Below are 53,279 nucleotides of genomic sequence, written 5' to 3' on the forward strand. Positions count from 1 at the left end.
GGCACGGTTCAGGACGGGGAACCGCAGCGTCGGATCGACCGGCCAGCCATTGCCGTTCTGCCCTTCGCCAATATCGGTGGCGATCCCGAGCAGGAATACTTCGCCGACGGCCTGACCGAAGATATCATCATTGCGCTGACCCATTGGCGCACTTTCCCAGTCATCGCGCGCCATTCCTGTTTTCAGTACAAGGGGCGCGACGTGAACCTTCGCGATATCGGTCGCGAACTGGGCGCGACCTATGTGCTGGAAGGCAGTATTCGCAAGGCCGGACCCCGCGTGCGTGTGAGCGTGCTGTTGGTCGATTGTGCCACGGAACGTCACATCTGGGCCGAAAAATATGACCGCGACCTGTCCGACATCTTCGTGGTGCAGGATGAAATCGTGCAGAACATCGCCGCCCATATCGCGCCTGAACTCGTGGTGGCGGAGGCCAATCGTTCTTCCGGCCGCCGTGCCGAAGACCTCGAGGCGTGGGAAATGTGCATGCGTGCGTTGCCCTTGGTTCGACGCCGCACCGCCGAAGGGGTCGCCGAAGGGAGGAAGCTGTACCAGGAAGCCATCGAACTGCGCCCTGACTTTGCCGAGGCCCACGCAGGGCTGGCAATGTCCTATAACATCGAGATGCTGACTGGGATGACCAGCGACCGCGCGGAAACCGCCATGCGCGCCATGAACGCCGCCAATCGGGCCATCGAATGCGACGAGGCATCCTCCTTTGCGCACCACGAACTCAGCACCGCATTCCAGTGGCTGGGAAGGTTCGATGATGCCCTGGCCGAAGCCCGGATCGCCGTCGATCTCAATCCCAACGATGCTTATGCCCTGCACGCGCTGGGCAACAAATCCGATCTGGCGGGCGAACCGGATGGGATAGGGCTGATGCAAAAGGCGCAAAGGCTCAATCCTGCGGATGCCAGTCTGCATTCGCATCTGACATTCCTGGCCCGGGCACATGCCAACAGCAGCAATTTTCACGCTGCAGTGGACTGTGCCCGTCGCGCCCTGCGCCGGCAACCGGATTACGCGCCAGCCTTGTTCATCCTGGCGATTTCACTCTCCTTGCTTGAAAGGCTCGAAGAGGCGCGAGAGGCGCTGGACCGGTGCGAGGCGGTTCAGCCCGGTTTTGTCAAATCCCGGCAGAACTGGCAGCCATACAGCGATCCGGCCAGCAATGCGCGGCTGCGCGAGGGCATTCAAAAACTGGTAGGCGATGTGATCGACGGTCAGGTTTGACAGGCCTGCAAGCCATATATCCCTGAGCGCAGCGGAAAGTCTCAGATTGCTTCCAGTGCTGCGATGATTGGCGAGAAATCCGCCGCTTTCAGGCTTGCCCCACCCACCAAAGCGCCATCCACGTTCGGAACACCAAAAATGTCAGCCGCGTTGCCCGGTTTGACCGAGCCGCCATACAACAGCCGCACCGACCGCCCCACACCCGCGCCGAACCTGCGTTCCAGCCGCGTGCGGATGAAATCGTGCACCTCCCCGATCTGTTCCAGCGTCGGCACCTTGCCGGTGCCGATGGCCCAGATCGGTTCATAGGCCACCACAAGGTTTTCACCGGTCGCCTGATCCGGGATCGACCCCGACATCTGCCCCGCGATGATATCCAGCGTGTTGGCAGCCTCGCGCTGCGCCAGGCTTTCACCCAGACAGATCACCGCCGTCAGTCCGGCCTCCATCGCGGCGCGGGCCTTGGCCCGGACGGCTTCGTTGTCTTCCTCATGATCCTCGCGCCGCTCGGAATGGCCGACGATCACCGCTGTCGCGCCGGCGTCCCTGAGCATATCGGCGCTGATATCGCCGGTATGTGCGCCCGAGGCGGCGGCGTGGCAATCCTGCCCGCCTACGGCAATGGCCGATCCGGCAAGTGTCTGGGCAGAGCGCGCAAGCAATGTCGCCGGAGGACAGATCAGGATGTCGACACCGGGGGCAGGGTGGGCCCGCGCCAGCGCCTCCAATTCGGCCAGCGACGCACCGGTGCCGTTCATTTTCCAGTTGCCCGCCGCCAGTTTACGCCGCATTCATCCGTCCCCGTCTTCTTGTCAAAACTTGGCCTTGGGGATAGCACCGGCGCGCACGGGTGACAATCACAGGGCAAGTACATTCCGGGATTAGGTACGTGGGTTGAGACCCACCAGTTTAAAACGGACTTGTTCTGATGGCTTTACTTCGCCCTCATCAAGACTGCAGTAGTGCATTCTGAAAGAACCTTGTGATCTCGGAACATTGTCTTCGTAATATATTTTCGGATCACATTTTATAGTGATTTCCAGTTGTTTGTTGGGGGGGATGATCAATGGCAGGTCCCTTTTTTTATCCGGACCGTAACTTATCTTTTTATTGCGCTTGAACGCAGTCGCGGGTTCGTCTGGGGCCTGTACTAAAACCACCTTTTCTACATAAACTCCGTTTGCTCCGATATTCGTTAATCTAAGCAAAATATCGTAAGTCTCTTCGTTCTCGCCCGGCCCTGAGTCGAGGATCTGTATCAACAGTGGGCGGTTTGACTTTAGCTTGGGAACAAGGTCTTGGCCGACTTTATAGACAAACTCACCGACTTTTGCCGCCGCAGCGGCCCCGGCAAGGGCGGTTGCGGGATCAATCGACTGTGGGTCTTGCAAATCCGGGTTTCGGTTAATATCGGCCTGATCAAAATGCAGGGCGACAGAGAACCTTGAAATATCCATGGTGCCACCTCTAGAAAAACACGAGTGTAGCATGGAAACTGTCAATTGAGTATTATTGAAGCCTAAATCGCGATCCTAGACCCAGAGGCAACTCAGGTTACTGCGCGAGAGGTTTATCCTCTTCATGGTCTGTGTCTTTGAACTTGATCGATTCCCCACAACCGCAGGCGTCGACGACGTTCGGGTTCTTGAATTTGAACCCGGATTCCAACAACGAGACTTCATAATCGATCTCAGTCCCGAACAGGAACATCTGCGCCATCGGCGCGATCAGCACCCGCGCGCCGTCCTGTTCGACCACCTCGTCATGCGCCTCGGCTTCGTCGACATAGTCCATGGTATATTCCATGCCCGCGCAGCCGCCCTTTTTGACGCCGATGCGCAAACCTGCATGGCCGCCCTTTTCCATCAGGCGGTTGATCTGGGCTGCGGCCCGTGGGGTCATGGTCACGGCCTGCTTGCCGGGAATGCCGAACATTGCGGTCTCCGATTGTCGCGCGTCTTCCTCAATTTAGTGGCGCGGGCAACAAGGCTCAAGAGACTGCCGCAGAAATGATTCATTCCGTGTTCAGGATAAGCGATCAGAGAATTCCACCGCAGATCAGCGGAAGATGTATCCAGGCAGGAATACGATACCGAACGACATGGCCAACAGCACGATGACCGGCCAATAGGCCAGCATTGTGAACACCTCAAAGGTGAAACCGACATATTGCGCGCCACGGTTGAAATACGATGTGCTGGCGGGCTTCAATGCCGGATAGCGCGTCATCACGGCCTGAAACGAATAGGAAACCATGCGAACGATCAGCATGTACAGGCCGAAGGTGACGACGAAAATGACGCCATAAATCGTGAGTGGAACCAACGGCGGACCTACCTTTCACACCTTGCAGCACACCCGGATTCACGTTTTCCTTTTACGTGCTGGCCGAGGAGGCGAGGCGAAAGCCCCTGCGCGGCCAACCGGATGCCGAACGGATACGACTGAAGATCGACAGCCCCCTTTTGCGATCATTGAGAGAAAGCTAACCGCTTGGTCACCTATTTCGCCAGAAAAAAGGGACACAATTTTGCCTTGAAATTGCCCAAATATCCATCAACGGGGACAATGTTGTTGATATGGCGCTAGGGTTTCCATTCGGGAAACAAAAGGGTTGGCAGTTGCCCACGCCGTGAACCTGACCGCGAATTCTCACTTGGAGTTTCCTGACCGATTCGCGGCATTGGAAATGGCAGAAAAAAACGGACCGCCCCGGGCAGAGCGGTCCTCAGAACAGGGTCGCAATCCTTGGGGGGATGAACCAAAACGGAAAGACCCCACCGGCACGGCCAAAGCGTGACCGCCGACAGATTGGCAGTTGATTGTAACGGGTCTAAAACAAAGACGTAACAATATTGCTACGCCTCGGTAAGTTCCTGGATCTTCCGGTCAGTTACATAAAGCCAAGCTCAAGCCGGGCTTCGTCCGACATCATCTCCATGCCCCAGGGCGGCTCCCATGTAAGCTCCACGTCCACGCTTTTCACCCCCGGCACCGGCTCGATCGCGTCTACCAGCCATCCCGGCATGTCTCCGGCCACCGGACAGCCCGGCGCGGTCAGCGTCATGATGACCTTGACGTCATTCTCGGCATTGATGTCGACGGTATAGATCAGGCCAAGCTCATAGATGTTGACCGGGATTTCCGGGTCATAGACCGTCCGGCAAGCTTCCACGACCGGTTCGTAAAGCGGATGGTCAACGGAAGAGGGCGCAATCAGCGGCGCGCCTTCAAGCGGTTCGGTGGCGTGGGTCATCTGATCCTCGGGTCGGTTACCTGAGCAATTATATAGGGAAATCGGCAACCAGCGTCCAGAGGGGGCGGGGAAGTTCGGCCAATGGTGCGCTCATGTGTCCAACGCGATCCACAAAAAACCGTCGTCAACATGGGTCGCAAAGGTCTGCAAGGGTTTGCGGTTCTTTGAAATATCGCCCAGAAACTCCATGCCTTCGGATGTCCCGTCATCGTTCAGCAACTCGCACCACACGATGACCTCGCCGCTGGCCAGGTCGAACCGGCTGTGATGCCAGCGGCAGACCACCTCGTCGTCCCGCGCTTCGCTTTCGTCCGGGCGCAGCCGGTCGGGATCGTCCAGATTCTGGCGGCGGTTGAACAGCGGCAGGTTGATATGCGGACAGGCGTTGTTGAACGCATAGAAGTTTTCGCCGCGGCGCAGGATCGCAAGGTCAAGCCTGGAAAACTCGACGATCCGAGTCTCACCATCCTTGATCGAGTCGACCTCGAAAACCCGCGTCCAGTTGCGACCGGCAAAACGCATCGTCTCCCGGTCCGAGGTCGCATTCATTCGGGCTGCCGCTTGCGGCTTTAACTCGGAGATTTCGTAAAGGGTGGTGCGTTGCGACGTTCCGGGCAGCCTCACACGCACAAAATCGGTGGTCTCGACGCTCTCCTTGACCTGCTCGTGCAGCGCCTCCGACACCAGAAACCGGGTTCCGGCTTCCTTGTTGGCGCTCTCCACGCGGCTGGCCACATTCACCACGTCGCCAATTGCGGTCAGCCGCGCACTGCCGACCGATCCAACCGATCCGATGACCGCCTCGCCCCAGTGCAATCCGATCCGGGCGTCAAAATCGATGTCATACATGCTTTTGAAAAAGGGCTTCATCCGGTCGATCGCCGTCAGGCATTGCAATGCGGCGTTGACCGCGCGCAGGGGCGCTTCATTCTGATCGTCGATCCCGAAAATCGCCATCATTCCGTCGCCGACGAACTTGTCGACATAGCCGGAGTTGCTCTCGATGATCTCGCCCATCTGGGCGAAATAGCGGTTCAGCAGATGCATGACGTCATAGGGCATCAGGCTTTCGGATATCCCAGTAAACCCTTCGATATCCGAAAAAAACACCGCCACGTTCTTCAATTCCCCGACCTTGCGCTCGCCGCGCGCGTCAAGCTGGCTGGTCAGCATGATGTCGGTCTCATCCAGAACCAGCCGCCGAAACGAAATATCGCCAGAGGGGCGCAGCTGGCACGACAGGCGCACATGCGGGTCCAGCCCAAGCTGATCGGCCAGTTTTTGCTCCGGTTCCAACCGCTCGGGGCAATGTTCCAATCCGTCCAGAACCCAAATCCGGCAGGTTGAACATTTCGCCTTTCCGCCGCAGACATGGGTCAAAGGCAAATCAGCCCGCTTCGCCGCCTCCAGCAGGCTCTCGCCATCCCGGCACTCAAAGGACAGGTCGTCCGGATAGGATCGCAATATCGGCATGCGGTGGGCTTTCCGGGTTCATTCGCCGTGGTCTGTTTCACCAATCTAACACGGCCAAACCAGAAAGCGGAAAGATTTCGCAGGCCACGTGCAGCGCTAAACCAGAAGGAGAACTGGAAAAAAATCTATGCAAATGCTACAATAACCCCATTGTTTTGAGGGTTTGAGCCATGCGCGTGTTTTATCTTTTGATGGTGATGGCATTCCTGTCACCGTCTCTCCTCTCGCACTTCGCCCTCGCCCAGTCGGAGGACGATTACTCGCGCGATGAGGAAGAAGAGGAACAGCATAGTGGCGACAGCGGCGGCGGCGGCGGTGGTGAAACCGGCGGTGGCGGATGGGGTGGCTGCACCTACTGTGGCACTTCGGGCGGCGGTTGGAGCACCTATGGCTATTCCAACAGCAATTCCAACGGCTACGTGATTGTTCCGAAAAGCCGTGGGTCGCTTCAAATCACGCCGGTTCAACCTGCAACCCCATCGAGGCCCGCCACTGCCGTGCCGGATACCGCAGTCGCCGCTCTGCGTCCGCCTTCCGATCAGGGCCGGGCCACCCGAATTTTTGCGGGGCCAGGCATGTTCCCGCCCGAGCATTTTGCCGCTTATGCGATTATCTCGTTCAAATCCAAGCCCCTGCCGCAGGATCGCGACCGGTTTCTCAATGTATGTCGTGGCTATGTTGCGGCCATCCTTGCCTATTCCGAGGTCGAACAGCCACTGGATCGCCAGCTCGTTACTGTATGGCCAGTCAATCAGGACTACGTTGCCGTCGAGGCAATGGCGCAAAGCGATGAAGAAGGGTGCGCCAAAGCCGTGGATGACTATGGGCTGGGCACGTCGCTGAAGGCGCTCAACGATGCCCGCGCCGCGCTGACCGAGTCGGATATCAGCACATTGCAGGGCCACCGAGGGCCGTTCGTTCTGGCGTGGAGCCCCACGCATCAGAAAGGCGCTTCGGACGCCCTGATCCTGCGCATGGACCTGTCCGACGTTGAAACCGCCACGCAGGCACGCGAGAAATTCGAGGCCTGGCGGGACGAGATCGAGGCCAAGCAGGATCTCTGGATTGATGGCTGGAAAGAGGACAGCCTGTCCGACACAATCGGCAACTGGGCGGACAGATGGGGCAACGAGATCCTGTCTTTCCTCGGAAAGGACTGACGCGATGGATTGGCTGTCTTACGGGGCCTGGGGGGCTTTCGGCCTGCTTGCCGGTATCGGGTTGGTCAGCTGGGCCGCGCCCGACACAAACGCGGGCGTTGGTCTGCTGCTGGTGATCTGTCTCGCGGTGAGTCTGGTGATCCGGGGGCTTTGGAAATGGGGTACCGCCAAACCCAAGGCCGAGGAAGAGCCCGAAGGCGAGGGGTGATACTGCATCGCCGGATGCCGTTGACGTCACGCCGCAAAAGCTATTCAGCCCATGTACATTCGGATGGTGGAGCAATCGCAGGCACTTCGCGCCAGCGGTCGGGGGCATATTGTTCCCAGGTGATCAACTGGTCCTGTGCCCTTTCCAGCCAGCCGCGCCACATGCCAAAGAATTCCGCGTCGGACAACGGTCCGTTGTCGTCCCGATAGGTTTCGGCCCATCGCCACTGACAGGGGTCACCCATCCACTGCCTCAGTTCAGGCGGAACCTCCACCGACGCATTCAGAAACACGTTCCGCCAGTCGCTCTGCCGATCGAAAGCGGCGTCCGATACCAGCCAGGGCTGAATGAGATCGGAAAGCGGTTCGGCAAAATCGTTCTGGTAGGGGGCCGGTCCCAACGCATCCCAAAGGCGGATCAGATACAGGTGGAAATAGCCATAGACGGCCGCAACCAGGAACGGTGCGGCGTAAAAGAAAAGGCGTGTCGGAACCGAGACGTTGACAAGCGGAAGCTGCGTGGCCCGATCCACACCGTAAAAGTCGATGGCGTCCACCTGCATCAGGGTGAGGCCGACAAAAATCAGTGCGCCGAGCAACACGAACCAAGTGTTTCTGGCGTTACTTGTCAGTGCATTGATGCGGTCAATTTGATTTTCCATATCATCCTGACGGCACAAGCAACTTGGTCAAATGCCGACAGGATAACAGAATTTGGCAGATCCGGTTAGGGCTCAGCCGTTGATGTCGTCCTTGAACCGCTTTACTTGCCCATGGGGCAGGGCAAAGAGGCGGCGCAGGATCAGCCACGCGGCCAGCGACAGCACGGCAAAGATCAACACTAGCACCGGCAGCGAAATCGACAGGCCGGGAAGAACCAGCAGCAGACCGGTCACCGCTGCGCCGATGGCAAACCCCAGAAAGATGAACCCCGGCAACAGCACCTCGGCTATGGCCAGGATCAGCGCCCCGGCCAGCCAGATCCACCAGATGGACCAGAGCGGTTCGGTCATGCCTTGCCTCCTTTCAGCATCTTGAACGCGTCGCCAAAGGCTTCCATCGCGTTGGCGGGCAGAACGATGGTCTGCTTGCCACTGCCATTGCCCAGCGCATTGAGCGCCTCGACCTGCTTCAGCGCCACCTGGTACTGCGCCGCCTCGATACCGTTCTCGCGGATTGCCTTTGCGACAACCTCGGTGGCATAAGCCTCGGCCTCGGCCTGAATGCGGCGGGCCTTGGCGGTCTGCTCGGCGGCATAAAGCTCGGCATCGGCGTTCAACTCGACGGCACGCTTCTGGCCCTCGGCCTTGGTCACTTCGGCGCGGCGGGCGCGTTCGGCGTTCAGCTGCTGCAACATTGCGTCGCGCGTCGCCTGATCCAGGTTCACGTCCAGAATTTCGGCCCGCGTCACTTCGATTCCCCAGTCATCGACCGCCGTCTTGACGCTTTCCTGGATGCGCGAGATCAGTTGGGCGCGGTTGGATTGCACCTCGTCCAGATCCATCTTGCCGATCTCGGCACGCACGATCCCCGCCACGGTCGTTGCAATGGCGGCATCGACATCACGGATGCGATAGACAGTCTTTTCCGGCTCCAGAATGCGGTAAAAAACCGAAGTGTCGATCTGAACCAGCACGTTGTCCTTGGTGATCGCATCCTGCGTCGCATTCGGCAACTGGCGTTCCAGAATAGAAATCTTGTGCCGTGCAACGTCCAGAAACGGCACGATAAAGTTGATCCCCGGCCCAAGCACCGAATGCAGCCGCCCGAACCGTTCGATCACGTATTTCTCGGATTGCGGCACAATCTTGATGCCTTTGAAGATGATGATGACGACAAATATCGCCGCCAGAACGTAGATGATGTTCTGCGTAATAAGGCCAATGATCAGTTCTTCGGTCATATGTGTCCCTCAGTTTTTGTATACCGTGGTATGCATTTGGTGATTGAGTCGCAAAATTTCAATACTGGTAGGAGGAGAGCGTCTGGTGGCGCAAGTCACCATTCCTGCGAATTGGCGTCTCCATAAAAGCCATGTGACCGTTTTGCATCCGGCCTTTGCCCGCCTTGGCGGGTGCCAAAAGGCGATTCGGATGCGAACCGCTTGCAATGCCGGGGCCAATCAGGCAAAGCCTGCCCGGTTCAGCGATCCGGGGCAAAAGACATGACCGAGCGTTTTTCATTCGACCTGCACGCCACCGACGGCAAGGCCCGTACCGGTGTGATCCACACACCACGCGGCGAGATCCGTACACCAGCCTTCATGCCGGTCGGCACGGCAGCGACGGTCAAGGCGATGATGCCGGAAAGCGTGCGTCAGACCGGGGCCGACATCCTGCTGGGCAATACCTATCACCTGATGCTGCGCCCCACGGCGGAACGCATTGACCGTCTGGGCGGCCTGCACAAGTTCATGAACTGGGAACGCCCCATCCTGACCGACTCGGGCGGGTTTCAGGTCATGTCGCTGGCCGGGCTGCGCAAGCTGACCGAACAGGGCGTGACCTTCAAATCCCATATCGACGGCTCGAAACACGAACTGACCCCGGAACGGTCGATGGAAATCCAGCGACTGTTGGGATCGGATATCGTCATGTGTTTCGACGAATGCCCGGCATTGCCTGCCGACCGCGACCGCATTGCCGGGTCGATGCGGCTTTCCATGCGCTGGGCGGACCGGTCGCGCGAGGCGTTCGGTGACCGCCCCGGCCATGCCCTCTTTGGCATCATGCAGGGCGGGTTGGAACAGGACCTGCGCGAGGAAAGCGCCGAGGCGCTGAAACGGATCGGGTTCGACGGCTATGCCGTCGGTGGTCTGGCCGTAGGCGAGGGGCAGCAGGCGATGTTTGACTGCCTTGATTACGCCCCCGGTTTCCTGCCTGCAGACAAGCCCCGCTATCTGATGGGGGTGGGCAAGCCCGACGACATTGTCGGCGCCGTGGCGCGCGGCATCGACATGATGGATTGCGTTCTGCCGTCCCGCTCGGGCCGTACCGGGCAGGTGTTCACCCGGCATGGCGTTCTCAACATCAAGAATGCCCGCCACATGGATGATCCCCGCCCGCTCGATGAAAACTGTTCCTGCCCCGCCTGCCGGAACTACTCCCGCGCTTACCTGCATCACGTGTTCCGCAGTCAGGAGATCATCAGCTCGATGCTGCTGACCTGGCACAACCTGCATTACTTCCAAGACATCATGCAGGGCATGCGAGACGCGATTGCGGCAGGCACGTTTGCGGCCTGGCAGGCGGGATTTCATTCCCAACGGGCACAGGGAGATATCGAGCCGCTGTGACCATTACGACGAACAGGCTAGCGAGAAAATAGCCCCTTTTTGGGCTTTGCGTTCAGGTCAACACCGCAATCTTCAAAAAAGGAGCGAACGTCAGCAGTCAACAACCCACGACCGCTGGCGTATTGGGGCAAATCAAAACCGCCGCCATAGTTGATCTCCACGACCACAGGGCCGGCATTCGTGATCGCGATGTCCGTTGATTGATACCGGATCGGCGCAAACAGTCGGGCGGCACGGTTATTGAATTCTATCAACTCTTTCCAGCAAGGCAGTTGTCGCCCAATAAGCCCCGGGATAGTGGGATGATCGTCCAGAAATTCGGTTTCCAGTCCACGCAGCGCGACTGTCCGAATTCGACCAGTGCCGACATCGACCTCGCAGGCAAGGTTGCCCGGCCTCCAGAAGGCATCCGCAATGTTATTCCCCTGGGGCATTTTGATGATGGCTATTGGGTTGTGGACACCTGAAGGTGATACGAGGTTTACCATCCGAACGGTTGCGAGAGCCGAGCAATAATCTGAAAAATCAGCATGATTTTTCAACTCCCGTTGAAGGACATACGCATTGTTGCCGACAAAGCTTTCAATGAATTCCGAATAGCTCATCGGGTCTTGACCGGTACAATGTATATGGTCGTGATCTGCATGTTCGATGCGGAACGCGCCGAAACTGACCATACCACCGACAACTTTTCCAAACAGCGTTTCGCTCGCGTGCTCCGACAACACGTTGCGCAATTCGTCGGCGGACGAAATCTTTTTTGTTTTCGGATAAATTCGGGAGGAAGAATCAAGCACAGCAATTGTTTCAGGAACTGGCACACCGCCCGCCGACAGTATGGTCGCTGCGAGGATCTTGTCTTCGGCTGCGCCTGCCCAGCTCTGATCATTGCATTTATGTGTGATCGGCCAATGCAAATCGTTGGAAATGAATCGCGAACGTTCTTCTTCAGAATACCTGTCCAAGTCGTATAAGCCGTTGCGGACATATTCTACGAGGTTGATGCGATTGGGCGATTTGGCGAGCTGTCGAAACTCGCGGTGGATTTTCAACGGAGAGCGTCCCGTTTTCCTTGCGGCATAGGTCAAAAGCTCTTTGTCACTGCTGTCCCGAGCCGAATAGTAGCTTTGTTTGTCCAATTCTGTTGCGGAAAGGGTGCTTTGCTGGTTCATGTTGCCTGCCTTTGTTTCCGAATCTGCTACAAACCGTTTTCCGCCAATATAGCCAGAGCGGATGGCCGAATTGTGGCAGCTCTCAGATGCGCGTTTCAGTGGACGCCAGGAAGTCTCAGGTAACGCGCCTTGTGAAAAAATCTGCCAGTTGGCGGGTATTGTGGCTTCGATGGCGTTTGCACTCTTGTGATCCCGGTCTCACGAAGGCAAGGTGAGGTCAAACACCAGGGCAGCGAGCTTGAAAAACATCAACCGCAGTACCAGATAAAAGCATCCAATGTGGAGACGGGCCAATGCCGCCGATTGCTGGGGCCGGGTCGTCTTGCCAAGAATAAGGATAGAGCATGCAAGAGCCTCTGAATTCCTCTTACCCCGTCCTGCCGCTGCGCGACATCGTGGTGTTTCCGCACATGATCGTGCCGCTTTTTGTCGGTCGCGACAAATCGGTCCGGGCGCTGGAAGAGGTGATGCAGGATGACAAACAGATCCTGCTGTCCAGCCAGATCGATCCCAGCGAGGACGATCCTGACACCGACGGCATCTATGATACCGGTGTGCTGGCCAATGTGCTGCAACTGCTGAAACTGCCCGACGGCACCGTCAAGGTTCTGGTCGAAGGGCAGGCACGGGTAAAGATCACCGAGTTCCTTGAAAACGAAAACTTTTTCGAGGCACGGGCTGAATATCTGACCGAAATCCCCGGCGATGTGACCACCACCCAGGCGCTGATCCGCACCGTCGCGGACGAGTTCGAGCGTTACGCCAAGGTGCGCAAGAACATCCCCGAAGAGGCGCTCTCGGCTGTGGGCGAGACCGCCGAGCCCGCCAAACTGGCCGATCTGGTCGCGGGCCACCTGGGCATCGAGGTCGAACAAAAGCAGGACCTGCTGGAAACGCTGTCGGTCAGCGAGCGGCTGGAAAAGGTCTATGGTCTGATGCAGGGCGAAATGTCGGTTCTGCAGGTCGAGAAAAAGATCAAGACCCGCGTCAAATCCCAGATGGAGAAGACCCAGCGCGAATACTATCTGAATGAGCAGATGAAGGCCATTCAGAAGGAACTGGGTGACGGCGAGGACGGCAGCAACGAAGTGGCCGAGCTTGAGGCGAAGATCGCCGAAACCAAGCTGTCCAAGGAGGCCCGCGAAAAGGCCGAGGGTGAGCTGAAGAAGCTCAAGAACATGAGCCCGATGTCGGCCGAGGCCACCGTCGTGCGCAACTATCTCGACTGGATCCTGTCGCTGCCCTGGGGCACCAAGTCGCGCGTCAAGAAAGACCTTGGCCGTGCGCAGGAAGTCCTGGATGCCGATCACTATGGCCTTGAGAAGGTCAAGGAACGGATCGTCGAGTACCTCGCCGTGCAGCAGCGCTCGAAGAAACTCAAGGGTCCGATCCTGTGTCTGGTCGGTCCTCCGGGCGTGGGCAAGACCTCGCTGGGCAAATCCGTCGCCAAGGCGACGGGGCGCGAGTTCATCCGCATCTCGCTGGGTGGGGTGCGCGACGAATCCGAGATCCGCGGTCACCGCCGCACCTATATCGGTTCGATGCCCGGCAAGATCATCCAGTCGCTGAAAAAGGCCAAAACCACGAACCCGCTCATCCTGCTCGACGAGATCGACAAGATGGGGCAGGACTTCCGTGGCGACCCGGCCTCGGCCATGCTCGAAGTGCTGGACCCGGAACAGAACAACACCTTCATGGATCACTATCTCGAGGTCGAATATGACCTGTCGAACGTGATGTTCCTGACCACGTCCAACAGCTACAACATGCCCGGGCCGCTTTTGGACCGGATGGAGATCATTCCGCTCGCCGGCTATACCGAGGATGAAAAGCGCGAAATCGCCAAACAGCACCTGATCTCGAAGCAGATCAAGAACCACGGGCTGAAAGCCAAGGAGTTCGAGCTGACAGACGAGGCGCTGACCGCGATCATCCGCACCTATACCCGCGAGGCGGGAGTGCGGAATCTGGAACGCGAGATTGCCAAGGTTGCGCGGAAATCGCTGACCAAGATCATCAAGAAAGAGGCCGACAGCGTCACCGTGACGCCCGACAACCTCAGCGACTTTCTTGGCGTGCCGAAATTCCGCTATGGCTTGGCCGAGCTTGAAGATCAGGTCGGTGTCGTCACCGGTCTGGCCTATACCTCGGTTGGTGGCGAGTTGCTGTCCATCGAGGCGCTGCGCCTGCCGGGCAAGGGCCGGATGAAGACCACCGGCAAGCTGGGCGACGTGATGAAGGAATCGATCGAGGCCGCGTCAAGCTATGTCCGGTCGATCTCGCCCAAGCTGGGCATCAAGCCGACGCAGTTCGACAAATGGGACATTCACGTACACGTGCCTGACGGTGCCACGCCCAAGGACGGCCCCAGCGCCGGTCTGGCGATGGTCACGGCCATCGTGTCGGTGCTGACCGGCATTCCGGTGCGCAAGGACATTGCCATGACCGGCGAGGTCACCCTGCGCGGCAATGCCAGTGCCATCGGAGGTCTCAAGGAAAAGCTGCTGGCGGCCCTGCGCGGCGGCGTCAAGACGGTGCTGATCCCGCAGGAAAACGAAAAAGACCTGCCCGAGATCCCAGATAACGTGAAGGACGGGTTGACCATCATCCCGGTCAGCCATGTGTCCGAGGTCCTGAAACATGCTCTGGTCAGCCAGCCCGATCCCATCGAATGGGACGAGGCGGCGGAAGAGGCGGCCGCGGCCGCAGCAAAAACGGCCAGCGAGTCGGGACCATCCGCAACCGCTCACTGAGCACGGGTGCAAAACTTTGAAAAGGCGGGCATCGCGGCCCGCCTTTTTTTGCTTCCACTTCAGGAATTTCTACATTCCCAACTCCCGCAGAAAGCTTCGCACCGCGACACCCGGCGCTGGCTGAAAAGTCGAAAGGTGTATCCGACGTATGCCCAGATCTACATTGGTGTTTAAATTATCTTACAGAATCAAGGAATTGCCGGTTGAAATATCGTGGCTTGGCCGCTGGCTTGCAATTTAGGAGGCACATTCAGGATTGGCCTCTTGCGAAGGTATGGAAGACGCTGTAATACCCGCGCCCATGGGTGATTAGCTCAGTGGTAGAGCGCTTCGTTCACATCGAAGATGTCAGGAGTTCAAATCTCTTATCACCCACCATCAAAACCTCGGTGAACAAGGGATTTCAGGTACGTGCGGAGTACCGAAGAGTCTCGACTTCAAAGTGACCCCGGCGCAGATAATGCGCCGGGGTTCGCTGTCTTACAGGCCAGGAAGCTTGTCCAGAACGCCGCGACGGCCAAAGGTGGTGCCGCGCGCATTGCCAAGGTTCATCCGCACGCCCACGCCGACATAGGCTTCGGTGCTGCTGAAACCGGATACTTCAAGGCGTCCGGTTCCCAACTCACCATAGAGCTCCGCACCCTCGTTGAAATGGTAGTTTGCACCAAATGAAAAGGTGCTGGCGTCAATAAGTCCGCCAAAATTGTCGATATAGTCATAGTTTGCCGAAAGTTCCCATTCTTCGGTCGCAAACCTGGCAACGGAGATGCCGAAAATGGTGCCGTCCGTACCCGCGAAATCACTCAGATCCTGACGGCCCAGATAGCCCTCGATGGCGACCGGGCCTGCGTCATATCCGACCTCGATGCCGTAGAAATCGATGTCCAAAGTACCCGCGCCGGTGACATCCAGCGAGTCCTGACCATAGAACGCACCCAGCGACAGATCTTCGCTGGCGTGGTAGTTCGCGTGAAGCGTAACGTTGGTGCCGGTTTCATCGATCTCGCGGAAGCTGTAGCCGCCAAGATCCAGCTGCAGGCTGAACTGGCGCGAAAAGGCAAGCTCACCCGAACCGTTGAGGTTGTATTTGCTGCCGAGATCATTGTCGGTAAAAGTCGAATACCCCAGGTCGATATACCCGCCGGTAACTTCCACCGCATGCGCGGCACTCGCCAAAAAACCGGCTGCGAAGGCACCGGAAACAATAATGTTTTTCAAGATTCTGCTCCTGATTTTTTTATGTGGTCCGGTCCGGAAATTGGCCGGCTCCACTGTCGCCGAAATATCTGCAACGTTCGCGCTCAGGTAGCGGGCGCGCGCAAAAGTTCAGCTCTGTTGCGCGGCGAGCACGATCCATCGGGGCAGCGGTTGTACAAAATGGAATATCGGGGGTTTTGATCTGTACATTTGGGACAACTCAACGAATTACGCGTCTTCGCAGATTGTCTGGTGGCCATCGAGGTCTGTCATCTGATTCCGGGGACACATCTTTTCGGGAAGGTGTTGGCACGGTGTCGTCACTCACTTCGAAGCGTCACAGGGTTGCGTCGAATGGGCGGTGTAAACATGCACCTCATAGCTAGAGCGTCACCTTGCAACAATCTGAAAATAAAAGAAAATATTTTGTTCTTCCGATGTAATGCGGGTCTTTCCCTCTGGTAGCGGGCGGGAATTTCTTGCCCCCGCTTGAAAAAAGTTGGAAACGCCGCTTGACGATGCACGGGCGTAGCCATAATACACCCCAACGTTCAGCAATGAACGGGCAGCGAGCGGTTGTAGCTCAGTTGGTTAGAGTACCGGCCTGTCACGCCGGGGGTCGCGGGTTCGAGCCCCGTCAACCGCGCCACCGCTGTCCAGCCCAGGATCCGGGCCAATGGGTTCAAGACATATGCGCGGTTGTAGCTCAGTTGGTTAGAGTACCGGCCTGTCACGCCGGGGGTCGCGGGTTCGAGCCCCGTCAACCGCGCCAATTCTTTCCCCTTAAGTAGCGCCAGAGTTGTGTTAGGATTTCTTTTACGTACCGAGCGTGAGGGAGAATGAGATGGCAATAAAGGTAAAGACCAAACTGCCGAAACCGTCCAAGAAAATGCTGACCGTGTCCGGCGTCGATTTTGAAGCGTTATCGACCATTCTGGACAAACGGCCAACCTGGGGCAGCTATAATGCCAACCCGAGCCTCATCCCAAAATACGACAAGTCCAAGAAGGTGACCGAGATCACCTTTTCCTTAAAGCCAGAGATGACGCTTTTGAAGTGGAAGGAGCAGTCGAAAAGCACCAAGGACCGGCAGGCCGAGTGGAACCGGATGGTCAAGGCTTTGGAAAAATATCTGGGAAAGTTGCACGCACTGGCACTGGAAGCCGCGGCCAAATCCATCAAGGAACTCGAAGGAATGGATCTGGACAAGTCAAGCTTCACCTCAGCGGCGAAAAAGATCAAGGAAGGCATAAAGAAAGCCTCACAGGACTATGACGACAAACAGTTGGGTGGCTACAAGCAAGGCGTTGAACTGAAAGACGTACCGCCCGATCCGGCAGAAGTGAAACGGTCGATCTCCAGCCCCAAGCTGGTCACATATTCCGTCGTTGGGAACACCATTCAGCAGGTGTTCGATAACCTCAACAAGCGCCAGTTCTGGGGGCGCTACCGTTCGAACGCATCGATGAGCGCCTCTTTTCAATTGGATGGCCATATCAAGACTATAACAATCACTGCCAAGCCGATCATTACCATGCCCAAGTGGAAAAACTACTCGAAGGGAAACAAGGGTCAAAAGGGCAGCTGGGACACGATGTGGAAAAAGCTGAAGGCCCACGAGGACAATCACCACAAGATTTTCAACGAATGTGTGGATGCCTTTGAAGCTGACCTGACCGAGGAAAACGTCAAAAAGGCAGACTTGCCTACCCATTGGAAAGACGAAACGCAAGGATGGCAGGACAAGCAGGACGCCTATGATTCACCTGGCCAATCGGATCACGGCAAGAACGAAGGCGTGGTGCTGGATATGTCCCACGACCCCTGACAATGAGGCGGGCACCGGCCAGAAAGCGGCCGGTGCCGACCGCGCGCTAGTTCAACGCATCCAGAATCCGCGCCCACGAACGGATGCCTTTGTGGAAGCTTTTGACATCGTACTTTTCATTCGGAGAATGTATGGCATCATCGTCGTTGGCATAGCCGACCAGCATCGAATCCAGCCCCAGAATGGATTTGAAGAACCCGACAACGGGAATCGATCCGCCCATGCCGGTAAAGACGGCCTCGCGGTCCCATTCATCCGACAGCGCGCCTCGTGCGGCTTCGAATTCGGGGCGGGTGATATTCATGACCGAAGCGCGTGAACCTTCCAGATCGTTGTCCCAAACGATCTTGGCATCTGGCGACAGGCGATCCTGAACGTGTTTGCGGATCTTGTCGCGCAGGGCGTCGGGATCCATGTCGCCGACCAAGCGGCAGGTGATCTTGCAATGTGCTTCGGACGGGATCACGGTTTTGGAGCCAGCTCCGTTGTAACCGCCCCACAAGCCATTGACCTCGAGCGTCGGACGCGCCCATTGCTGTTCCAGTGTCGAGTACCGTTTCTCGCCGTGGGCTTGCGAATAGCCGACGGAATTGAGGTATTCCGCCTCGTCGAAACCGCAACCTTCCCATTGGCGCAACTGGTCGGCGGGCACTTCATGCACGCCTTCATAGAACCCTTCGACAGCCACGCGCCCGGTTTCCTCGTCATAAAATGACGAAACGATCCGCGAGAGTTCGCGCAGCGGGTTCAGGCCCGGCCCGCCATAGTGGCCGGAATGCAGATCGATACGGGGTCCGACAATGGTAAACTCATCCTTGAGCATGCCGCGCAGTTGCGATGCGATCGAGGGCACGCCACGGGACACCATCGAAGTGTCGCAAACCAGCGCCAGATCGGCCTGGAGCTCTGCGGCGTTTTCCTGAAGGAACGGGATAAGAGAAGGTGAACCGGATTCCTCTTCGCCTTCAAAGAAAAAGGTGATGCGGCAGGGCAGTTTGCCGTGAACGGCCTTCCATGCACGACAGGCTTCGACAAAAGTCATGAGCTGGCCTTTGTCATCTGATGAGCCGCGCCCGCGAATGACCTGCCCATGGTCGGTCTCTTCGAGGGCAGGGTCGAACGGATCGCGCTTCCACAAATTCAGCGGGTCAACGGGCTGCACATCGTAGTGACCATAAAACAGCACGTGCGGCGCGGAGCTGTCTTCTCCAACGCGACCAACGACCATCGGATGGCCCGGTGTCATGCGCTTTTGCGCGGCGATGCCGATGGAGTTGAGATCGGCAACCAACCAATCAGCCGCCTTTTCGCATTGCTCCTTGTAAGCCGGGTCGGTCGAAATCGACGGAATGCGCAGCAGTTCCATCAACCGGTCAATGGCAGCAGGCAGATCGGAATCGATCCGGTTGAGTACGGGGTCTAGCGACATGGAAAGCTCCTGAGTGATCAATTTTCGGGGAGCCTAGCACCGGCGGCAGGACAGTCCAGTGCAAGGGTGCGAGAAATCATGTACTATGATGGAATCCGGGCGCTGCCACGCGGCTGCGTCGTTTCCTCGCGCCGGTGCGCCGGAACTTTGCTTGTTTGAGCGGTCTTAAAAATATATTTGATGCAAATCAAAGCTGCGTCGTCTTGCCGGACTATAGGCAGTTGATCTGAAGGTACATGAAAGATATTCATTCATGAACGTGAATTTGTTGGCGTTGGTGGATGGCTCCGGAAGCTTGAAATGGGGAAAGCGGACGGATGATGAAGGAGACACCGGTGGACTATACTGCTCAGCTCGATTCCGCGATTGCCAAGCTGCATGAAGAGGGCCGTTACCGGACCTTTATCGATATCGAACGTCGCAAGGGGCAATTCCCGCATGCGGTCTGGACACGTCCCGATGGCAGCCAGCAGGACATTACGGTCTGGTGTGGCAACGACTATCTGGGCATGGGACAGCACCCGGTTGTTCTGGCCGCCATGCACGAGGCCATCGACGCCACCGGGGCAGGGTCGGGCGGCACCCGCAACATTTCGGGCACTACCGTTTATCACAAGCGCCTTGAAGCCGAACTGGCCGATCTGCATGGCAAGGAAGCGGCGCTTTTGTTTACCTCTGCCTATATTGCCAATGACGCAACGCTTTCGACGCTGCCCAAGCTGTTTCCAGGCCTGATCATCTATTCCGACGCGCTCAACCATGCCTCGATGATCGAAGGCGTGCGCCGGAATGGCGGGGCCAAGCGTATCTTCCGCCACAATGACGTCGCTCATCTGCGCGAACTGCTCGAAACTGACGATCCGGCCGCTCCCAAGCTGATCGCCTTTGAATCGGTCTATTCGATGGACGGTGATTTTGGCCCAATCGAAGAGATTTGTGATCTGGCCGACGAATTCGGCGCGCTGACCTATATCGACGAAGTGCACGCGGTCGGCATGTACGGTCCCCGCGGTGGCGGCGTGACCGAACGGGACAGGTTAGCGCATAGGATCGACATCATCAACGGCACGCTCGCCAAAGCCTACGGCGTGATGGGCGGCTATATCGCGGCCAGCGCCAAAATGTGCGACGCGATCCGGTCTTACGCGCCCGGCTTCATCTTCACCACGTCACTGCCGCCCGCAGTAGCGGCCGGAGCGGCTGCGTCGGTTGCGTTCCTCAAGCAGGCGCCGGAATTGCGTGAACAACACCAGACGCAGGCCGGCGTTCTCAAGCTGCGCCTCAAGGGGATGGGTTTACCGCTTATCGACCATGGCAGCCACATTGTACCCGTAATTGTCGGCGATCCTGTCCATACCAAGAAATTGAGCGATATGTTGTTGAACAACTACGGCATCTACGTTCAGCCGATCAATTTCCCGACCGTCCCGCGTGGAACCGAGCGTTTGCGCTTTACTCCATCACCAGTGCATGGGCCCAAAGAAATGAACCGTTTGGTTCAAGCTTTGGACGAACTTTGGTCACATTGTGCGCTAAATCGCGCCGAACTTGCCGGATAAGGTGAGGCCAAGGTGTGCAACTCGTTTGCAGCGTGTTAGTCTTACGGTAACAAAAGCACGAGCGAATCGTTATGGGGACGATTGACAGCTACGTGTAAGAATCGCGGCAGGCAACATGGGGCGGCAGGAATGATTGGGCGCAGCAATCAGCGCGACTCCGGAGAAGTTGATATCGGCAGACCCAAAGGGTTTGACGACTTCGAGCTACGACTTGGCGATGTGATGCGCGGTGAGCGCGCGACAATGGGCAAGTCGTTGCTGGATGTTCAGCGTGAGTTGCGGATTAAGGCGAACTATATAGCTGCCATCGAAAATGCTGAACCCGAAGCATTCGACACGCCCGGCTTTATCGCCGGGTATGTGCGTTCTTACGCCCGCTATCTGGGCATGAACCCGGATGAAACATTTGCCACATTCTGCGAGGAAAGCGGGTTCGAAGTTGCCCATGGCATGTCCGCCGAGGCGTCGGTGGTCAAGAAATCAACAGGCGCTTTGCCCGCGCGTGGCCCGATGGGGCGAGATCCCTTCATTTCCCCCAATACACCTTTCGTTCCGGGCAAGGATTCCTTCTTGAGCCATGTGGAGCCGCGCGCTTTGGGCTCGCTCTTTGTGCTGGTGGCGATGATCGTCGGTATCGGATATGGCGGTTGGACCGTACTTAAGGAAGTTCAGCAGGTCCAGGTCGCCCCGGTCGAACAAGCACCGCTCGTGCTGACCGATCTCGATCCGCTGCAAGAGGCGCGCAACCGTGAATCGGTCACGGAAACGGCTGGGATAACAAAGCCCTCCGCCGATGCGCTTGACCGCCTGTACCGGCCTCAGGCGCTGGACGTGCCGGTACTCGTGGCCCGTGACGCGCCGATTTCGACCCTTGATCCCAGAACCGTCGGATCCTTTAGAACACCGGAGCTTCCGGAAGTGCAGGTCACGGAATTGCAGCGGGCAGCGCCGCATCCAATCACGCCCCAGGTTCTGGAAGAAGCTGCGCCATCGCTGACGATGGTTGCGGTGCGCCCGTCGTGGGTGCGGGTGACAGCGGCAGATGGGTCGACGATCTTTGAGAAGATCATGGAGTCGGGCGAAACCTATGAGGTGCCGCTGACCGAAGAACCGCCGACGCTTCGTGCAGGCGAAAGCGGCGCGATTTATTTCGCCACGAATGGTGAGCATTTCGGGCCTGTAGGCGAACGTGGAATCGTGACCAAGAACGTACCGCTGTCAATCGGTGCTGTAACGGAACGCTATCAGGTCGCCGATCTTGGGCAGGACGACGATTTGGCCCGCATGGTTGCCGCGGCCCAGATCCAGATCGCTGAACAACCGGTCGAGGCGCCCAGCGAGTAATCCGACCATTGCAGGCACCGGGCGTCCGGCCTATGTATCTGCCACAACCGGAGCAGATGCGGACCAGACCTCATGTCGCTGAATCATGTGCGCCCGTGGCGCAATATCTATCGCCGCAAATCCCGTCAGATCATGGTCGGAAACGTCCCCGTTGGAGGGGATGCGCCAATTGCGGTGCAGACCATGACGAATACGCTGACAACTGACGTGGCCGCGACAGTGGCGCAGGTTCAGGCAGCAGCCGAAGCAGGCGCGGATATCGTTCGGGTGTCGGTGCCGGACGAAGCCTCGTCCAAGGCGCTGAAAGACATTGTGCGCGAAAGTCCGGTTCCCATCGTGGCGGATATTCACTTTCATTACAGGCGTGGCATCGAAGCAGCCGAGGCGGGCGCGGCCTGCCTCAGGATCAATCCCGGCAATATTGGCTCTCCCGACCGCGTACGCGAAGTCATCAAAGCGGCGCGCGACCATGACTGTTCGATCCGTATCGGGGTCAATGCGGGCAGTCTGGAAAAGCACCTGCTTGAGAAATACGGCGAACCGTGCCCCGAAGCGATGGTCGAAAGCGGGTTGGAACATATTCGCATCCTGCAGGACAACGACTTTCACAATTTCAAGATCAGTGTGAAGGCCAGTGACGTGTTCCTCTCTGCCGCCGCGTATCAGGGCATTGCCGAAGCGACCGACGCCCCGATCCATCTGGGTATCACCGAAGCGGGCGGGTTGGTTTCAGGCACAATCAAATCCGCAATCGGCCTGGGCAACCTGTTGTGGATGGGCATTGGCGATACCATCCGTGTCAGCCTGTCCGCAGATCCTGTGGAAGAGGTCAAGGTCGGCTTTGAGATTCTGAAATCTCTGGGCCTGCGCCACCGGGGCGTCAACATCATCTCTTGTCCCTCTTGCGCCCGCCAGGGGTTCGACGTGATCAAAACGGTTGAGACGCTGGAAAAGAGGCTGGAACACATCAAGACGCCGATGAGCCTGTCGATCATTGGTTGTGTTGTGAACGGGCCGGGCGAAGCGCTGATGACAGACGTGGGCTTTACCGGTGGCGGTGCTGGATCCGGCATGGTTTATCTCGCCGGAAAAGCCAGCCACAAGATGTCGAACGACCAGATGGTCGATCACATCGTCGAAGAGGTCGAGAAAAAGGCGGCGGAGCTGGAAGGCTTGAAGGACGCCGCAGAATAGGAAAAAGCCCCCAACGCAGCGCATTGGAGGCTTTTGTCGAAGCTGCGCGTCAAGCTCAGCTTCTTTGACCGCGGATGTCTTCGACGATCAGTTCCATTTGCTCGGCGGGCACATAGCCGCGCAGCATTTCGGATTCCAGAACAAAGGTCGGCGTGCCGGAAATTTTCAGCCGCTGCGCCAATGCGCGGGTCTGCGCAATTTCGCGGGTCACATCGTCGCTGTCCATATGTGCGATGATGGTTTCGGTTTCCAGGCCAAGCCCGTCCGAGATGCGACGCAATGTGACTTCGGTCACATCTCCGCCGAACTCAATCAGGGCGTCATGGACCTGTTTGTATGCTTCGTTCCCAGCGGTCTGTTTGGTAGCGACCGCAAAGCGCGAAGACAATACAGATGCCTCTCCCAGAATTGGGAACTCTTTGATGATCAAACGGATGTTGCCGTCTTGTTTCAGAAGTTTGGCGACCTCGGGAACGGCTTTGCGGCAATAGCCGCAACGGTAATCCATGAACTCGACGAGGGTGATGTCGCCTTCGGGGTTACCACCGACCCAGCTGTAACCGTCGTCGAACAGCGCATCGGCATTGGTGGCAACCAGTTCAAGATCGGCTTGCGCTTCGGCAACGGCCTGCCTTTCCTCAAGGATGTTGATCGCCTCGAGAATTACCTCGGGATTATCCAGCAGATACTCGCGTACCTGGGCACCAAAGGCGGCCTTTTCGTCGTCGGTCATGTCGCTCAGGTCCGTAGCCTGCGCAGGACCGGAAATCAGTGTCAGGCCCAAAAGGGCCGGGGCGGCAAATCGGAGCATTATCTTTTCCTTTTCCGTGCTCGTTCCGATGCAATTAGTACGTCTTGTGCGCGCTGCCAGCCCGGCGAGCCTTCGGGCAACTGTCCGACAGCACGTTTGGCATGAATTCCTGCGTCTTCCAATCGGCCTTGCAGAGCAAAGCGTTCCGCAGTGACCATAGAGGCCATGCCGTTTTCGCCCGCTTTGGCATAAGCCATCGCCAAATCGTGCATCATTCGGATATTACGGTAGTCCCGTGCTCGGGCCTTTTCCAGTGTCTCCAATGCAGATTTGGTCTGACCCGCGCCCAAAAGGGCACGCCCGTATCCCGCCAGGATCAGCGCATCATTGGGGGCAAAATCGACCGCTTTCCCGTATTCTGCCACGGCGTGTTGCAGCTCGCGGTTCTCCAGCAGGATCTGCCCCTTGAGCTCATGATAGAACGGATCGTCCGGCCGTATTGTCAAAGCGCCGTCGATGGCCGCAATCGCGTTGGGAAGGTCGCGGTTGAGATGGTAGGCCACGGCCTCGCGCATCAGCCGGATGTCACGGTGTTGTTCTTCACGCGCGCGGCGCAGGGTCCAGGAAGAGGAACGGGTGAAAGCCGACACCTTGCCCTTGATCCGGGCAAACCAATAGTCGGCAATTGGATTGGGGCTGGATTTGTCGCCGTAGGCGGCCAGAAAATCCTCGGCCGCGCGGAGCCTGTCTCGGCTCAACGGGTGAGAGCGCATATAGGGGTCTTGCAGCGCCGGTGACAGCAACTCCTGACCCGCAAAAGCGCGATGCAGATCGACCAGGCCCTTGGGCGACACATCTGACCATTGCAGAAAGCTGGCCGCGGAACGGTCGGCCGAGGCCTCTTCAGCGCGTGTATGGCTTAGAAAACCGCGCAATGCAGAGGCTGAAGTGCCAGCGGCAATACCACCGGCCGCTTCGCCAGCTCCGGCGGCGGCGGCGATCAAGGCAAGTGCGGTGCCAAGCGTCGCAACACGTTGCGCGCTTTCCAGATTGGCGGTGCGGCGGGCCAGATGACCATTGGTTATGTGGGCGGCCTCGTGCGCGATAACGGCCTGAAGCATTTCGGGCGTATCAACTTTCAGAATCAGGCCATAGTTCAAAAAGATCGTGTTGTAGTCGATGACGAAAGCGTTGAAACTGTCGTCGTCGACCAGCAACACCCTCACGCGGTTGGTGTTCAACCCCGCCGCGCGCAGGATCGGAAACGCCAGTTCGCGCAGGCCATGTTCGATATCCGGATCGCGCAAAAGACCGACCGCATATACCGGTGCGGCCGTCACAACCCAAAGGACAGCCGTCAAAAACAAGGCCGGGATTGACGCCAGCCGGGATACGCGGTCAAAAGCCATGCTCGCAACATGGGAGATGGGCATGCGAAACTCAAGCCGATCCGAGGTTGATCCTTTTATCGTGATGGACGTGATGGAGGCCGCCCGCAAAGCCGAAGAGGCCGGTCGCCGCATCATCCACATGGAGGTCGGCCAACCCGGGACCGGCGCGCCGAAAGGCGCCATCGAAGCGCTTGGGGCTTCGATGCACGATGAGCCATTGGGTTATACCGTGTCACTGGGAATACCCGCCCTGCGCCAGCGCATCTCACGTCTTTACGGCGACTGGTACAATGTCGATCTGAATCCCGACCGCGTGGTTATCACGCCGGGATCTTCGGGCGGGTTCCTGCTGGCTTTTACGGCGTTGTTCGATACCGGGGATCGCGTGGGCATCGGTGCACCGGGATACCCTTCATACCGTCAGATCCTCAAGGCTCTGGGTTTGGTGCCAGTCGATATTCAGACGGCCGCAGAAAACCGCCTGCAACCTGTACCCGTTGATCTGGCGGGGCTGGAACTGGCCGGGCTGATGGTGGCATCACCCGCAAACCCAACCGGTACTATGCTGGATCGAAATGCGATGGGCGCCCTGATTGATGCGGCCCGGGGGCAGGAGGCTTCGTTCATCAGCGACGAAATTTATCATGGGCTCGAATATGAAGCGAAGGCGGTCACGGCGCTGGAACTGACCGACGAGTGCTATGTGATCAACTCGTTCTCGAAATACTTCTCGATGACGGGCTGGCGGGTCGGCTGGATGGTGGTGCCCGAGGATCAGGTGCGCATTGTGGAACGCATTGCCCAAAACCTGTTCATCTGTGCCCCGCACGCAAGTCAGGTTGCCGCCCTGGCCGCAATGGAATGCGACGACGAATTGCAGGCCAATCTGAGTGTTTATCGCGTAAATCGCGACTTGATGCTGCAGGGCCTGCCCAAAGCCGGGTTCACCAATATCGCGCCGCCGGATGGGGCTTTTTACGTGTATGCGGATGTTTCAGAGCTGACCAACGACAGCCGGGCCTTTGCCGCCGAGATATTAGATAAGGCGGGGGTCGCCGTCACACCCGGCCTAGATTTCGATCCGGTGCGAGGACATACCACATTGCGGTTCTCCTATGCCCGCTCGACAGCGAATATTGAAGAGGGGCTGGAACGACTCAAAACATTCATGCAGTCGCGAACCTGAACAGGTCAAGGCCGTTCACAAATCGATCGGCTTGATATAGGGTCCGCGCGAACGATCTCGGGGATACACTGAGGCAATGAGCAGGATCGCCACTCTTTTTGCGCTCGTCTGGGTGCTGGTTTCCGGTGCGCAGGCACAGGAATTTGGCGGTCTCGCGCGGGTCGTCCCCGAAGACAGTCAAATAACCAGCCTGGGCAACAAGGGCGTGTCGCTTCAATTGGCGCTGAGCCAGGGCGTGCCTTATCGCCTGTTCACGCTTGATGCGCCTCGCCGGCTGGTGCTGGACTTTCAGGAAGTTGATTGGACCGGTTTTAAAGGCGACAGGTTTTCACGCACCGATCGGGTGGGCGCGGTGTTATTCGGCACCTACGTGCCGGGCATGTCCCGCATGGTGGTGGAACTTGCGTCTCCCATGACCGTTGATCGGGCCGAATTGCAGGTCGACCCGGTGAGCGGTGGAGCGGTTCTGGAACTGGCCCTGCTCCCCGCGACCGAACCGGAGTTTGCCAAATCTACCGGTGCGCCACAGGATCGTCGCTGGGATGTCCCACCGCCAGAAAACCTGGACAGACCCGCGCCACGCGGACCGGATGCACCCCTGCGTGTGATGCTGGACCCGGGGCATGGCGGAATCGATCCGGGGGCCGAGACGGAACGCACGAACGAAAAGACCCTGATGCTCACCTTCGCGCGCGAACTGCGCGAATTGCTGATGCGCATGGAGGGGTTCGAGGTGATGTTGACGCGTGAAACCGATCACTTCGTTTCGCTTGAGCGGCGGATCACGCTGGCTCACCAGTTCGGCGCGGATGTGTTCATTTCACTGCATGCGGATGCCCTTGCCGAAGGACGGGCGCATGGAGCGACGGTTTATACCCTGTCGGATGAAGCCTCTGACGTCGCCAGCGCCAAGCTGGCGGAAAGGCATGACAGGGGCGACCTTCTGTCTGGCATCGATCTGAGCGATACCGACGATCAAGTGACCAATGTTCTGTTGCAGCTGGCCCGTCAGGAAACGCAGCCGCGAACCGAGACTTTGGCACGGGTTCTGGCAGACAGCATGGCGCAACAGGGCGGACCAATGAACAACAGGCCGCTGCGCGAGGCGTCGTTTTCGGTGCTCAAGGCCGCAGATATTCCGTCGGTTTTGATCGAACTGGGCTTCTTGTCGAGCCCGCGCGACCTCAAGAACATCTCGAACCCGGCTTGGCGTGCAACGATCGCCAAGGGCATTGTTTCCGGATTGGAGAGCTGGCGACGGACGGATACGGCAAACCGGGCCTTGGTACGCCGTTGACCTCTGGCCAAATCGCGGGTCGTGGCGTAATGCGGCCAAAATGCGCCATGTGTTTTGACCCAGCGACGGCGCGTGACTATATAGGCATCACCGCGGAATAAAGGCATCAACGTGATCCGGTTCGTACTCTCCTTCTTCGGGGCCATTTTCAGCCTCGTAACCCTTGGTATCTTCATGGCCGCCCTGACCATCGGAGGGGTGTTCTGGATGTATGGCCGCGACCTGCCCAGCCACGAGTCGCTGGCGCAGTACAAACCACCGACGATCAGCCGGATTTACTCGGGCGAAGGGCACCTGATCGACGAATTCGCACAGGAACGCCGCCTGTTCACGCCCTCCGAAGAGATCCCTGAACTCGTCAAGCAGGCATTCATTTCGGCTGAAGACAAGAATTTCTATGCACATCAGGGTTATGACATTCGCGGCATCGTTGCTGCGGGCGTCGAAGCGGTACGTTCCAAGGGCGAAAACGTGCGGGGTGCATCGACCATTACTCAGCAGGTGATGAAGAACTTTCTGTTGTCCGGCGACAGGCGCGCCGAACGTAAGATCAAGGAAATCATCCTTGCCACCCGCCTCGAAGAGACACTGAACAAAGAGCAGATACTAGAATTGTATCTGAACGAGATTTTCCTCGGCCAAAACTCCTATGGTGTCACGGCCGCAGCTCAGACTTATTTCAACAAGACGCTGCAGGAACTGACACCGCATGAGGCCGCAACGCTGGCATCGATGCCCAAAGCGCCTTCGGACTACCACCCCGTACGCCAAAAGGAGCGATTGCTGGCCCGGCGCAACTATGTGCTGCGAGAAATGCAGGAGAATGGTTTCATCGACAAGGCAACTTACGAGACCGAAGTCGAACAGCCCCTGCGTTCGGTGCAGAATGGCGATTTTGACAGTTTCCGCACCGCTTTGCCGCCGCGCGACTATTTCACCGACGAGATTCGCCGCCAATTGAGCGAGAATTTTGGTGAGGGTGAGTTTTTTACCGGCGGTTTCAGCGTGCGCGCCTCGATCGATGAGGAAATGCAGGTCGAAGCCGCGCGCGCCCTGCGCGAGGCGTTGGAAAAATATGACCGCTCGCGCGGTCGCTGGCGCGGAACTGACGTAACCCTGACCGAAGAACAGATGACCAGCGAGGAAAGCTGGCGTGCCGCGCTAGCTCTGACCGAGGTGCCACGCGATGTGATCCTGCCGACGCAGTGGTTTCCCGCTGTCGTGCTGGAGGTCTCGTCCGAGAAACTGACCGTCGGAATTGAGGGCGGACCCGCGGACGGTACTGTTCCACGTTCGGATATCAAATGGATGCAAGGGGATTTCGCCAAGAATTTCAAGCGCGGCGATGTGATTCTGGTTCTTCGAGGTGAAGACAGCCAATGGTCGGTGCGCCAGGTCCCCGAAGTGCAGGGCGGCTTTGTGGCGATGGACGTGAACTCGGGCCGTGTTCTGGCGATGCAGGGTGGGTTCAGCTATCAGGATTCGGTGTTCAACCGTGCCACGCAGGCATTGCGACAGCCGGGGTCGAGCTTCAAGCCCTTCGTCTATGCGGCGGCGCTGGACAGTGGATACAGCCCCGCGACCATCGTCGTGGATGCGCCCATCGAAGTGAACACGCCTCAAGGTTTGTGGCGCCCCAAGAATTCGTCGAACAAATTTTATGGGCCAACGCCTTTGCGGACGGGGATCGAACAGTCACGTAACCTGATGACCATCCGACTGGCGCAGGAAGTGTCGATGCCGGTGGTGGCAGGCTATGCCGAACGGTTCGGCGTGTACGATCACATGGGGCCTTACCTGGCCAATTCGCTGGGGTCCCAGGAAACCACGCTTTACCAGATGGTGTCGGCCTATGCGATGTTTGCCAATGGCGGCGAGCGGGTACAGCCAACACTGGTCGACCGCATTCAGGACCGGTTCGGCAAGACGATCTATCGCCATGACAAGCGGGATTGTGTGGATTGCAATTCAGACCGGATCGCCCGCGATGCATCGCCCCGGATCGTGACCAACCGCGAACGCGTGATGGACCCGATCACCGCCTATCAGTTGACCTCGATGATGCGGGGTGTTGTCGAACGCGGGACTGCTGCGGGGGCGGTGAACCTGCCGGTTCCCACCGCTGGCAAAACCGGAACGACCAACGATGCCAAGGACGTGTGGTTCATTGGCTTCACCTCAAACATCGTCGCGGGCTGTTATATCGGTTATGACCAGCCGCGCCCGATGGGCCGTGCGGCTTACGGATCGTCGATGTGTGGCCCCGTCTTCCAGAGCTTTATGGAAAAGGCCGTGGCAAAGTTCGGTGGCGGACCGTTCGATGTACCGCCCGGCGGGCATTTCATCAAGATCGACCGTTTCACCGGTGCGCGCCTGCCGGATGATGCAACCGGGCAATATGTCGTGGCCGAGTATTTCCGGGACGGTGTCGACCCGATCTTTGGCCTGACCTTTGACGGCGGTTTCGCGATGGGTTCCGACCTGCCGCTGTTTGAAGAGGTCCAGCAGGCCGGTCAACAGGTGCGAACCTCGACCGGTCAGACCACCACGGTCGGACCCAAGGCGAATTTCGGCACGGTCAGTTCCGGCGGCCTTTACTGACCGCTTGCCCAGAGTTTGGGGCTGGTCTATCAGAACCCCTCAGTTGACCCGAATTTTGCAGGACTCATCATGCGCGCCGAAATACAAAACATCGTGGCGGATATCCAAAAGTCGCTCGAGCTTCTGGCTCAGCGAATGGACTATGAAACCGCGCCGTATCGGCTGGAAGAGTTCAACGCCCGTGTTGAAGACCCCAACCTGTGGGACAACCCCGAGAACGCGCAAAAACTGATGCGTGACCGGCAGGTTCTGGTAGATGCCATCGAAACCTATGAGTCGATCAAGACGGACCTCAACGACAATGTCGAACTGATCGAGTTGGGCGAGATGGAAGAGGATCAGGAAGTTGTCACCGATGCCGAAAACGCGCTGAAGTCGCTCAAGGGGAAGGCAGCGAAAAAAGAACTCGAAGCACTGTTGAACGGCGAGGCCGACGGCAACGACACGTTCCTTGAAATCAACGCCGGCGCAGGCGGCACCGAAAGCTGCGACTGGGCGTCGATGCTGGCACGGATGTATGTCCGCTGGGCCGAAAAAAAGGGGTACGACGTCGAGCTGCAGTCGGAAACACCCGGCGAAGAGGCCGGGATCAAATCCGTTGCCTACAAGATTTCCGGCCATAACGCCTATGGCTGGCTGAAATCGGAAAGCGGTGTGCATCGTCTGGTTCGAATTTCGCCCTTCGATGCGGCTGCCAAGCGGCATACTTCGTTCAGTTCGGTCTGGGTTTATCCGGTGGTCGACGACAATATCGAGATCGAGGTCAACCCGTCGGATATTCGCGTCGACACCTACCGGTCGTCCGGGGCAGGTGGCCAGCACGTCAATACCACCGACTCGGCGGTTCGGATCACTCACATTCCGACGGGGATCGTCGTGACCAGTTCGGAGAAGTCCCAGCACCAGAACCGGGATATCGCCATGAAGGCTCTGAAATCGCGCCTGTACCAGCAGGAGCTTGACCGCCGCAACGCCGAGATCAACGCAGCGCATGAGGCCAAGGGTGACGCAGGCTGGGGCAACCAGATCCGGTCCTACGTTTTGCAACCCTATCAGATGGTCAAGGATCTGCGCACAAATCACGAGACTTCGGACACCAAGGGTGTGCTCGATGGGGATCTTGATGGATTCATGGCGGCAACACTGGCGTTGAATGTATCAGGCAAAAGCCGGTCGGACGCACGGACGAAAGACTGATCCCCAAAAGATACATTCAAACAGTGGGTTTAAAAGAAATCGGACCGCGTCTAGGGTAGGCTCAACCATCAGATGTGAGCGCCTATGGACCTGATCCGATCTTCCGCGACCGAGCTGCTTTCCGCCATTTCCGAAGGCCACCTTTCGGCGGCGGAACTGATGCGTGCAACACTCGACCGGATCGAAACCGTCAACGACAAGGTCAACGCAATTGTCGCGCTGCGCGACAAGGACGAGTTGATGGCCGAGGCCGAGGCGCTGGATGCGGGTCCACGCCGCGGCGCGCTGCACGGGCTGCCGATTGCGGTAAAGGATCTGGTAAATGTGGCCGGTGTGGCGTCGACGCAAGGATCTCCGATCTTCAAGGACCATATCCCGAAATCAGATGACCTGATTGCCGCGCGGATGCGAGCGGCGGGGGCGATCTTGATCGGGAAAACCAATGTGCCTGAATTTGGTTTGGGGTCTCATACCTTCAACCCGGTCTATGGCGCGACCCGCAATCCCTATAATCCGGACTTGTCCTGCGGCGGCTCTTCCGGTGGTGCGGCTGTTGCATTGTCAACAGGGATTGTAGCCCTTGCCGACGGTTCGGATATGATGGGCAGCTTGCGCAACCCGGCTGCGTGGAGCAACGTTTACGGGTTCCGCCCCAGTTGGGGGCGGGTGCCGTCTGAGCCAATTGGAGACACGTTCCTGCATCAGCTTTCCACGCTGGGGCCAATGGCGCGCAGCCCCGAGGATATCGGGTTACTGCTCGACGTGATCTCTGGCCCCGACCCGCGTCAGCCACACCCCTTTGCCAGCGCTCCGGTGTCACCGGTCAGACCAGGTGAAGCGGATGGTCTGCGAATCGGGTGGCTGGGCGACTGGGACGGGGCCTTCCCGATGGATGACGGCATCATGGCGCTTTGCGAAAGCGCACTGGAAGTGTTCCGGGCTATCGGGCGCTCGGTCGAGCCGGTGTCCCCGCCATTCGACGCCGAACAGATCTGGGACAGCTGGATCACCTTGCGCTCGTGGAGCGTCGCGGCAGGTCTCGCCCCGCTGGATGAAAAAAAGGCAATGCTCAAAGACAGCGCCCGCTGGGAAATGGATCGCGGACTGGCGATGACCGCGATGGAGGTGCATCGTGCCAGCACCATCCGGTCGGCGTGGTTCCGGCGCGCAGCCGCACTGTTCGAGGAATATGACGCGCTGGTGTTGCCCTCCGCACAGGTCTGGCCGTTCAATGTCAACCTACCGTATCCCGGTGAGATTGCGGGCCGCGCTATGGACACATACCACCGCTGGATGCAGGTCGTTACTCCGGTCAGCCTTTTGGGCCTGCCCAGTCTGGCCGTTCCGGCAGGGTTCGGAGATTCGGGCCTGCCGATGGGTATTCAGATCTTCGGCCCGCGCGGCAGCGATGCAAGGCTGTTGGGTTTGGGCGCGGCCTATCACGCAAAAACCAAATGGCCGCAAAAACGACCGGCAATGTAAGTCTTGAAATCGCAGGGAGGAGTTCATGCAGAAACCGTTTGGCGTACCGCGTATGAAAACAGCCGATATTGGCACGCTGCGCGTGGCGCTTCGCCGGGGTTGGCGCGATTTCCTGCGCGCGCCAGTCTTTGGCCTGTTGTTTGCGGGCTTCTACGTACTGGCGGGTTGGGCAATGGCGTGGATTACGATCCAGACTGGAACCACGTTCTGGTTGGTACTTGCGGCGATCGGCTTCCCGCTGATCGGCCCGTTTGCAGCGGTGGGGCTTTACGAGGTTTCGCATCGTCTCGATCAGAAAGAACCGCTGGATTACGGGGCGATTTTCGGCATTGTGGTTCAGCAAAGTCGTCGGCAACTGCCGTCGATATGCGCGATCATCGTTGTCGTGTTCCTGTTCTGGTTCTTCCTTGGTCACATGATCTTTGCGCTGTTTCTGGGGCTGTCGACCATGACGAATGTCTCGTCCTCATTCGAAGTGTTCCTGACCCTGAACGGGTTGACGATGCTTGCAGTCGGAACGGCTGTAGGGGCGGTGTTCGCCCTTTTGCTCTACATGATTTCCGTCCTGTCGATCCCGATGCTTCTGGATCGGGAGTTGGATTTCGTGACCGCCATGATCGCCAGCTTTTCTTACGTCAAGAACAACGCGGTTGTGATGCTCGGCTGGGCTGTGTTCGTTGCAGGGGTGACCTTTCTGGCGTTGCTGCCCTGGTTTTTGGGCCTGCTTGTCGTGTTGCCCTGGTTGGGACACGCCAGTTGGCATCTCTATCGCCAGATCGCCACAGCCGATGAAGCGGCGTCCGACCAGGGCGGTGTGGCGGAAACCGCCTGACACAACTGGGCAAATGCGTTGGGCGTGAGCACCGGGTCATTCCGGCGGAGTTTCCCGCCCCATCGCAACCAGACGCGTGCGCAGGCTAGCGGCTTTGGTCAGTCCGGCCTCCAGCGCGAACACATAGGCATGGGTCAGGAAGAACCCACAGGCGGTTTCATCCGTCGCAGAGTCGGCGGCCTCTTCGTACAGATCAACCAGCGCCTGGCGGTCGCCGGCCTCATGGGCGGCAAGAAGCCGTGCATCCAAGCGGTTCATTCTGCCGCCTGGCTGGTGCGGTGGGCCTGCAACCGACCAGCCACCCAGTCATGGAACAGATGCGTCGGGCCATCCATTGCAGGCGAGAACCGGCCACCGTCAAAGCCCGGAGCGCTGCGGCCCTTTTGCATGCTTTCGACCGCCATGATGTCTTCGACAAATACAACGCGCCATTGCTCGGCGTTCTTTTTCCTCAACGACTTCGAGGTGTCCGGGGTGGCATAGAACAGGTGGACCGTCTCCAGTGTCCGGTTGACGGACAAGGGGTTTAGGATGATCGCGAACATATGATCGCGCTGAACGCCGACCATGACATTGGGCAGAAATGTCAGATACTCACCTGCCGTGTCCCATTTGTCAGACAGGCCGGGGAAATCAGGGAATGTACTGCCATCCTCGTCGGTGATCTGGCGATAGACAAGAGTTCCCTGACCAGAAAATTTGCCTTGCTCCTGAATATGATAATGGTCCTCCAGCCGGGAATAGGAATTCAGTCCGGGGTGCACCCAGGGCAAGTGGTAGCTCTCGCAATAATTCTCGACCACGAGTTTCCAGTTGGTCTTCAGGTCCAGCTGCATCGTGCTTTCCGGTCCGCCGTGATAGACCGGCACATCGAATTCCTTCCAGCGTTCCAGCAAATCCGCGAAATATTCTGAAAACGGTGCGGCGTTGCCGGATACGTTGATGAATACGACCTCGTTCCAGATGTGGCTGCGCACCTCGATCAGGCCCAGATCGTTCTTGTCGATATCCTTGTGAGTGTTCTGCCCCGGCCCGCCGACATGAGGGGTTGAAACAAGCTTGCCCTGGGTGGAATAGCACCAGCTGTGATAGGGGCAGCGGATGGCGCCTTCGATCTTGCGCGGCTCTTCGACCAGGATCATGCCCCGGTGGCGGCAGATGTTCTGAAACACCCGCACCTGACCTTCGCGATCGCGCAACAGCAGCAGGGGAATGCCCAGAAACTCCATAGGAACCGCGTCACCGGGTTCCGGCACGTCCGCAGTCACTGCAAGACCTGCCCAACCGTCCAGGAACAACGCGCGGCTTTCTTCGGCATGTACCGCAGGGTCGGTGTAATGCTCATTGGGCAGGCCGCGAGCCTGCTCAATGGGTTGCCGGACATCGGCCAGAGTGGTCATTGATGTGGTCATGCGCGTTCTCCTGAGCTTGCAGGAAGAGGCCACACAAAAACGTCTGCTGCTTGAAGCTTCGCGACTTCTATATTTCCCGAAGCGACATGACCGGTTCAGAGCCGGTCGGATCACAACGCGTGACCCGACGCATGAAGTCAGAGCGCGCCCGCTGAACTTGGCCGCGCGCAGGGTGGCTTCAGTCGCCGCGCAGCAAGGCCGCGACACCGGTCCTTGCGATCTCGGCCAACCCAAGCGGTCGCATCAGATCGGCAAAGGCGTCGATCTTGTCCGGCGCGCCGGTGATCTCGAAGATAAACGAGTTCAGCGTGCTGTCGACCACGTTGGCGCGAAAGATATCCGCCAGCCGCAGCGCCTCGACCCGCTTGTCGCCTTCGCCCACCACCTTGAGCATCGCCAGTTCCCGTTCGACGGACGCGCCTTCGACGGTCAGGTCATGCACGTCCCGGACCGAGACGATGCGCCCCAATTGCGCCTTGATCTGTTCGATCACCTGCGGCGTGCCGGTGGTGACGATGGTGATGCGTGACAGGTGGCCGGTGTGATCCACCTCGGCCACCGTCAGGCTTTCGATGTTATAGCCGCGGCCAGAGAACAACCCGATGACACGGGCCAGAACGCCGGGTTCGTTCTCCACCAGAACCGCGATCGTGTGCTTTTCCTGAACGTCCGAAAAAGTCGGCCGCAGGTTATAGGCGGAATGGCGGGTGGAACCTTGTTTGATATGTAGGGCAGACATTTACGTCCCTTTCTTCACTCAATTCATGCCCGTCCCATATGGGTCGGGAAATTCGCCGAATTCGGTTACACCAGCACCGCACCGCCGGCCTGGATCACACCCTGCGTCTCGGCCTCGCCCAGCAGCATCTCGTTATGCGCCTTGCCCGACGGGATCATTGGGAAGCAGTTCTCGTGCTTTTCCACCAGACAGTCAAAGATAACCGGGCCGTCATAGTTGATCATTTCCATGATCGCATCGTCCAGATCCGCCGGATCGCTGATGCAGATACCCTTGGCGCCAAAGGCCTCGGCCAGCTTGACGAAATCGGGCAGGGATTCGGACCAGCTGTGAGAATAGCGCTCACCATGCAGCAGTTCCTGCCACTGGCGCACCATCCCCAGGCGCTCGTTGTTGAGGATGAACTGTTTCACCGGCAGGCGGTACTGCGCGGCGGTGCCCATCTCCTGCATGTTCATTAACCACGAAGCTTCTCCCGCAACGTTGATCACCAACGCTTCTGGGTGCGCCATCTGCACCCCGATCGAGGCGGGGAAGCCATAGCCCATTGTGCCCAGGCCACCCGACGTCATCCAACGGTTAGGATCCTCAAAGCCCATGAACTGGGCCGCCCACATCTGGTGCTGACCGACCTCGGTACAGACATAACGATCGCGCCCCTTGGTCAGTTCCTCAAGACGTTGAAGCGCATATTGCGGTTTGATCGTTTTTTCGCTGTTGGTGTAGGCAAGGCAATTGACCTTCCGCCACTCGGCAATCTGCGCCTGCCACTGTTTGACAGCGGCGGCGTCTGTCTTGCGGCCGCGGGATTTCCACACTTTCAGGATGTCCTCCAGAACATGAGCCACGTCGCCGACAATCGGGATGTCGACGCGGATCACCTTGTTGATCGAGGAGGGGTCGATGTCGACATGGGCCTTTTTCGAATGCGGGCTGAAGGCATCGATGCGTCCGGTAATCCGGTCGTCGAAACGGGCGCCGATATTGATCATCAGATCACAGTCGTGCATGGCCATGTTGGCCTCATAAAGTCCATGCATACCCAGCATACCCAGCCAGTTATCGCCCGACGCCGGATAGGCGCCCAGCCCCATCAGGGTCGAGGTGATCGGGAATCCGGTCGCATCTACCAATTCGCGCAAAAGCTGGCTGGCCGCCTTGCCGGAGTTGATCACGCCTCCGCCGGTATAGAATACCGGCTTCTTCGCCGTTTCCATCGCGGCGACCAGTTCGGTGATCTCTTCAAGATCGCCCTTGAGAACAGGCTGATAGTGTGAGGTCGAAGGTTTAGGCGGCTGGTATTCTCCGCTGGCGAACTGGACGTCCTTGGGGATATCGACCAGAACCGGTCCGGGGCGACCGGCAGTTGCGACGTGGAACGCCTCATGAAGGGTCGCTGCCAGTCTGTCGGTATCCTTCACCAGCCAGTTGTGCTTGGTGCAGGGTCGGGTGATGCCGACGGTATCGGCCTCCTGAAACGCGTCCGATCCGATCATGAAGGTCGGCACCTGGCCGGTCAGAACGATGATCGGAATTGAATCCATCAACGCATCGGTCAGGCCGGTCACCGCATTTGTCGCACCGGGGCCAGAGGTTACAAGCGCGACACCCGGCTTGCCGGTCGATCGGGCATACCCTTCGGCGGCGTGCACCGCGCCCTGTTCGTGTCGCACCAGAATGTGGCGGATGTCGTTTTGCAGGAAAATCTCGTCATAGATCGGCAGGACGGCGCCACCGGGATACCCAAATACCGTGTCCACACCCTGATCCTTCAGGGCCTGAACCACCATTTTTGCTCCGGTCATCTCACGTGTCATCTGCTTTGCTCCATTGGCGACATGCGGTTTGGCATAAAAAAAGCCCCCGAACTTTCGGAGGCGCATGGGTTCGATTATGGTTTTCCGTTACCGGCCCATGCGCTTGGTTCCTACGATTACGACTAGTGTGGTCATCGCCACCGGCTCCTTCTTGCTGGCGGGGACATTATGGTCGGGGGCAAAGGGCGTCAACAGTCAATCTGGCGAAAACCGGATGCTGGGCGCTGTTTTCGCGACATTTTGTTGCGCAGATTGCCGCATGCGGGGAACATCCGCCAACAGCTCTGACAGAAAATTGAGCTGCGCCGCGAAATGAGGTCCAAAACCGTCAAGCCAATGTCCGAAACAGACCTGAACGGTTCCGGTACCGCTGCCACGCTGCAGGGACAGCGTGGAAGAAGGACACAAGTGCAAGGACCGTTCACATGAAGCTTTACGATTTGGTTGATTTGGGCCGCTATCCGATCGACAGGCGAGACTCGCCCGCCTACGCCCGTATGATCAAGGATCTTCGCCGCGAGATCGGTGAGGATGGTTGTGCCGTTTTGCCCGGCTTTGTTCATGAACAAGGCGTTGAAACCCTTGTTCAGGAAGCCGATGCAGTGGCACCGATGGCGTATCGCTCTTTCAATCGCACCAATGCCTATTTCAGCAAGGACGACCCGGCACTAAGCCCCGGTCATCCGGTAAGGCGTTTCTATGACCGGTCGAACGCCTTTGTTCCGGCAGACAATTTCCCTGCGACAGGACCCTTGCGGCAAATCTACGAATTTCCGGGCTTCATGCCGTTCATTCGCGATGCGTTGAATGAAAGCCAAGATCGGTTTTTCCGTTATGACGATCCTCTGGCGGATGTGATCATCAACGTTGTCGAGGAGGGGCAGGGGTTCCCCTGGCATTTCGATACCAACAACTACACGGTGACGTTGGCAATCCAGAACGGTGAGACCGGCGGCGAGTTCGAGTACGCACCAAACCTGCGCAGCTCGGACGACGAGAATTTCGACGGTGTGGCCAGTGTTCTGGACGGAAACATGACACAGGTACGCAGGCTGGAACTTCGCCCCGGTGATCTGCAGATCTTCAAGGGGCGGTATTCGCTGCATCGGGTGGCGCCGGTCAAGGGTGACAGAAAACGCTATGTCGGCATCTTCTCGTTTGTCGAAACCGAGGGCATGTGCGGCGGCGTCGAACGAACTAGGCAGCTTTATGGTCGGGTTCTTCCGCATCATTTTGAACGCGAAGGGCGTCGTCTGGACAAGCTGTTGGACTAGCATCCCATTGGGCGGTGGCTCGATATGATGGTCTCGGTCCGTGTTCGAGGTTGTCAAAACCCGACGCCGGTGCCTTGCAACATGCCGTGTTCCATCGCGTACCGCGTCAGGCCTGCGGTCGAGGAAATGCCAAGCTTGCGCTTGATGTTCTTGCGGTGCGTCTCGACGGTGCGCACCGAGATGTCGAGTACGATGGCGACTTCCTTGTTCGACTTGCCCTGTGCCAATTGCAGCAGGATCGTCTGTTCGCGCCCGGTCAGCGCCTCTCGCGCCTCATTCTCTTTTGGCTCCAACGATCCGATTGCGCCGGTGCACAGATACCGTTCGCCGCGCATCACGGCGTCGATCGCCTGTTTGATCTCGTCGGTCGGCACGTCCTTCAGCACATAACCCAAAGCGCCATGACTGAGCGCTGTTGAGATATATTCGGGGCTGTCATGCATCGACAGGATCAGGACGCGTGTTTCGGGCAGGCGCTCCAGGATCATCTCGGTGGCAGTCAATCCGCCCAGGCCGGGCATGTTGAGGTCCATCAGCACCACGTCCGGTGCCAGCGTTACGGCGTTCTCTACTGCCTCCTGGCCGTTTCCGAGCGTTCCGACTACCAGGATATCGTCGTAGCTTTCGAGAATCGACTGGATGCCCTCGGCAACCATGGGGTGGTCATCCACAATCAGGACACGGACAGGCTCAACGTTCATGTTCCGGCCTTTCTTTTCGGCAATGCTTCCTCGCCGGGAGGCAACAGGTGGCTGAGCGGCAGGCTGACTTCGATAACCGTGCCGCTTTGTGCCCCGCGTGATGACAGGATGCGCAAAGTGCCGTCAAGCTGTTCGATCCGTTCCTGCATGTTCCGCAGGCCGATGCCACGGGCGATTTCCCCTGGCTGCGACCGCAACCCGCGCCCGTTGTCGGCGATACGCATCGTCGCCCCCTTTTTGTGCCCGCGCAGGTCGATCGAGACATGCGAGGCACCGGAATGGCGTTCGATATTCGTCAAGGCTTCCTGCGCGATACGGTAAAGCGCGATCTTGCTGTCCTGATCTAACCTGTTGCGAAATACAACGGTGGTGAAATCGGTCTCGATGCCGGTGCGCTCGCGAAAGTCGTCAGTCAGCGCCTTGAGGGCTGGACCAAGGCCCAGATCATCCAGAACGCCCGGGCGAAGGTCGCGGCTGATCCGGCGCACTTCGGTGATAGCAGCCCCCAGATTTTCGATGCCTTTTTCCAACGGTTCGCGCGCGCCTTCGTCATCGCCGCGACCCAACCGCCGACGGGTGTTGTCCAGCGCATAACGGACGCCGACGAGGATCTGGCTGATACCGTCATGCAGTTCGCGGGCCACGCGGCCGCGTTCTTCTTCCTGCGCGTCGAAAACCCGCTGCGTCAGTTCCTTTAGCTTGGCATCCGCCAGCCGCCGCTCGCGGATGTTCAGCAACATGCCCGACAGGAACACGATCAAAAGCGCCGCCAGCACGATGGCCCCGATATAATAGAACGTGCGCTGGACCCTTGCCTCGACCTCGGCACGGGCGTTGGCAACCGTCGCCAGAATGTCGTCGATGAAAACGCCGGTGCCGACGGCCCATTGCCAGTCTTGCAGACCCACGACATAGGCGATCATCATCGCCTCTTCGCCGGTCGAGGGTTTTTCCCACATGAAACTGTGCCAACCTGCACCCTCGCGCGCAAGACGGATGAATTCATCAACGACGGGAATGCCATTGCTGTCGGTTAGCCCTTCCCAATTGCGGTTGATGAATTCGGTCTGCCGGGGACTGACCAGATTGGTGCCGTCATAGTCGTAGACGAAAAAGAACCCGTCCGTGCCATAGATCATCGCCGCCAGGATCTGCGCGACATGGATTTTGGCCTCCTGATCATCGGGCGAGGCGGGGCCGTAGATATAGCCGAACCCGTTGCGTGCCTGTGTCACGTAGTTCCGCAGTTCGTCCTTCTTGGTCTCGATCAGCCTCTTTTCCAGCGCCCTGATTTCGCGCTCGGCGGTTGCGCGGGCCTCGTACGCCACCATCACGGCAATCGCCGCCACCGCGACCACCAATGGGACAGCAGCGATCAAGGCCAGCTTCTGGGCGTAACTCAGCTTGATCAGTTCACGAAAAGACCGCATGCGCGAATCGTTACGCAATGGCGGCCGCAAAATCAAAAGGATTGCGGCATTTTTCGCCGCTCGCCCCGGCCAACACCGCTGGCCCGTTTCGTATCGGCGCAGGAAACCTGTGTTTATGGCCGAAAAAATGGGTGGTCTACGCAGTACTAGGTATTCACATCGGAATCGGTATCGCTAGGCTGACCTCACCTGAAACGATCCGTCCGAAGCCTTGCTTCGGGCAAGACTATCATAGGGGAGGACTACTCACATGGATCGTCGTTCATTTCTGAAAAATACCGCTTTGGGCGGTTCGGCGGCTGCCGCAACCGCGCTGGCGGCTCCGGCATATGCGCAGGGCAAGCGTACCCTGACGCTGGTCACCACCTGGGGCCGGGGCCTGGCGGGCGTGCACGATTCGGCGCAGCGCGCAGCCGACAATATCACCGCAATGTCCGATGGCCAGCTGACGGTTGATCTGAAGGCCGCCGGTGAACTGGTCGGCGCGTTCGAGGTTTTCGACGCTGTCACATCAGGCCAGGCTGACATGTACCACGGTGCCGACTACTACTTCGTCGGTCAGCATCCGGGCTACGCGTTCTTTACCGCCGTACCGTTCGGCATGACCGCGCAGGAACTGGTCAACTGGTACTATCAGGACGGCGGCATGGAGCTGCATGACGAACTCGGCCAGATTTTTGGCCTCAAGTCGTTCCTGGCGGGCAACACCGGCGCTCAGGCGGGCGGCTGGTTCTCGAAAGAGATCAACAGTCCCGAAGATTTCAACGGTCTCAAGTTCCGCATGCCAGGTCTGGGCGGCAAGGCGCTGGGCAAGCTGGGCGCATCGGTGCAGAACATTCCGGGTTCCGAAGTGTATCAGGCGCTGTCGTCCGGCGCGATCGATGGCACCGAGTGGATCGGGCCATGGGCCGACGAAAAGGCCGGTTTCCAGGAAATCACCAAGACTTACTATACCGCGGGCTTCCACGAGCCGGGTGCAGGTCTGTCGCTGGCAACCAACCGAGAAGTCTTTGAAAGCCTCAGCCCCGCGCATCAGAAGATCATCGAGATCGCGGCGGGCGAGTGCCACCAGTGGAATCTGGCGCAATTCCTGGCCAACAACGGTGCAGCCCTGCAGCGACTGCAGGCCGGTGGCGTCAAGATCATGGAATTCCCTGACAGTGTCTGGGATGCCTTTGGTCAGGCTTCGCAAGACGTCATGAACGAAAACATGGGAGATGAGCTGTTCAAGAAGATTCACGACAGCGCCATGGCATCCATGAAGTCGTCCTCTGCCTGGTTGAACCTGTCTTCAGGGGCCTATACCGCACAGCGCGACCGCGTTCTGGGCTAAGCCAATCTTCCCGAAATGAAAGTTCCCCCGCCGCGCGCGGGGGAGCATTTTCGGTTTTCCAAGTACGAACGAATGCCAGACAGGCACAGGCTTGGGAACTGACGAGACTCTGGGGACAACATGCAAGACGAAAACGGCACGTCGTTTTTCGGCGCCTTGTTCGACGGATTGATCTGGTTCTTTCTGAACATCGCCGAGGCATTTTACAACTTCGGATACGCGATCACGCATCCGCAGCTCTGGCTCAACTGGTCCGACAAGGAAGCGATCATGCGCTTTGTCTACTACGGGGGCTCGGTTGAGTTCTTCTTTGTCGTGTTCACGCTGTTTCTGCTGCTAACGGCTATTGGCCTCTACAAGCGCGAATTCATGTGGGGCATGGTTCGCGGGCTGGAGGGTTTTGCCAACACGACCGGGCGCTTCTTTGCCTGGGCCGGGTTGCTGATGGTGATCCAGCAGATCGTCATCGTCTTTATGCAACGGGTTTTTGCCCGCCCCGACATGGCCTTTGGTCTTGGCATCCCGTTCCAGATGGACATCAGTTGGTATGCCGAAGAGCTGAAGCTCTATAACGCGATGGTTGTTTGCCTGTGCGCGACATACACATTCGTGCAGGGCGGGCATGTGCGCGTCGATCTGATCTATGCCGGCCTCAGCCACCGCGGCAAGCGCGTCGTGGATATGTTCGGGTCGCTTTTGTTCATGATGCCCATGGCGGTGCTGGTCTGGCTTTACGGCTGGTACTTCCTGTGGCGGCACCTGATCGTGCCGAACCCGTCCGCCAGCGATACGTTGGACAGGCTGCTCATGAAATCTCGCGCGCTTCGCTGGAATGTGGAAACCATCGGCTTCAGCCCAAACGGATTCAACGGGTACTTCCTGTTCAAGATCCTGCTGGTTTCTTTCGCAGCCATGGTCTTTCTGCACGCAATCGCCTTTTTCTACCGCTCGTATCTCGAATTCGTGGAAGGGCCGGAAAGTGCGGACAAATACCTCGACAAGGATACCCTTGGCGAGGGCGAAGAAGCCTATGAAGGCGCTCATTAAGTACGGGGACTAGAGAATATGCTATTCGGTCTTGATGGCGTCGAAATCGGCCTCATAATCGTGTTTCTTTGCCTTTTCGGAGGCATCCTGAGCGGCTTCCCGGTGGCTTTTGCCATCGGTGGCGCCGGTATCATCTCGTTCGGTATCATCGCCGCGCTCGACAGTGCCGGTATGCTGGTGCATCAGGCGATCGACACGGGCTCGCAAATGTATGCCGACCTGATCGCGTCAGGGGTACGACCCGATTCGATCTCGGTCTTCCGATACCCGGATTTGCCACGCGTTGCCGAGCACGTCTTTGTCGGCGGTTGGGAAACTGCGCTGGATCGCAATGTTTCCTTCATCGTCAACCGCATGAACGAGCGCGTGCTGGCGGGGCAATCCATTGAAACGCTTCTGGCGGTGCTGATGTTCGTCCTGATGGGCATTACCCTGGAACGCTCCAAGATCGCCAACGATCTGCTGACCACCATGGCGCGTGTCTTTGGCCCGCTCCCCGGCGGCCTCGCGGTGTCCATCGTGGTGGTGGGCGCGTTTCTGGCCGCCTCCACGGGTATCGTCGGCGCCACCGTGGTGACCATGGGCCTGTTGGCCTTGCCCACCATGTTGCGCAACAACTATTCTCCGGAACTTGCGACCGGCGTCATCGCCGCGTCGGGCACGTTGGGACAGATTATCCCGCCTTCTATCGTGATCGTTCTGCTGGGCACCCTCGCGGGTGATCTCTACTCCACCGCGCAGGAAACCCGGGCTGCGGCCGCAGGTTGCTCCGATGCACTGACCTATCTGGGTGAGCCCGCCGTGGTTTCGGTCGGCACTCTGTTCCAGGCCGCCCTGCTGCCAGGGATCATGCTGGCAATCCTCTACGCGCTCTATGCATTCGGCTATGCCCTGCTGAACCCCGAACACGCGCCAGCCGTCGCGATGTCGGGCGGCACCGGTGAGCCGATCACGCGCGCCGAAGGGCTGACATGGCTGCTGGCCGCTCCGCTCGGGCTGATCGTGGGTGCGGTCCTGATGGGAAGCGTTGGGCTGATCGGAACTCAGGATGTCTCGGTCTCCGGCTTCTCGGATATCTCCGAGGGCGCTTCGCTGCGCACCAATGTGTCTGCCGAATGCAAGGCCTCAATGATCGAGTTGCATGGACAGTCGGCCTGGGATCAGGCCGTCACGGAACAGGCGCAGATCGATGCCGCCGGGGGCGTTGAGGCCTCGCACAAGCTGAGTGACGAGGAACTGGCCGAGGCCCGTGCCGCCAAGATCGCGGCCGCCGCTCCAATCGGAACGGGTGTTGCCGTGATCGTTGTCCTGCTTGGACTGACGCTGATCCTGGGTCGGGGAATTGCACCGTCGCGGCCCACGGCGCCGTTGATACTCGGGGCTCTGGGCTTGTTGGGCATGGTGCTTGTCGACATCCTTGCCGTTGCTCCGACAACCTCGTCCGGTGTGACATTCGTCCTGCTGGCGCTGCCGTTCCTGCTGGCGCTCTATGGCTGCAAAGAAGCAGCCGCACGCTGTGCAAGCAATGAACTGATCCGGGTGGTTTTCCCACCGCTGGTTCTGATCATCGCGGTTCTTGGCTCGATCCTGGGCGGTATTACCAACCCGACACCCGCAGCCGCGCTTGGGGCGGGCGGGGCCATCATGCTGGCGGCCTATCGCAAGCTTCAGGATCAGGGTCGGTCCGGCCGGGTCATCATCTGGTCGACCTTCGCGATCATCATCTGCTTGTTGATCGGCGTGAACTTTGACCTGCGCATCAACCAGGGTGATGTCAGCGTCGAATCGTGGATCGCCTTCTTTGCGGCTTATGCGACCTACATCTACGCTCTGTTCGGGCTGCTGTTCGGCTGTTGGGTTCTGTTCACAAGCGGCGTTTTGACACCTGTTGTGCGTGAGACCGCAAAAGTGACCTCGATGGTTTTCACCATCCTGATCGGGTCGCAACTGCTGAACCTGGTGGTGATCTCGTTCGGGGGCGAGCACTATATCCAGCAGTTCCTGAAGAGCTTCGACAATGAGTTTACGGTCTTCCTGATCGTGATGCTGGTGCTGTTCATCCTGGGCTTCGTCCTGGACTTCCTCGAGATCATCTACATCGTGATCCCGATCGTGGGGCCGGTGATTTATGGCGGGTCGTTCGATCCGAAATGGGTCACGATCATGGTGGCAGTAAACCTGCAAACCTCGTTCCTGACCCCACCATTCGGCTTTGCGCTGTTCTACTTGCGAGGGGTGGCACCCAAAGAGGTCACAACCGGTCACATCTACCGGGGGATCGTGCCATTCGTCATCATTCAGGTGGTGGGGATCGGTATCCTGTGGTTCTTCCCGGCCATCGTGACAATCGTACCGGCACTGATCCCGAACTGATTGCGGGAGTGAATGCTGAAACGAAATGGGAGCCTTCGGGCTCCCGTTTTTTGTCGGTATATAAGGTGTTGCGCTTTCATGCCTCGCAGCTTTGCCAGGCAGTATTTCTGGTTTGTGTCAGGTGAACTGCAACAAATCCCAGCGGTTGCCGAACGGGTCACGCCAGACGGCGACCTTGCCATAGGGTTCCCGGCGGGGTGCTTCTTCAAAATCCACGCCTTTTTCCAACATCGCCGCGTGATCGCGTTCGAAATTGTCGGTGGTCAGGAAAAAACCGACCCTGCCGCCGGTTTGGTTGCCAATGGCCGCGCACTGTCTGTCTCCATCAGCCTTGGCGAGTATCAGCGATCCGTCAGAGGCGCCCGGCGGCGCGATCCGAATCCAACGTTTACCGCCGCCCAGATCCTCGTCCTGCGTCAAAGTGAAACCCAGCGCTCCGACATAAAACGCGATGGCCGTATCATAATCGGGCACGACAAGCGTGACCGCGAACAGGGATTGCTGCATCCCGCCTCAACCCTTGGTCGGATGCCGGTCGGGCAGCTGGATATTCGCGACCTGTTCGGCAATCGGGTCGGTGGCCAGCGGGTGATGGGCAATATCTTCGTAGTGCCGGGGGTTCGTCACCTTTTCCCAACGCCCCCCAAGATAGATCTCAAGGCCAGAGAACTTGGCCTTGTATCCCATCTTTGAACTTCCCGGCACCCAATAACCCAGATAGACATAGGGCAACCCGGCCTCGCGGGCGATGTCGATATGATCGAGGATCATGTAGGTGCCCAGTGAGTTTTGAGGCTGGTGTGGGTCATAGAAAGAATAGACCATGCTCAGCCCGTCTTCGAGGACATCAGTCAGGCTGACGGCAGTCAGGTCGCCGGTACGACGGTCGGAATATTCGACGACACGGCTGCGGATCGGGGTTTCCTCGATCATCGCGGCAAACTCGAACACGTCCATATCGGCCATCCCGCCATCAGCATGCCGGGTGTCCAGATATCTTCGGAACAGTTCGTACTGATCGTCCGTTGCCCAGGGCGACATGGCGCGCCGTTCCAGATGCTCGTTGCGTTTGGCGGTCCGCTTCTGGCTTTTGCCGGGGCTGAAGACGGAAACGTCGATCCGGGCAGACAGGCAGGCGGAACATTCGGTGCACGAGGGTCGGTACAACACGTTCTGCGAGCGGCGAAAGCCTTGCTGCGACAGGGAATCGTTCAATCTGTTTGCGCCTTCGCCCTGTAAGGCGGTGAACAATTTCCGCTCCATCCGGTCCTCAAGATAAGGACACGGCTGGGGGGCCGTCACATAGAATTGTGGCGCTATCGGCAGCGTATGGCGCATGCAGGTTCCGTGTTTGCTTGGGGGATGATACCAATCGTTTCGAAACCCGCCAAGGATTCAATGCACTGTTTTCAGGCGATTGCCCGCCGGTTCAATGCCACCGTTCCCAGAAACGCATCGGTCAGGCCCTGACAGCGAGCGCTGGTCAGCATCATGATCACCGACACGACCTGGATAACCGGGAAGGCCATGCTGACGAAATAGCCAGCGGTATGCGCGATTGCCTTTCCTGCATCCATCCGCGCCCCAAACGCATCGCGCAGTTCGATCCCGACGAACCGCATCCCCCATGTGGCCGACCCGTTGGCGATGGTGGCGACACGATAGACAAAGCTGACCAGCATAAAGATCAAGGCAACAAAGAACAGGCCAAGGCCCACGGTCAGCAATACGGCGAACATGGTGAAGGTCGATATGACGACGACGTCGATCAACCACGCAACAAAGCGTTTGATCGCCACGCTCTGATAGAATTGGGGCTGGCGGTCAGGGTCGGGCAAATGGTTCATTTTGATCGTCCTAAGAAACTGGGGCGACGAACCCCGCCCGGCGAAGCCGGACAGGGCGGTTTTTTGGTCAGACGTCGTCTTTCGGTGCATCCGTATCGTCGCGAGATGCACGGTCATCGCGAGCTGCACGCACTCGTTCGTCCATGAACTGGTCGAATTCGGCCTTGTCTTTGGCCTCACGCAAACGTCTGAGGAACTCTTCAAAATCCTGCTGTTCGCGTTCCAGCCGCGCCAGGGTGTCGGCCTTGTAGGCATCGAACGCGCTGTTGCCCGAAGGTTTCATGGCGCTCATGTGACTGTGCCAGTTTTTGCGGCGGCTGCAGGATTTGCTGAACATGCGTTTGCTCCAGATCATATAGGCGAGAAGGGCCAGGCCGATGGGCCAGAAGAAGACAAAGCCAAGGACCATCGCGGCGATCCAGGCGCCTTTGCCTTTGCTGTCAAGCCAGGCTTCGCTACGATAAAGCCATCCCGGATGAGCGGGAGGGACGGGGTCGGACAATGTGGACATCTGGGCTCTCCTGATTGATGTAAACACCTTTCACATTGATCAAGATGGGGAAGGGAAAGGGGAATGCAAGAGGTAATGTGAAAAAGATTTACATTTATGTCACCCACCGATTGAACATTCGCCACCGACATTGGCAAAAAGGGAAAGATCGGGCTGCTGCACAGGTCGGTTGGATGTGTCAGATGCTGTGCGCTCGAATCAGAAACCTCCGAAAACCCACGAAGACTGCTCGACTGCGCTGGGTTCCAACATAACGTGGCCGTGATGACGCTTGAGGCAGTAGGACAGAAAACCGACCCGCAATAAGCGTCCAGGCTCTCCGTCGCCCCTATGGTGGGGTGGGGGTATAGATGTTTAATTTCAGTTAGTTAAGTGGCATCTTGTGCAGTGTGTGTGCAACATGAAATCGCCTTCTGGCGCGCTCCGTAAGGCGTTTGGCGGCTGTGCGGATTTAGTCAAATAAAAGAGCGTAAGAACCAAAACAACTTGGGGGCCTTGTGAACCCTGCAACGGGACATAGCCAGCTGTCCCCAGCCGAGCAGATTTGTTATGAGTGATTTGACGATGGGATTAGGGCAGGGGCGACATCAGCCTTTGCTCGTCGCCCTTTGATCAGTTCTTGACACGCGACTAATCGAGCAATGAGTGAAAGCGGACCTTTTCCACACTCGAGGCGAATGTTTCAGATGCGGGACAATCCTGCCGTTAGCACATCCTCCGTTGTAGAGTCGACCAGGCCGTACCGGTCACCCTAGCCGGTGTGCTTTCTCCCGCCCTGTACGCCTTCCGAATAGAACCAATCGTCGGGATAGGGATACCACCAGTCTGCTTCCTTCGCCTTCGGGTCGATCACGACCATCTTGGATCGCCTGAAGGCTTCGAGTCCCTGAAGGCCTAGCATGCGCCCAAGCCCAGAATTCTTGACGCCGCCAAAAGGCAAGGCATCGTTGTCCACCAGCGGGTTGTTGACCCAGACCATCCCCACCTGTAGTTTATTCACCCCCTGAAATGCCTCGTTCAAGTCGCTGGTAAACAGGCATCCGCCGAGACCGAACTGTGACGCGTTTGCCAGTTCAAGCGCTTGGTCAAAGTCGCTCACCCGAATGACCGAGGCGACTGGCCCAAAGACCTCTTCCCGAGTTAGCGCCATTTCTGTCGTCACGCCGGTCAGAATCGTTGGCTCGAAAAACCAACCCGGTCCGGCGTCATCCGGGATACCGCCTCCTACCTCAACCACCGCGCCTTTCTCTGTTGCATCGCGCACCAGCCGCTCGACCTTGTCGCGCGCCTCCTTGGAGGCCAACGGTCCGATTTCCGCCACCCCCATACCGTCGCCGATGCGCAGTTTCCGGGTTCGGGCCACGAACTCATCGACAAAATCGTCGTATACGTCATCCACCACAAAAATCCGTTCAGACGATGTGCAAACCTGACCCGATTGCAAAAAGGCGGCGGTAACCGCCCCGGCAGCAGCGACCGCGATGTCGGCGTGTTTACTGACGATCAGCGGGTCGCTTCCTCCAGCCTCGATCACTGCGGGTTTCAGGTTTTCCGCTGCGGCCATTGCCACCGCACGACCTGTCGGCACGGACCCGGTAAAGGCGACCACGTGGGTTTTGGGGCTAGCAATGAGTTGCTTGCCCACGTCTGCCCCACCTGGCAAGCAGGCAATCAGGTCTTCGGGAAGAGCTCGGAAAAACTCCATGAAGGCCATCGTGCACAATGTTCCTGCGGGCGAGGCCTTCAACACAACGCCGTTGCCTGCTGCAAGCGATGCCGCCATCGACCAGCACCCAAGAATGAGGGGAAAATTGTACGGAACCACGTGCACCGACACACCGTAGGGTTCGTATGTCTGATACTGGAAAGATCCGGTCTGCATCGTGCCGGCTATCTTGCCTGCGTCATTGCGAGCCATCTCGGCGTAGTACCGGAACACCGGCGGGATGTTCGCGATTTCACCGATGGATTCCGGATACGGCTTCCCCGTTTCCAACGTCATCAGACGGGCGACCTCATGCATGTCGCCGCTTTCGATGTCGTTGGCAATGTGGTGCAATACCCGCGCGCGAGACTTGCAGTCCATTGCAGACCACTTCCTTTGCGCCGCATTGACCCGATCCAGAACCTGGTCCACGATCTGCGGCGACGGTTCACCAAAAATCCCGACGGGCTGCAAAGTTGACGGATTGACCAGCGTGGTCCCACCATCCTGCAACGGAACATGCCTGGGGTTGAGGTAGTAGCTGGATTGGAACGGGTCACGCATTGGGCAGTCCCCTTGTTTGACAGGCATTGCGCCGTTAGCGGATCATGTACACTTTCTTGACCGTCTCGTGGACGGTGCAGACGCCTTTCCAGTCCTGCGGAAAAAAAGCCACCGTATCGGGCGTGATCTCAATTACCTCGCCGCTTTCATGGACATATGTACAACGGCCTTCCAGAAAGTGGCAGAACTCGTCCTTGGTGACGTGACATTCCCACTTACCGGGAGTGCAGACCCAAAGGCCGCATTCGGACTGGCCGTCAGGCCCCTTGTGGATCAGCTTTCCTGACGTGCAGGATTGCCCTTCGATCATTGTCGGGATTACCCCCCAATCGACAAGGTCAGTCTGCTGGAGCGGGTTTTGCATACGTGGCGTGGTCATGATTCAGGTTCGCGATCCGTTAGGTAGTAGGTGTTGCGCAATGTTTCCTCGACCGTGCATTCCCCTATCCAACCGGCGGGGAATAGTACGGCCGTTCCGGGCGTGATTTCGATGCTTTCGCCTGCATCCGACCGATAGACCGCGCGGCCCTGCACAAAATAGCAGAACTCGTCACGCGGTATCGTTAGGCGCCAGCGGCCTGGAGTGCAGACCCATGCGCCGATCTCCGGCCGGTTGTCCGGGCCCTTGTAAACCAGCAAGCCCGATGAATGCGACTGGCCTTCAATCATGTCCGGCTGTAGCCCCCAGTCCGTGAGGTCAGCGCGGGTCGAGATTTCGGAAAGATGCGGGGCGCTGCTCATTCCGCGGCTTTCAGGATGTCGTCAAGAATGCCAGCTGCCTTGGTCGGGCCATGCCGTGACTGCATGTGCGCAGAGGTTGCCGCCATCTTCGCCTGTATGGCTGGATCGTTGATGCATTTGTCGAGGGCAATAGCCAATTCATCATCGGTCCAGTCGTATCGGTGAAACCCGAACCCGTGGCCGGTTTCCTGAACACGAGTGGCGTTATCGTGGCCGTCCCAGACATAGGGCATAATGATTGCTGCTTTGCCGAAATACAGGCACTCGGTGAACGAGTTGTTACCGCCATGATGTATCACCGCGTCAACCTGCGGAATTACCGAAGGCTGGGGATACCAGCTCTGTATGTGCACGTTGTCGGGAATATCTGTGTATTCGTCCATGTAATCCCCGACATTTACGAGCGCCCGGTAGGGCAACCTGGAAATGGTCGAAATGATCCTCTTTAGCAGGTCGGTGTCGCCTGCGCCAAGCGACCCGAAAGATACATAGAGAAGTGGTTTGTCATTGTTGGACTTAAACGATGGCACCTCAAAGGGTTCTTCTTCGCGTACGCAACCTTCAAGATACTGGAAGCGGTTTGGGTCCAGTGGGTTCTGCCGTTCGTATTTTGCCGGCTCGGGATAAAGCAGAAGGTTCATTGTGGGCGACGCTTCGAAAAACTCTCCAATCGGATAGGCGCCTTCGTTGCATCTGGCCAGGAACGCATTGTAGTCGTCGTGGATCGGCTTGATCACCTCGTGGAACTTTGCCTCATAGGCCTCCATGCCCTCGCGGTCATCCACCCGGCAGCCCGATAAGTGTGGCGGCACAATCGGGTCAGGGATTTCATTTTCGGAACATGAGATGATCCGTACCCACGGCACGCCGAACTGCTTGATGGCTGGGAACATAATGACATTATCCACGCAGATCATATCTGGTTTGATTTTTGCCAGTACCCCCGGCAGATCTTTTTGCGCCCATTTTGCGCTGTCGACGATCGCCTCCCAGCAATCCTTGACGTAGTTATCGATTTGGTCAATCGGGCTTTTGCGAAAATTCGGGATGTGGCCGTTGATGAAATCCTCCCAGAACTTTGCCATCGCTTCGGGTTCCATCGGCTCTGAAAGGGCAACGGGATGCGCCTCAAACCCATAACCTTCATATACCTCAACAAAGCCGGGATCGCTCAGAAATACTGCCTTGTGGCCCAGTTTCTCGCAGGCCTGCGCGATGCCAACCGAATTCAGCGCAGGGCCAAAGGCAGCTTCGGGGAAGAAGGCGATGGTTTTCTGTGACATTGTTAGGTCTCCGGTTAGATTTGGCTTAGCAGTTGGGCAGGATGCGGGAATGTTTCGCATCCCATACGCAGTGGACATCCTGACCCGGCTGGATACTTTCACGGTCGGCTTGGCTGGCGGGAACGCGGGCGGACAGGGTGCTCCTCCCGCCGCGAACGCGCACATGCACACCCAGGTCTGACCCGTGATAGGCGACTTCCTCGACAGTGCCGGGAATGCAGTTGCGTCCATCTTGAGGGGCGGTCTGCATCAGGCTGACCCGTTCCGGGCGCACAGCAATCGTGGCAGCACCGCGCAGCTCGGAAACGCCCCTCAGCATTCCCGCCCCGTGGACATCGACACCGCCGTCGACGGCGTTGCCATCCAGAAAGTTCATCACGCCGATAAAATCTGCAACAAAGCGCGATCCGGGGTGTTCGTAGAGCTCGTGAGGAGTACCGACCTGCGCCAGCTTGCCATCATGCAAGACCGCGATCCGGTCGGCCATGACGAGGGCCTCTTCCTGATCATGGGTCACAATCAGAAATGTAATCCCCACCTCGTGCTGCAACCGTTTGAGCTCCAGCTGCATCTCTTCTCGTAGTTTCTTGTCCAGAGCTGAAAGGGGCTCATCCAGCAACAGGACCTTTGGCCTTTTGACCAGCGCGCGCGCCAAAGCAACC

General features: G+C 58.2%; 48 protein-coding genes and 3 tRNA genes. 22 read left to right on the forward strand and 29 right to left on the reverse strand.

All coding sequences use genetic code 11. The annotated features are described in order from the left end of the window. On the forward strand, positions 1-1,236 hold a 1,236-nt coding region (locus AC2FNB_RS07910; RefSeq protein ID WP_496745537.1), incomplete at its 5' end, for a tetratricopeptide repeat protein. 41 nt (positions 1,237-1,277) lie between these two features. Here the strand turns inward: AC2FNB_RS07910 and tpiA are convergent. The 6 genes from tpiA to AC2FNB_RS07940 all read right to left on the reverse strand — a co-directional run bounded on the left by tpiA (position 1,278) and on the right by AC2FNB_RS07940 (position 5,965). Next, on the reverse strand, positions 1,278-2,027 hold the full coding sequence (gene tpiA, locus AC2FNB_RS07915) for a triose-phosphate isomerase (protein ID WP_480749672.1): 750 nt from the start codon (positions 2,025-2,027) through the stop codon (positions 1,278-1,280). Between the two features lie 90 nt (positions 2,028-2,117). Further along, positions 2,118-2,693: a hypothetical protein gene (locus AC2FNB_RS07920; RefSeq protein WP_496745538.1), complete on the reverse strand. Its 576-nt coding sequence runs from the start codon at positions 2,691-2,693 to the stop codon at positions 2,118-2,120. Positions 2,694-2,790: 97 nt separating this feature from the next. After that, the gene (locus AC2FNB_RS07925) at positions 2,791-3,171 is read right to left on the reverse strand and encodes a HesB/IscA family protein (protein ID WP_496745539.1); all 381 of its coding nucleotides are present in this window, start codon (positions 3,169-3,171) and stop codon (positions 2,791-2,793) included. Positions 3,172-3,294: 123 nt separating this feature from the next. Beyond that, a complete protein-coding gene (locus AC2FNB_RS07930) occupies positions 3,295-3,561 on the reverse strand; it encodes a hypothetical protein (protein ID WP_496745540.1) in 267 nt (88 codons plus the stop codon). Between the two features lie 568 nt (positions 3,562-4,129). After that, complete coding sequence (locus AC2FNB_RS07935; protein WP_480749675.1) at positions 4,130-4,492, reverse strand: SUF system Fe-S cluster assembly protein; 363 nt, start codon at positions 4,490-4,492, stop codon at positions 4,130-4,132. A gap of 90 nt (positions 4,493-4,582) precedes the next feature. Then, the gene (locus AC2FNB_RS07940; protein ID WP_496745542.1) at positions 4,583-5,965 is read right to left on the reverse strand and encodes an adenylate/guanylate cyclase domain-containing protein; all 1,383 of its coding nucleotides are present in this window, start codon (positions 5,963-5,965) and stop codon (positions 4,583-4,585) included. Between the two features lie 170 nt (positions 5,966-6,135). Between AC2FNB_RS07940 and AC2FNB_RS07945 the strand changes: the two genes are divergently transcribed. Continuing rightward, positions 6,136-7,125, forward strand: coding sequence for a hypothetical protein (locus AC2FNB_RS07945; RefSeq protein WP_496745544.1), 990 nt, complete (start codon positions 6,136-6,138; stop codon positions 7,123-7,125). A 4-nt stretch (positions 7,126-7,129) separates the two neighbouring features. Further along, on the forward strand, positions 7,130-7,333 hold the full coding sequence (locus AC2FNB_RS07950) for a hypothetical protein (RefSeq protein WP_480749678.1): 204 nt from the start codon (positions 7,130-7,132) through the stop codon (positions 7,331-7,333). Between the two features lie 40 nt (positions 7,334-7,373). On the opposite strand, the gene AC2FNB_RS07955 is transcribed toward AC2FNB_RS07950, so the two are convergent. From AC2FNB_RS07955 to AC2FNB_RS07965, 3 genes are all read right to left on the reverse strand, one after another. Next, on the reverse strand, positions 7,374-7,994 hold the full coding sequence (locus AC2FNB_RS07955) for a hypothetical protein (protein ID WP_496745546.1): 621 nt from the start codon (positions 7,992-7,994) through the stop codon (positions 7,374-7,376). Positions 7,995-8,066: 72 nt separating this feature from the next. Then, positions 8,067-8,345, reverse strand: a complete 279-nt coding sequence (locus AC2FNB_RS07960; protein WP_496745547.1) for an NfeD family protein — start codon at positions 8,343-8,345, stop codon at positions 8,067-8,069. Next, the gene (locus AC2FNB_RS07965) at positions 8,342-9,235 is read right to left on the reverse strand and encodes an SPFH domain-containing protein (RefSeq protein WP_480749681.1); all 894 of its coding nucleotides are present in this window, start codon (positions 9,233-9,235) and stop codon (positions 8,342-8,344) included. The genes AC2FNB_RS07960 and AC2FNB_RS07965 overlap by 4 nt, the downstream gene beginning before the upstream one ends. Before the next feature lie 261 nt (positions 9,236-9,496). Between AC2FNB_RS07965 and tgt the strand changes: the two genes are divergently transcribed. Continuing rightward, positions 9,497-10,627: a tRNA guanosine(34) transglycosylase Tgt gene (tgt, locus tag AC2FNB_RS07970; protein WP_496745549.1), complete on the forward strand. Its 1,131-nt coding sequence runs from the start codon at positions 9,497-9,499 to the stop codon at positions 10,625-10,627. A 17-nt stretch (positions 10,628-10,644) separates the two neighbouring features. Here tgt and AC2FNB_RS07975 read toward each other — a convergent pair whose 3' ends face one another. Continuing rightward, positions 10,645-11,799, reverse strand: coding sequence for a sugar-transfer associated ATP-grasp domain-containing protein (locus AC2FNB_RS07975; protein WP_480749683.1), 1,155 nt, complete (start codon positions 11,797-11,799; stop codon positions 10,645-10,647). A gap of 344 nt (positions 11,800-12,143) precedes the next feature. Here AC2FNB_RS07975 and lon point away from each other — a divergent pair, with 344 nt between their 5' ends. Then, a complete protein-coding gene (lon, locus tag AC2FNB_RS07980; RefSeq protein WP_496745551.1) occupies positions 12,144-14,552 on the forward strand; it encodes an endopeptidase La in 2,409 nt (802 codons plus the stop codon). A gap of 303 nt (positions 14,553-14,855) precedes the next feature. After that, a tRNA-Val gene (locus tag AC2FNB_RS07985) sits at positions 14,856-14,930 on the forward strand. Between the two features lie 102 nt (positions 14,931-15,032). On the opposite strand, the gene AC2FNB_RS07990 is transcribed toward AC2FNB_RS07985, so the two are convergent. Next, positions 15,033-15,770, reverse strand: a complete 738-nt coding sequence (locus AC2FNB_RS07990; RefSeq protein ID WP_496745553.1) for a porin — start codon at positions 15,768-15,770, stop codon at positions 15,033-15,035. 551 nt (positions 15,771-16,321) lie between these two features. Between AC2FNB_RS07990 and AC2FNB_RS07995 the strand changes: the two genes are divergently transcribed. From AC2FNB_RS07995 to AC2FNB_RS08005, 3 genes are all read left to right on the forward strand, one after another. Continuing rightward, positions 16,322-16,398 (forward strand) — tRNA-Asp (locus AC2FNB_RS07995). A gap of 46 nt (positions 16,399-16,444) precedes the next feature. Beyond that, a tRNA-Asp gene (locus AC2FNB_RS08000) sits at positions 16,445-16,521 on the forward strand. Between the two features lie 72 nt (positions 16,522-16,593). Next, positions 16,594-17,577 (forward strand): DUF922 domain-containing protein, encoded by a 984-nt coding sequence (locus AC2FNB_RS08005; RefSeq protein ID WP_496745555.1) that lies wholly within the window; start codon positions 16,594-16,596, stop codon positions 17,575-17,577. Between the two features lie 46 nt (positions 17,578-17,623). Here AC2FNB_RS08005 and AC2FNB_RS08010 read toward each other — a convergent pair whose 3' ends face one another. Further along, positions 17,624-19,006 carry a M20/M25/M40 family metallo-hydrolase gene (locus AC2FNB_RS08010; protein ID WP_496745557.1) on the reverse strand — a complete coding sequence of 461 codons (1,383 nt, stop codon included), beginning with the start codon at positions 19,004-19,006 and terminating at the stop codon, positions 17,624-17,626. Between the two features lie 335 nt (positions 19,007-19,341). Between AC2FNB_RS08010 and hemA the strand changes: the two genes are divergently transcribed. The 3 genes from hemA (at position 19,342) to ispG (ending at position 23,103) form a co-directional block, all read left to right on the forward strand. Then, positions 19,342-20,565: a 5-aminolevulinate synthase gene (gene hemA / locus AC2FNB_RS08015; protein ID WP_496745558.1), complete on the forward strand. Its 1,224-nt coding sequence runs from the start codon at positions 19,342-19,344 to the stop codon at positions 20,563-20,565. A gap of 129 nt (positions 20,566-20,694) precedes the next feature. After that, positions 20,695-21,909 (forward strand): helix-turn-helix domain-containing protein, encoded by a 1,215-nt coding sequence (locus tag AC2FNB_RS08020; protein WP_496745560.1) that lies wholly within the window; start codon positions 20,695-20,697, stop codon positions 21,907-21,909. A 72-nt stretch (positions 21,910-21,981) separates the two neighbouring features. Next, positions 21,982-23,103, forward strand: coding sequence for a flavodoxin-dependent (E)-4-hydroxy-3-methylbut-2-enyl-diphosphate synthase (ispG, locus tag AC2FNB_RS08025; protein WP_480749690.1), 1,122 nt, complete (start codon positions 21,982-21,984; stop codon positions 23,101-23,103). A gap of 55 nt (positions 23,104-23,158) precedes the next feature. Here the strand turns inward: ispG and AC2FNB_RS08030 are convergent, their stop codons facing one another. Next, positions 23,159-23,914: a DsbA family protein gene (locus AC2FNB_RS08030; RefSeq protein ID WP_480749691.1), complete on the reverse strand. Its 756-nt coding sequence runs from the start codon at positions 23,912-23,914 to the stop codon at positions 23,159-23,161. Then, a complete protein-coding gene (locus AC2FNB_RS08035; RefSeq protein ID WP_496745563.1) occupies positions 23,914-25,287 on the reverse strand; it encodes a M48 family metalloprotease in 1,374 nt (457 codons plus the stop codon). Before AC2FNB_RS08035 ends, AC2FNB_RS08030 begins: the two co-directional genes overlap by 1 nt. Between AC2FNB_RS08035 and AC2FNB_RS08040 the strand changes: the two genes are divergently transcribed. From AC2FNB_RS08040 to AC2FNB_RS08065, 6 genes are all read left to right on the forward strand, one after another. Continuing rightward, positions 25,286-26,431 (forward strand): pyridoxal phosphate-dependent aminotransferase, encoded by a 1,146-nt coding sequence (locus AC2FNB_RS08040; RefSeq protein ID WP_496745565.1) that lies wholly within the window; start codon positions 25,286-25,288, stop codon positions 26,429-26,431. The two genes, AC2FNB_RS08035 and AC2FNB_RS08040, sit on opposite strands and share 2 nt — an antisense overlap. 76 nt (positions 26,432-26,507) lie before the next feature. Then, complete coding sequence (locus AC2FNB_RS08045; RefSeq protein WP_496745567.1) at positions 26,508-27,728, forward strand: N-acetylmuramoyl-L-alanine amidase; 1,221 nt, start codon at positions 26,508-26,510, stop codon at positions 27,726-27,728. Between the two features lie 111 nt (positions 27,729-27,839). Further along, the gene (locus tag AC2FNB_RS08050) at positions 27,840-30,329 is read left to right on the forward strand and encodes a penicillin-binding protein 1A (RefSeq protein WP_480749695.1); all 2,490 of its coding nucleotides are present in this window, start codon (positions 27,840-27,842) and stop codon (positions 30,327-30,329) included. 69 nt (positions 30,330-30,398) lie between these two features. Beyond that, positions 30,399-31,526 carry a peptide chain release factor 2 gene (gene prfB / locus AC2FNB_RS08055; protein WP_480749696.1) on the forward strand — a complete coding sequence of 376 codons (1,128 nt, stop codon included), beginning with the start codon at positions 30,399-30,401 and terminating at the stop codon, positions 31,524-31,526. An 84-nt stretch (positions 31,527-31,610) separates the two neighbouring features. Then, positions 31,611-33,008, forward strand: a complete 1,398-nt coding sequence (locus AC2FNB_RS08060) for an amidase (RefSeq protein ID WP_496745569.1) — start codon at positions 31,611-31,613, stop codon at positions 33,006-33,008. Positions 33,009-33,033: 25 nt separating this feature from the next. After that, positions 33,034-33,840, forward strand: a complete 807-nt coding sequence (locus tag AC2FNB_RS08065; RefSeq protein ID WP_496745571.1) for a DUF2189 domain-containing protein — start codon at positions 33,034-33,036, stop codon at positions 33,838-33,840. A gap of 36 nt (positions 33,841-33,876) precedes the next feature. Here AC2FNB_RS08065 and AC2FNB_RS08070 read toward each other — a convergent pair whose 3' ends face one another. The 4 genes from AC2FNB_RS08070 to AC2FNB_RS08085 all read right to left on the reverse strand — a co-directional run bounded on the left by AC2FNB_RS08070 (position 33,877) and on the right by AC2FNB_RS08085 (position 37,808). Next, positions 33,877-34,098, reverse strand: a complete 222-nt coding sequence (locus tag AC2FNB_RS08070) for a hypothetical protein (protein ID WP_480749699.1) — start codon at positions 34,096-34,098, stop codon at positions 33,877-33,879. Then, the gene (locus AC2FNB_RS08075; protein ID WP_496745573.1) at positions 34,095-35,252 is read right to left on the reverse strand and encodes an aromatic ring-hydroxylating oxygenase subunit alpha; all 1,158 of its coding nucleotides are present in this window, start codon (positions 35,250-35,252) and stop codon (positions 34,095-34,097) included. The genes AC2FNB_RS08070 and AC2FNB_RS08075 overlap by 4 nt, the downstream gene beginning before the upstream one ends. A gap of 178 nt (positions 35,253-35,430) precedes the next feature. Continuing rightward, positions 35,431-35,991, reverse strand: a complete 561-nt coding sequence (gene ilvN / locus AC2FNB_RS08080) for an acetolactate synthase small subunit (protein ID WP_480749702.1) — start codon at positions 35,989-35,991, stop codon at positions 35,431-35,433. A gap of 65 nt (positions 35,992-36,056) precedes the next feature. After that, the gene (locus AC2FNB_RS08085; protein WP_480749703.1) at positions 36,057-37,808 is read right to left on the reverse strand and encodes an acetolactate synthase 3 large subunit; all 1,752 of its coding nucleotides are present in this window, start codon (positions 37,806-37,808) and stop codon (positions 36,057-36,059) included. A 425-nt stretch (positions 37,809-38,233) separates the two neighbouring features. On the opposite strand from AC2FNB_RS08085, the gene AC2FNB_RS08090 reads away from it, so the two are divergent. Beyond that, positions 38,234-39,082: a HalD/BesD family halogenase gene (locus AC2FNB_RS08090; RefSeq protein ID WP_496745576.1), complete on the forward strand. Its 849-nt coding sequence runs from the start codon at positions 38,234-38,236 to the stop codon at positions 39,080-39,082. A gap of 53 nt (positions 39,083-39,135) precedes the next feature. Here the strand turns inward: AC2FNB_RS08090 and AC2FNB_RS08095 are convergent, their stop codons facing one another. Then, positions 39,136-39,783, reverse strand: a complete 648-nt coding sequence (locus AC2FNB_RS08095; protein ID WP_480749705.1) for a response regulator transcription factor — start codon at positions 39,781-39,783, stop codon at positions 39,136-39,138. After that, entirely contained in the window at positions 39,780-41,213 is a 1,434-nt protein-coding gene (locus AC2FNB_RS08100) for a cache domain-containing protein (protein WP_496745578.1), read from the reverse strand. Before AC2FNB_RS08100 ends, AC2FNB_RS08095 begins: the two co-directional genes overlap by 4 nt. Before the next feature lie 250 nt (positions 41,214-41,463). Here AC2FNB_RS08100 and AC2FNB_RS08105 point away from each other — a divergent pair, with 250 nt between their 5' ends. From AC2FNB_RS08105 to AC2FNB_RS08115, 3 genes are all read left to right on the forward strand, one after another. After that, positions 41,464-42,546 carry a TRAP transporter substrate-binding protein gene (locus tag AC2FNB_RS08105; RefSeq protein ID WP_480749707.1) on the forward strand — a complete coding sequence of 361 codons (1,083 nt, stop codon included), beginning with the start codon at positions 41,464-41,466 and terminating at the stop codon, positions 42,544-42,546. Between the two features lie 120 nt (positions 42,547-42,666). Then, entirely contained in the window at positions 42,667-43,593 is a 927-nt protein-coding gene (locus AC2FNB_RS08110; RefSeq protein ID WP_480749708.1) for a TRAP transporter small permease subunit, read from the forward strand. 18 nt (positions 43,594-43,611) lie between these two features. Next, positions 43,612-45,966 (forward strand): TRAP transporter large permease, encoded by a 2,355-nt coding sequence (locus AC2FNB_RS08115; RefSeq protein ID WP_480749709.1) that lies wholly within the window; start codon positions 43,612-43,614, stop codon positions 45,964-45,966. Between the two features lie 117 nt (positions 45,967-46,083). Here the strand turns inward: AC2FNB_RS08115 and AC2FNB_RS08120 are convergent, their stop codons facing one another. From AC2FNB_RS08120 to AC2FNB_RS08160, 9 genes are all read right to left on the reverse strand, one after another. Further along, positions 46,084-46,473, reverse strand: coding sequence for a VOC family protein (locus AC2FNB_RS08120; protein WP_496745581.1), 390 nt, complete (start codon positions 46,471-46,473; stop codon positions 46,084-46,086). Between the two features lie 6 nt (positions 46,474-46,479). Then, complete coding sequence (locus AC2FNB_RS08125; protein ID WP_480749711.1) at positions 46,480-47,304, reverse strand: arginyltransferase; 825 nt, start codon at positions 47,302-47,304, stop codon at positions 46,480-46,482. 71 nt (positions 47,305-47,375) lie between these two features. Continuing rightward, positions 47,376-47,813 (reverse strand): RDD family protein, encoded by a 438-nt coding sequence (locus AC2FNB_RS08130; protein ID WP_496745583.1) that lies wholly within the window; start codon positions 47,811-47,813, stop codon positions 47,376-47,378. A 67-nt stretch (positions 47,814-47,880) separates the two neighbouring features. Continuing rightward, positions 47,881-48,324: a DUF2852 domain-containing protein gene (locus tag AC2FNB_RS08135; RefSeq protein WP_496745584.1), complete on the reverse strand. Its 444-nt coding sequence runs from the start codon at positions 48,322-48,324 to the stop codon at positions 47,881-47,883. 751 nt (positions 48,325-49,075) lie between these two features. Continuing rightward, positions 49,076-50,593, reverse strand: a complete 1,518-nt coding sequence (locus tag AC2FNB_RS08140) for an aldehyde dehydrogenase family protein (protein ID WP_496745585.1) — start codon at positions 50,591-50,593, stop codon at positions 49,076-49,078. 34 nt (positions 50,594-50,627) lie between these two features. Next, positions 50,628-50,972, reverse strand: coding sequence for a cupin domain-containing protein (locus AC2FNB_RS08145; protein ID WP_496745587.1), 345 nt, complete (start codon positions 50,970-50,972; stop codon positions 50,628-50,630). Continuing rightward, positions 50,969-51,334, reverse strand: a complete 366-nt coding sequence (locus AC2FNB_RS08150; protein WP_496745589.1) for a cupin domain-containing protein — start codon at positions 51,332-51,334, stop codon at positions 50,969-50,971. Before AC2FNB_RS08150 ends, AC2FNB_RS08145 begins: the two co-directional genes overlap by 4 nt. Further along, positions 51,331-52,617 (reverse strand): nucleotide disphospho-sugar-binding domain-containing protein, encoded by a 1,287-nt coding sequence (locus AC2FNB_RS08155; protein ID WP_480749717.1) that lies wholly within the window; start codon positions 52,615-52,617, stop codon positions 51,331-51,333. The genes AC2FNB_RS08150 and AC2FNB_RS08155 overlap by 4 nt, the downstream gene beginning before the upstream one ends. A 25-nt stretch (positions 52,618-52,642) precedes the next feature. Then, a partial coding sequence (locus AC2FNB_RS08160) for an ABC transporter ATP-binding protein (RefSeq protein ID WP_496745591.1) occupies positions 52,643-53,279 on the reverse strand: 637 nt, incomplete at its 5' end.

Source organism: Ruegeria sp. BHSB058 (assembly GCF_059613285.1).

Bases quoted from the DNA above. Each gene is read 5' to 3' on its own strand.
- tpiA (WP_480749672.1), bottom strand. From the start codon at position 2,027: ATGCGGCGTAAACTGGCGGCGGGCAACTGGAAAATGAACGGCACCGGT.
- AC2FNB_RS07920 (WP_496745538.1), bottom strand. From the start codon at position 2,693: ATGGATATTTCAAGGTTCTCTGTCGCCCTGCATTTTGATCAGGCCGAT.
- AC2FNB_RS07925 (WP_496745539.1), bottom strand. From the start codon at position 3,171: ATGTTCGGCATTCCCGGCAAGCAGGCCGTGACCATGACCCCACGGGCC.
- AC2FNB_RS07935 (WP_480749675.1), bottom strand. From the start codon at position 4,492: ATGACCCACGCCACCGAACCGCTTGAAGGCGCGCCGCTGATTGCGCCC.
- AC2FNB_RS07940 (WP_496745542.1), bottom strand. From the start codon at position 5,965: ATGCCGATATTGCGATCCTATCCGGACGACCTGTCCTTTGAGTGCCGG.
- AC2FNB_RS07945 (WP_496745544.1), top strand. From the start codon at position 6,136: ATGCGCGTGTTTTATCTTTTGATGGTGATGGCATTCCTGTCACCGTCT.
- AC2FNB_RS07950 (WP_480749678.1), top strand. From the start codon at position 7,130: ATGGATTGGCTGTCTTACGGGGCCTGGGGGGCTTTCGGCCTGCTTGCC.
- AC2FNB_RS07955 (WP_496745546.1), bottom strand. From the start codon at position 7,994: ATGGAAAATCAAATTGACCGCATCAATGCACTGACAAGTAACGCCAGA.
- AC2FNB_RS07960 (WP_496745547.1), bottom strand. From the start codon at position 8,345: ATGACCGAACCGCTCTGGTCCATCTGGTGGATCTGGCTGGCCGGGGCG.
- AC2FNB_RS07965 (WP_480749681.1), bottom strand. From the start codon at position 9,235: ATGACCGAAGAACTGATCATTGGCCTTATTACGCAGAACATCATCTAC.
- tgt (WP_496745549.1), top strand. From the start codon at position 9,497: ATGACCGAGCGTTTTTCATTCGACCTGCACGCCACCGACGGCAAGGCC.
- AC2FNB_RS07975 (WP_480749683.1), bottom strand. From the start codon at position 11,799: ATGAACCAGCAAAGCACCCTTTCCGCAACAGAATTGGACAAACAAAGC.
- lon (WP_496745551.1), top strand. From the start codon at position 12,144: ATGCAAGAGCCTCTGAATTCCTCTTACCCCGTCCTGCCGCTGCGCGAC.
- AC2FNB_RS08005 (WP_496745555.1), top strand. From the start codon at position 16,594: ATGGCAATAAAGGTAAAGACCAAACTGCCGAAACCGTCCAAGAAAATG.
- AC2FNB_RS08010 (WP_496745557.1), bottom strand. From the start codon at position 19,006: ATGTCGCTAGACCCCGTACTCAACCGGATCGATTCCGATCTGCCTGCT.
- AC2FNB_RS08020 (WP_496745560.1), top strand. From the start codon at position 20,695: ATGATTGGGCGCAGCAATCAGCGCGACTCCGGAGAAGTTGATATCGGC.
- ispG (WP_480749690.1), top strand. From the start codon at position 21,982: ATGTCGCTGAATCATGTGCGCCCGTGGCGCAATATCTATCGCCGCAAA.
- AC2FNB_RS08030 (WP_480749691.1), bottom strand. From the start codon at position 23,914: ATGCTCCGATTTGCCGCCCCGGCCCTTTTGGGCCTGACACTGATTTCC.
- AC2FNB_RS08040 (WP_496745565.1), top strand. From the start codon at position 25,286: ATGCGAAACTCAAGCCGATCCGAGGTTGATCCTTTTATCGTGATGGAC.
- AC2FNB_RS08035 (WP_496745563.1), bottom strand. From the start codon at position 25,287: ATGCCCATCTCCCATGTTGCGAGCATGGCTTTTGACCGCGTATCCCGG.
- AC2FNB_RS08045 (WP_496745567.1), top strand. From the start codon at position 26,508: ATGAGCAGGATCGCCACTCTTTTTGCGCTCGTCTGGGTGCTGGTTTCC.
- prfB (WP_480749696.1), top strand. From the start codon at position 30,399: ATGCGCGCCGAAATACAAAACATCGTGGCGGATATCCAAAAGTCGCTC.
- AC2FNB_RS08060 (WP_496745569.1), top strand. From the start codon at position 31,611: ATGGACCTGATCCGATCTTCCGCGACCGAGCTGCTTTCCGCCATTTCC.
- AC2FNB_RS08065 (WP_496745571.1), top strand. From the start codon at position 33,034: ATGCAGAAACCGTTTGGCGTACCGCGTATGAAAACAGCCGATATTGGC.
- AC2FNB_RS08070 (WP_480749699.1), bottom strand. From the start codon at position 34,098: ATGAACCGCTTGGATGCACGGCTTCTTGCCGCCCATGAGGCCGGCGAC.
- AC2FNB_RS08075 (WP_496745573.1), bottom strand. From the start codon at position 35,252: ATGACCACATCAATGACCACTCTGGCCGATGTCCGGCAACCCATTGAG.
- ilvN (WP_480749702.1), bottom strand. From the start codon at position 35,991: ATGTCTGCCCTACATATCAAACAAGGTTCCACCCGCCATTCCGCCTAT.
- AC2FNB_RS08085 (WP_480749703.1), bottom strand. From the start codon at position 37,808: ATGACACGTGAGATGACCGGAGCAAAAATGGTGGTTCAGGCCCTGAAG.
- AC2FNB_RS08090 (WP_496745576.1), top strand. From the start codon at position 38,234: ATGAAGCTTTACGATTTGGTTGATTTGGGCCGCTATCCGATCGACAGG.
- AC2FNB_RS08095 (WP_480749705.1), bottom strand. From the start codon at position 39,783: ATGAACGTTGAGCCTGTCCGTGTCCTGATTGTGGATGACCACCCCATG.
- AC2FNB_RS08100 (WP_496745578.1), bottom strand. From the start codon at position 41,213: ATGCGGTCTTTTCGTGAACTGATCAAGCTGAGTTACGCCCAGAAGCTG.
- AC2FNB_RS08105 (WP_480749707.1), top strand. From the start codon at position 41,464: ATGGATCGTCGTTCATTTCTGAAAAATACCGCTTTGGGCGGTTCGGCG.
- AC2FNB_RS08110 (WP_480749708.1), top strand. From the start codon at position 42,667: ATGCAAGACGAAAACGGCACGTCGTTTTTCGGCGCCTTGTTCGACGGA.
- AC2FNB_RS08115 (WP_480749709.1), top strand. From the start codon at position 43,612: ATGCTATTCGGTCTTGATGGCGTCGAAATCGGCCTCATAATCGTGTTT.
- AC2FNB_RS08120 (WP_496745581.1), bottom strand. From the start codon at position 46,473: ATGCAGCAATCCCTGTTCGCGGTCACGCTTGTCGTGCCCGATTATGAT.
- AC2FNB_RS08125 (WP_480749711.1), bottom strand. From the start codon at position 47,304: ATGCGCCATACGCTGCCGATAGCGCCACAATTCTATGTGACGGCCCCC.
- AC2FNB_RS08130 (WP_496745583.1), bottom strand. From the start codon at position 47,813: ATGAACCATTTGCCCGACCCTGACCGCCAGCCCCAATTCTATCAGAGC.
- AC2FNB_RS08135 (WP_496745584.1), bottom strand. From the start codon at position 48,324: ATGTCCACATTGTCCGACCCCGTCCCTCCCGCTCATCCGGGATGGCTT.
- AC2FNB_RS08140 (WP_496745585.1), bottom strand. From the start codon at position 50,593: ATGCGTGACCCGTTCCAATCCAGCTACTACCTCAACCCCAGGCATGTT.
- AC2FNB_RS08145 (WP_496745587.1), bottom strand. From the start codon at position 50,972: ATGACCACGCCACGTATGCAAAACCCGCTCCAGCAGACTGACCTTGTC.
- AC2FNB_RS08150 (WP_496745589.1), bottom strand. From the start codon at position 51,334: ATGAGCAGCGCCCCGCATCTTTCCGAAATCTCGACCCGCGCTGACCTC.
- AC2FNB_RS08155 (WP_480749717.1), bottom strand. From the start codon at position 52,617: ATGTCACAGAAAACCATCGCCTTCTTCCCCGAAGCTGCCTTTGGCCCT.